This window comes from Fibrobacter sp. UWH4, from assembly GCF_900142475.1.
Lineage (GTDB): Bacteria > Fibrobacterota > Fibrobacteria > Fibrobacterales > Fibrobacteraceae > Fibrobacter.
On the sequence record NZ_FRAY01000003.1, the window covers coordinates 173,015 to 230,685 of the forward strand.

Annotated in this window: 43 protein-coding genes, 2 tRNA genes and 1 pseudogene (1 of these 46 cut by a window edge); 19 read left to right on the top strand and 27 right to left on the bottom strand. The window is 52.8% G+C overall.

Features of this window, described 5'->3' with window-relative positions:
• Positions 1-586: 586 nt before the first annotated feature.
• The 11 genes from thrH to nadB all read right to left on the bottom strand — a co-directional run bounded on the left by thrH (position 587) and on the right by nadB (position 14,948).
• Complete coding sequence (thrH, locus tag BUA93_RS06080; protein WP_072978278.1) at positions 587-1,204, bottom strand: bifunctional phosphoserine phosphatase/homoserine phosphotransferase ThrH; 618 nt, start codon at positions 1,202-1,204, stop codon at positions 587-589.
• A 4-nt stretch (positions 1,205-1,208) separates the two neighbouring features.
• Positions 1,209-2,087 carry an Hsp33 family molecular chaperone HslO gene (locus BUA93_RS06085; RefSeq protein WP_072978279.1) on the bottom strand — a complete coding sequence of 293 codons (879 nt, stop codon included), beginning with the start codon at positions 2,085-2,087 and terminating at the stop codon, positions 1,209-1,211.
• 16 nt (positions 2,088-2,103) lie between these two features.
• The gene (locus tag BUA93_RS06090) at positions 2,104-4,128 is read right to left on the bottom strand and encodes an ATP-dependent DNA helicase RecG (protein ID WP_254793883.1); all 2,025 of its coding nucleotides are present in this window, start codon (positions 4,126-4,128) and stop codon (positions 2,104-2,106) included.
• A 26-nt stretch (positions 4,129-4,154) separates the two neighbouring features.
• On the bottom strand, positions 4,155-5,153 hold the full coding sequence (locus BUA93_RS06095; protein ID WP_072978281.1) for an MlaD family protein: 999 nt from the start codon (positions 5,151-5,153) through the stop codon (positions 4,155-4,157).
• 67 nt (positions 5,154-5,220) lie between these two features.
• Positions 5,221-8,367, bottom strand: a complete 3,147-nt coding sequence (locus BUA93_RS06100; RefSeq protein WP_072978282.1) for an efflux RND transporter permease subunit — start codon at positions 8,365-8,367, stop codon at positions 5,221-5,223.
• 12 nt (positions 8,368-8,379) lie between these two features.
• Positions 8,380-9,432, bottom strand: a complete 1,053-nt coding sequence (locus BUA93_RS06105; RefSeq protein ID WP_072978283.1) for an efflux RND transporter periplasmic adaptor subunit — start codon at positions 9,430-9,432, stop codon at positions 8,380-8,382.
• Between the two features lie 15 nt (positions 9,433-9,447).
• Positions 9,448-10,851 (bottom strand): TolC family protein, encoded by a 1,404-nt coding sequence (locus tag BUA93_RS06110; RefSeq protein WP_072978284.1) that lies wholly within the window; start codon positions 10,849-10,851, stop codon positions 9,448-9,450.
• Positions 10,852-11,032: 181 nt separating this feature from the next.
• A complete protein-coding gene (locus BUA93_RS06115; protein WP_072978285.1) occupies positions 11,033-11,341 on the bottom strand; it encodes a YbaB/EbfC family nucleoid-associated protein in 309 nt (102 codons plus the stop codon).
• Positions 11,342-11,423: 82 nt separating this feature from the next.
• Positions 11,424-12,161, bottom strand: a complete 738-nt coding sequence (locus tag BUA93_RS06120) for a CvpA family protein (RefSeq protein WP_072978286.1) — start codon at positions 12,159-12,161, stop codon at positions 11,424-11,426.
• A 7-nt stretch (positions 12,162-12,168) separates the two neighbouring features.
• Positions 12,169-13,239 carry a serine/threonine protein kinase gene (locus BUA93_RS06125; protein ID WP_072978287.1) on the bottom strand — a complete coding sequence of 357 codons (1,071 nt, stop codon included), beginning with the start codon at positions 13,237-13,239 and terminating at the stop codon, positions 12,169-12,171.
• Between the two features lie 122 nt (positions 13,240-13,361).
• Entirely contained in the window at positions 13,362-14,948 is a 1,587-nt protein-coding gene (nadB, locus tag BUA93_RS06130) for an L-aspartate oxidase (RefSeq protein ID WP_072978288.1), read from the bottom strand.
• Between the two features lie 145 nt (positions 14,949-15,093).
• On the opposite strand from nadB, the gene BUA93_RS06135 reads away from it, so the two are divergent.
• The 3 genes from BUA93_RS06135 (at position 15,094) to BUA93_RS06145 (ending at position 19,297) form a co-directional block, all read left to right on the top strand.
• Positions 15,094-17,046 (top strand): peptidylprolyl isomerase, encoded by a 1,953-nt coding sequence (locus BUA93_RS06135; protein ID WP_072978289.1) that lies wholly within the window; start codon positions 15,094-15,096, stop codon positions 17,044-17,046.
• Positions 17,047-17,109: 63 nt separating this feature from the next.
• A tRNA-Glu gene (locus BUA93_RS06140) sits at positions 17,110-17,182 on the top strand.
• A gap of 264 nt (positions 17,183-17,446) precedes the next feature.
• Positions 17,447-19,297: a putative bifunctional diguanylate cyclase/phosphodiesterase gene (locus tag BUA93_RS06145; RefSeq protein WP_254793884.1), complete on the top strand. Its 1,851-nt coding sequence runs from the start codon at positions 17,447-17,449 to the stop codon at positions 19,295-19,297.
• On the opposite strand, the gene BUA93_RS06150 is transcribed toward BUA93_RS06145, so the two are convergent.
• Positions 19,298-20,101, bottom strand: a complete 804-nt coding sequence (locus tag BUA93_RS06150) for a TatD family hydrolase (RefSeq protein WP_072978291.1) — start codon at positions 20,099-20,101, stop codon at positions 19,298-19,300.
• Positions 20,102-20,202: 101 nt separating this feature from the next.
• Entirely contained in the window at positions 20,203-20,670 is a 468-nt protein-coding gene (gene greA / locus BUA93_RS06155; protein WP_072978292.1) for a transcription elongation factor GreA, read from the bottom strand.
• Between the two features lie 93 nt (positions 20,671-20,763).
• On the opposite strand from greA, the pseudogene BUA93_RS16750 reads away from it, so the two are divergent.
• Positions 20,764-21,261: pseudogene (locus BUA93_RS16750) on the top strand (DUF2062 domain-containing protein); the annotation flags it as partial.
• Positions 21,262-21,360: 99 nt separating this feature from the next.
• Positions 21,361-22,605 (top strand): DUF1015 domain-containing protein, encoded by a 1,245-nt coding sequence (locus BUA93_RS06160; protein ID WP_371359299.1) that lies wholly within the window; start codon positions 21,361-21,363, stop codon positions 22,603-22,605.
• 172 nt (positions 22,606-22,777) lie between these two features.
• Here BUA93_RS06160 and BUA93_RS06165 read toward each other — a convergent pair whose 3' ends face one another.
• Positions 22,778-23,860 carry a S26 family signal peptidase gene (locus BUA93_RS06165; protein ID WP_371359296.1) on the bottom strand — a complete coding sequence of 361 codons (1,083 nt, stop codon included), beginning with the start codon at positions 23,858-23,860 and terminating at the stop codon, positions 22,778-22,780.
• Positions 23,861-23,866: 6 nt separating this feature from the next.
• Positions 23,867-25,687: a translation elongation factor 4 gene (gene lepA / locus BUA93_RS06170; protein ID WP_072978295.1), complete on the bottom strand. Its 1,821-nt coding sequence runs from the start codon at positions 25,685-25,687 to the stop codon at positions 23,867-23,869.
• A gap of 283 nt (positions 25,688-25,970) precedes the next feature.
• Between lepA and BUA93_RS06175 the strand changes: the two genes are divergently transcribed.
• Positions 25,971-26,405, top strand: coding sequence for a peptidylprolyl isomerase (locus tag BUA93_RS06175; RefSeq protein WP_371359300.1), 435 nt, complete (start codon positions 25,971-25,973; stop codon positions 26,403-26,405).
• Between the two features lie 3 nt (positions 26,406-26,408).
• Positions 26,409-27,473 carry a hypothetical protein gene (locus BUA93_RS06180; RefSeq protein ID WP_072978296.1) on the top strand — a complete coding sequence of 355 codons (1,065 nt, stop codon included), beginning with the start codon at positions 26,409-26,411 and terminating at the stop codon, positions 27,471-27,473.
• A 225-nt stretch (positions 27,474-27,698) separates the two neighbouring features.
• Here the strand turns inward: BUA93_RS06180 and lexA are convergent, their stop codons facing one another.
• Positions 27,699-28,373 (bottom strand): transcriptional repressor LexA, encoded by a 675-nt coding sequence (gene lexA / locus BUA93_RS06185; protein ID WP_072978297.1) that lies wholly within the window; start codon positions 28,371-28,373, stop codon positions 27,699-27,701.
• Positions 28,374-28,527: 154 nt separating this feature from the next.
• Here lexA and asd point away from each other — a divergent pair, with 154 nt between their 5' ends.
• The 4 genes from asd (at position 28,528) to BUA93_RS06205 (ending at position 31,613) form a co-directional block, all read left to right on the top strand.
• Positions 28,528-29,379: an archaetidylserine decarboxylase gene (gene asd / locus BUA93_RS06190; protein WP_072978298.1), complete on the top strand. Its 852-nt coding sequence runs from the start codon at positions 28,528-28,530 to the stop codon at positions 29,377-29,379.
• Between the two features lie 37 nt (positions 29,380-29,416).
• On the top strand, positions 29,417-30,283 hold the full coding sequence (locus BUA93_RS06195) for a hypothetical protein (protein WP_072978299.1): 867 nt from the start codon (positions 29,417-29,419) through the stop codon (positions 30,281-30,283).
• A gap of 84 nt (positions 30,284-30,367) precedes the next feature.
• Positions 30,368-31,207, top strand: a complete 840-nt coding sequence (locus tag BUA93_RS06200) for a hypothetical protein (protein ID WP_072978300.1) — start codon at positions 30,368-30,370, stop codon at positions 31,205-31,207.
• A 73-nt stretch (positions 31,208-31,280) separates the two neighbouring features.
• Entirely contained in the window at positions 31,281-31,613 is a 333-nt protein-coding gene (locus BUA93_RS06205; protein WP_072978301.1) for a GerW family sporulation protein, read from the top strand.
• 509 nt (positions 31,614-32,122) lie between these two features.
• Here BUA93_RS06205 and serC read toward each other — a convergent pair.
• Entirely contained in the window at positions 32,123-33,229 is a 1,107-nt protein-coding gene (serC, locus tag BUA93_RS06210) for a 3-phosphoserine/phosphohydroxythreonine transaminase (protein WP_072978302.1), read from the bottom strand.
• Between the two features lie 193 nt (positions 33,230-33,422).
• Entirely contained in the window at positions 33,423-33,947 is a 525-nt protein-coding gene (locus BUA93_RS06215; protein WP_072978303.1) for an HD domain-containing protein, read from the bottom strand.
• A gap of 1 nt (position 33,948) precedes the next feature.
• On the opposite strand from BUA93_RS06215, the gene BUA93_RS06220 reads away from it, so the two are divergent.
• Entirely contained in the window at positions 33,949-34,140 is a 192-nt protein-coding gene (locus BUA93_RS06220; protein WP_072978304.1) for a hypothetical protein, read from the top strand.
• Between the two features lie 7 nt (positions 34,141-34,147).
• Here the strand turns inward: BUA93_RS06220 and metF are convergent, their stop codons facing one another.
• From metF to BUA93_RS06235, 3 genes are all read right to left on the bottom strand, one after another.
• Positions 34,148-35,035 (bottom strand): methylenetetrahydrofolate reductase [NAD(P)H], encoded by an 888-nt coding sequence (metF, locus tag BUA93_RS06225; RefSeq protein WP_072978305.1) that lies wholly within the window; start codon positions 35,033-35,035, stop codon positions 34,148-34,150.
• Positions 35,036-35,125: 90 nt separating this feature from the next.
• Positions 35,126-35,482, bottom strand: coding sequence for an Hpt domain-containing protein (locus BUA93_RS06230; RefSeq protein WP_072978306.1), 357 nt, complete (start codon positions 35,480-35,482; stop codon positions 35,126-35,128).
• Positions 35,460-37,163 (bottom strand): putative bifunctional diguanylate cyclase/phosphodiesterase, encoded by a 1,704-nt coding sequence (locus BUA93_RS06235; RefSeq protein WP_072978307.1) that lies wholly within the window; start codon positions 37,161-37,163, stop codon positions 35,460-35,462. Before BUA93_RS06235 ends, BUA93_RS06230 begins: the two co-directional genes overlap by 23 nt.
• A 124-nt stretch (positions 37,164-37,287) precedes the next feature.
• Between BUA93_RS06235 and BUA93_RS06240 the strand changes: the two genes are divergently transcribed.
• The 4 genes from BUA93_RS06240 to BUA93_RS06255 all read left to right on the top strand — a co-directional run bounded on the left by BUA93_RS06240 (position 37,288) and on the right by BUA93_RS06255 (position 45,529).
• The gene (locus BUA93_RS06240; RefSeq protein ID WP_072978308.1) at positions 37,288-39,330 is read left to right on the top strand and encodes a PAS domain-containing hybrid sensor histidine kinase/response regulator; all 2,043 of its coding nucleotides are present in this window, start codon (positions 37,288-37,290) and stop codon (positions 39,328-39,330) included.
• A gap of 4 nt (positions 39,331-39,334) precedes the next feature.
• Positions 39,335-42,259 carry an amino acid permease gene (locus BUA93_RS06245; protein WP_072978309.1) on the top strand — a complete coding sequence of 975 codons (2,925 nt, stop codon included), beginning with the start codon at positions 39,335-39,337 and terminating at the stop codon, positions 42,257-42,259.
• A 20-nt stretch (positions 42,260-42,279) separates the two neighbouring features.
• Positions 42,280-45,366, top strand: a complete 3,087-nt coding sequence (locus BUA93_RS06250) for a response regulator (RefSeq protein WP_072978310.1) — start codon at positions 42,280-42,282, stop codon at positions 45,364-45,366.
• 89 nt (positions 45,367-45,455) lie between these two features.
• Positions 45,456-45,529: transfer RNA gene (locus BUA93_RS06255), tRNA-Arg, on the top strand.
• 252 nt (positions 45,530-45,781) lie between these two features.
• Here the strand turns inward: BUA93_RS06255 and groL are convergent.
• The 3 genes from groL to BUA93_RS06270 all read right to left on the bottom strand — a co-directional run bounded on the left by groL (position 45,782) and on the right by BUA93_RS06270 (position 49,185).
• Positions 45,782-47,413, bottom strand: coding sequence for a chaperonin GroEL (groL, locus tag BUA93_RS06260; protein WP_072978311.1), 1,632 nt, complete (start codon positions 47,411-47,413; stop codon positions 45,782-45,784).
• 122 nt (positions 47,414-47,535) lie between these two features.
• Positions 47,536-47,817 carry a co-chaperone GroES gene (gene groES, locus BUA93_RS06265; RefSeq protein WP_072797286.1) on the bottom strand — a complete coding sequence of 94 codons (282 nt, stop codon included), beginning with the start codon at positions 47,815-47,817 and terminating at the stop codon, positions 47,536-47,538.
• A 282-nt stretch (positions 47,818-48,099) separates the two neighbouring features.
• On the bottom strand, positions 48,100-49,185 hold the full coding sequence (locus BUA93_RS06270) for a hypothetical protein (RefSeq protein ID WP_072978312.1): 1,086 nt from the start codon (positions 49,183-49,185) through the stop codon (positions 48,100-48,102).
• A gap of 101 nt (positions 49,186-49,286) precedes the next feature.
• Here BUA93_RS06270 and BUA93_RS06275 point away from each other — a divergent pair, with 101 nt between their 5' ends.
• Entirely contained in the window at positions 49,287-50,003 is a 717-nt protein-coding gene (locus BUA93_RS06275; protein WP_072978598.1) for an OmpA family protein, read from the top strand.
• Between the two features lie 56 nt (positions 50,004-50,059).
• Here BUA93_RS06275 and BUA93_RS06280 read toward each other — a convergent pair whose 3' ends face one another.
• The 3 genes from BUA93_RS06280 to BUA93_RS16200 all read right to left on the bottom strand — a co-directional run bounded on the left by BUA93_RS06280 (position 50,060) and on the right by BUA93_RS16200 (position 55,147).
• Positions 50,060-50,893 (bottom strand): CvfB family protein, encoded by an 834-nt coding sequence (locus tag BUA93_RS06280; protein ID WP_072978313.1) that lies wholly within the window; start codon positions 50,891-50,893, stop codon positions 50,060-50,062.
• A 46-nt stretch (positions 50,894-50,939) separates the two neighbouring features.
• Positions 50,940-53,486 (bottom strand): DNA gyrase/topoisomerase IV subunit A, encoded by a 2,547-nt coding sequence (locus BUA93_RS06285; RefSeq protein ID WP_072978314.1) that lies wholly within the window; start codon positions 53,484-53,486, stop codon positions 50,940-50,942.
• A 197-nt stretch (positions 53,487-53,683) separates the two neighbouring features.
• On the bottom strand, positions 53,684-55,147 hold the full coding sequence (locus BUA93_RS16200; RefSeq protein ID WP_175547380.1) for a hypothetical protein: 1,464 nt from the start codon (positions 55,145-55,147) through the stop codon (positions 53,684-53,686).
• 173 nt (positions 55,148-55,320) lie between these two features.
• On the opposite strand from BUA93_RS16200, the gene BUA93_RS06295 reads away from it, so the two are divergent.
• Together BUA93_RS06295 and BUA93_RS06300 are read left to right on the top strand one after the other, a co-directional pair.
• Entirely contained in the window at positions 55,321-55,884 is a 564-nt protein-coding gene (locus BUA93_RS06295; protein ID WP_175547381.1) for a fibrobacter succinogenes major paralogous domain-containing protein, read from the top strand.
• Positions 55,884-57,671, top strand: partial view of a TIGR02171 family lipoprotein gene (locus tag BUA93_RS06300; protein WP_083597194.1) — the 5' portion only. The gene runs 1,095 nt beyond the window's last position; the window shows 1,788 of its 2,883 coding nt (coding positions 1-1,788); it begins with the start codon at positions 55,884-55,886; the stop codon falls past the right edge of the window. Before BUA93_RS06295 ends, BUA93_RS06300 begins: the two co-directional genes overlap by 1 nt.

A 57,671-nucleotide genomic window follows, 5' to 3' on the forward strand; every position in this document is an offset into this window, starting at 1 on the left:
ACTTTGGGTAAAAAAGGCTGATTGCAGTGTGCTTCAAAAAAAATGTTTAGACAATTTATTTGAGATTGAAATAAATAAATTGCAATAGCTATTTGTATTCGACTCCACCCTAAACGACGATTTTCCAATCTACAATCTACGCTGGGTTTCTCAGCGCGCTTTTGGGGGTGTCGGGGGTTTTAGGGGGCGGAGCCCCACCTTGGTGGCCATGCGCACTAAGGCAACAAAAGCATATAAGGCGAACGCCGCGACAGAATGTTTACATTCTGGCATGGTTGAGCCGAAATTGCGGACGCCAAAGGCGTCCACTTGCTAAGTGCTGTCCGCCATTAGGCGTGGGGGTGTAGAGCAACGGCGTGCGAACCAGGGGGACAACAGCTTTAAGGCGAGTGTTGTGGCAAACGGAGTTTGACATAACCGAGCCGATCTGTTGGGGCTTGAGCGTAGCGAAAGACCAGCCTTTCCCCCTTGAAAAAAATGCCCGCTTACGCGGGCGTGACAAGCTTGTTGTTGATTGTGCTCAAAGCGACCCTGTAAGGGGTGCGACCTCATACCTCGAAGGACCGAAGGTCCGTGCCCATCGCTCTTACAGCGTTGCCTGGAACTGGTGAAATTTTTCCAGGAGTTCGGCGTAGGTCTTGGTGGCTTCGAGTTGCGGAAACTGGGCCACGATGGAATCCGGCGCGCAGAAGAAGCAACCCTTGTCGGCCTGCTTGAGCATGCCCGTGTCGTTGAAGGAATCGCCGCTGGCGAATACCTTGAAGTTGAGGTCCTGCAGGTGCTTCACGACTTTTGTCTTCTGGTCGGTGAGGCGCAGGTGGTAACCCTTGATCATGTCGTTTTCGACTTCCAGGTTGTGGCAGAAGATCGTCGGGAATCCGAGATTCTTCATGATGGGGTAGGCGAATTCCTGGAACGTGTCCGAAAGAATAATCACCTGGGCTTCGTCGCGGAGTTTGTCCATAAAGTCGCGGGCACCGTCGAGAAGTCCGAGGTTTGCAATCACGTTCTGGATGTCCGAAAGCTTGATGCCTTCGCGTTCAAGAATCTTGATGCGGCCCTTCATGAGCACGTCGTAGTCGGGAATGTCACGGGTGGTGAGTCGCAGGTCCTTGATGCCGGTCTTTTCGGCGACGGCGATCCAGATTTCAGGGGCGAGGACACCTTCAAGGTCCAGGGTAACGACACATTGCTTGGTAAACATAGGGCTATTTCTTTCGTTCGTTGATGATGGAGCGCAAATCCGCAATCGTAATCTGGTACGGGGTGCGGCAGAAGTCGCAAATCACTTCGAGGTCCTTGCCTTCTTTTTCGAGGTCCTGCAAGTCCTTGAGCGGGAGCGTGGCGAGCGTTGCCACGGTGCGTTCGCGGCTGCAGGGGCAGTAAGCCTTCGGGTCGATTTCTTTGACGATATCGATTTCGTAGGGGCCGCGCAGCTGGTCCAGGAGCTCGTCCAGGTCAAAACCTTCGGGCGTGTTCATGTCACAGAACTTCGGCAAGTTCTGGATAATGACTTCGATCAGGTTGATGTCCTTGTCTTCGAGGTCGGGGAAGGCTTCGATGTAGAATCCGGCGGCGTAGTCGAGCTTGCTCGGGTCATCTTTGTTGAAGGCGGCTTCGATGCCCACGGCCGAGCGGATCTGTTCGGATTGCAAAAGGTAGGTGGCGAGGTTCTGGCCCATGGATACGGCGGGAGCCTCGATAATGCTTTCGTGGACGCGCTTGCCCTGTTCGTTCAGCTTGACGACGCGGACACTCTGCGGAATCAGGGCGGGCTCGTTACCGCCAACGGCCTGGAGTTCCGGCTGCGGAATCATGGCGCGCACCAGGCCCTGCGGCGTGGAGTCCGACTGCACCAGCGTGATTTCGCCCGAGAAACGGGTGGTAAAGCTCACGGTGCCCGGGAACTTGAGCGATGCGCTCAAGAAAATGCTTGCGATGGAGTTTTCGGCGAGGAGCTTGAGGGCGAAACCCTGTGCGTTATGCTTCTTGCCGATTTCGTTCATCGTCGCGGTCAAGTCGACGACAATCAGGCGGAAGGGCGTCTTCTTGCCCGTAGCGCGGATAATGCGGTCCTTGAAATTCATGGCCCAAATTTAGTAATTAATGCACGCCGTCTTCGTTAGCGGATTTCTTTTCGCTGTACCAGAGCTGGATTTTTTCGCGGGCATCCTCGTCGAAGGAGTCTTTATCCTTCAAGATGTTTTCCGCCATCTGCAGGGTTTCGGCGATAAGTTCCTGGTCATGAATCCAGTCAAACCAGCGGAACACCCAACTGCCGCTTTGCTCGTTGCCTTCGAGGTTGCCCGCTCCGCGAGTCTGTAAGTCGAGTTCGGCGATTTCAAAGCCGTCGTCGGTGTGGCTGAACTGGGTAAGGCGATCGAGCGTGTTGTCCGCGGAAGCATCTTCCGGAAGCATCAGGAAACACCACGCCTGTACGTCGCCGCGGCCAACACGCCCGCGCAGCTGGTGCAGCTGCGCCAGCCCGAATCGATCGGGCTGGTCGATCGCCATGATGTTTGCCTCGGGAACATTAACGCCAACTTCAATTACCGTCGTCGCCACTAAGATATGGACTTTCCCTGCAGCGAATTGCTTTAAAATTCCGTCGCGTTCCTCTTCGTCCATCTGCCCGTGAATGCCTTCCACGACAACAGACGGGTCGAATGCTCGCAGTTCCTGCACAACGTCCTCGACGCTTCGCGCGTTTCCTTCGTCGTCGCTTCCGACTCGGCTTACAATCCAGTAACAGAGGTTTCCGCCTTTCGCCTCGTTACAGATAAACTTCTTCATGTCGTTTCGCTTGTCGGGGCTTACGAGTCGTGTCTTGACGGGTTTTCTTCCGGCAGGCTTTTCCTTGATCGAAATCACCTGCAAGTCACCGTAAAGTGTCATGGCGAGGCTTCGCGGAATGGGCGTCGCGCTCATCACGAGCATGTCGGGGTATTCGCCTTTAGAGAGCAATGCTTCGCGCTGGTTCACGCCAAAGCGGTGCTGTTCGTCGATAATCACGAATCCGAGTTTTGCAAATGTAACGTCCTTGGAAAACAGGGCGTGCGTTCCGATGACGGCTTGGCAAAGCCCCATTTGCAATTCGCCCAGAATCTGCCGCTTTTCGGCGGCGGGGGTAGCCCCGACCAACAGTTGAACGCGCATTCCAGCCGCTTCGAAGAACGGCTTCATCTGCTTAAAATGCTGTCGAGCCAGAATATCGGTCGGTACCATCAGGGCGCATTGCTCGCCGGCACCGCACACGGCTAGCATCGAAAGCATCGCAACAACCGTCTTGCCGCACCCCACGTCTCCTTGCAACAAGGCGTGGAACTGTTTTTTCCCGTTCAAACCGTCGATGATTCGGTTGAGGGCGGCGTCCTGCCCGCCAGTTAGGCTAAATGGCAAGCGGGACTTGGCGAGCATCACCTGTCCCAGGTCAATTTGCCTTTCGTGTCCGCGAATTTTCTGGTTCTCGCGACGCTTGATCATGCGCAGACAGAAGGGGAGAAGTTCCAGAATTTTAAGTTCAAATTTCGATTTGCGAATGGATTCGAAATCGGCGGGCTTGTGCAAGACGGCGAGATTCTTCAGGACCGGATTGAAATGCAGATAGTCCGTCAGTTCCCTGGGACAGATTCCAGATAAAGTAAGGGCCGGAAAATGGAAGATGACGTTGTACCAGTTGCGTAGGGATTTCTGCGTGATGCGCGCCTTGGTCATTGCCTCGGTCATGGAATACACCGGGAGTATTTGCCCGTTGAACTGTTCGTCTGAATCCATCGGTTGCATGTCGGGGTGCGTCATTTGCAATCCGCGATATTCGCCTACGACGCCCGTTGCAAGCCACCTTGTCCCCGGTTGCAGTCGCCTGCTTTGGTAGGAGGCACCCTTAAAAAAGGTCAGTGTGATTTCTCCGGTGCCGTCGGTGAGCGTCGCTACAAAGCGACTAGAACGCCCCCGCAGGATTCCTCCTCTTTGGATGGTTCCTATAACGACGGCTCGTTCTCCTACGTGCAGGTTGCCGATGGGTGTCACCTTGGTCTGGTCCAGGTATGTACGCGGGATATTGTATAGAAAATCGGCGAGCGATACAATGCCTGCCGCCTTGAAGGCTTCCAGGCTCTTCGGTCCCATCTTGGGTAGGTTACTCAGGTCCATCTTTATTCGGGGAGGGCTTCGCCCTTTTCGCTGCGTTCGCGCGCTTTTTCGCGAGCGGTCTTACCGATGATGTTCAGGTTCTTCCAGGTGAACGGCTTGATCGGGTTGCCATTTTCGTCAAGCATCTTGATGCCCTTGGTATCGATGGCACGCACGAGTTCGTTGAGCTTGAATACGAGCTCGTTTACCTTGTCCACTGTTTCGGAGGAGTATAGAACCTTGCTATACAGGGTGTGTGTCTCGATTTGGGCAATAAGGTCGTTTGTCTTTTGCGCCCCGTCCGAAATGGTCTTTAAGGCGCTTTCGGCAAGTTGCATTTTTGCATTAACGGCTTCGGTGATGCTGCGGATGGCGGAGTCCGCCTGCAAAGAAGCTTCGGTGATATTCGCACTCGCCGAATTGATTTGTAAGAAGAGGCTGTTGAGGGTGGGCTGCAGCGTTCTTAGAGTCTGTTCGGTGTTTTGCAGGGCCGATTCAATGCTGACGAGCATTTCTTCGAATATCTGACTTGCCGGTTGATGCGTCGAGTCTCCTTTGATGACCAAGAGGACTAATTCTCGGATAGAGGTAATCTGCTCGTTGACCACTTCGATCTGGCGTAAAGCTTCGGCAAGGCCCGGCTCAAAATGCCCTTGGTGGATATAGTCATCGGGGAGGACTTTGCCTGTTTTTGAGGGAATCACCTCGATGCCGCGCTGTCCCATAATGGCGTAGTTAATGTTGTTGAACTGGGTGCCTTCGCGGATGACAATCGGCTGGTTAAACTTGATCTGGACGCGGGCCCGGTCGCCGAGCCACCGGACCTTTCCAATTGTTCCGACCGTGTAGCCACGGATGGTTACCTGGTCTTCGGGTTGCAGTGAACCTAAGTCGTCGAAATCGACCTGGATGATGGTCTTGGCTTCGTGATGAGCATCCCACATGCAGTAGGCGATAAACGCAAAAAGGCCGATAAGCGCCACGAGCGAAATATAGCCCAATGTCCGGTCGGAAATTTTCATAGGTCAGAATATAGTAAAAAGTCCCGGCATACTGCCGGGACTTGTTTCTCTCTCTATTGTCTAAAGGCTATTCCTTGCTACGACGACGCTTGGCGATAATCTTGTTCGCCTTGCTCTTTACCTTGCTTGTAATGGCGTTCGGGAGCCAGAAGAAGGTCGGCACCAGGTACATGGTGAGGAGGGCGGACACAATCAAGCCACCCACCGAGGCGATACCCATAGGCTGGGTCATGGCGGCCACGTCACCACCCAGGGCGAAGGCCAGCGGAAGCTGGGCCACCACAGAGGCAAACGTTGCAAGCACAATGGGCTGGAACTTGGTCTTTGCAGCGGTCATAATGGCAGAACGCCGTCCCATGGCACCGCTACGCAAGAGCCTGTTGGCTTCGTCCAGGAGTAGAATAGCGTTGTTCACCACCACACCGATAAGCATCACGATAGCCATCAGGGAAATCATGGACAGTGCCTTGCCGGTAAAGATAAGGGATAGGAACACACCGATTGCACCCATCGGGATCGTAGTCATGATGATGAAGGGCTGGGCGAAACTTTCCAGGAGGGCCACCAGCAAGATGTAGGTCAGGATAATGGCCATGATGATAGCGGTAATGAATTCCTGCACCATGTCGTTCTGCATGTCGGCGTTACCACCGAAGCCGAAAGTGACTCCTTCCGGAACTTCGTCCTTCATGTCGGCGGTGAGCTTGCCCAGCTTACCCATGATTTCACCGGTAGTGTGTCCCGGCAACAGGTTCATGGAAATGTCGATACGGCTCAGCTTGCGCTTACGGTCAATTCGGGTCGGACCGGCACCGTCTTCCACGAAGAAGAGTTCGCTTGTATTCACGTAGCCCTTCGGCGTGAGAATCGGGAGTGTCTCGATATCGCTATGGCTCTGTCTGTCCTTTTCCTGCAGGCGGACATACACGTCGTATTCTTCACCGTCTTCGGTGTACTGGCCCGCTTCGTAACCGCTCACGGCGATGTAGTTGTAAGTGGCTACGGTCTTTAGGGTCACGCCGTAGTCGGCCAAGGCCTGACGGTTCGGAATCAGGCGGATTTCGGGCTTACCGGCTTCGTAGCTGGTCTTCACGTCCACGATACCGTCGATTTTTTCCTTGACGCGGTCCATGACGATTTCTGCAGCCTTGATCACGGAATCCTGCTTGAGGCCGCTCACTTCCAGCACCACATCGCCACTGGAGTTGTTGCTCATTTCAGAAGCGGAGGTGGACTTGATGGAAATGTAGGCGTCAGGAATGTCTGCAAAGTAGGGGCGCAGGGAGTCCACGATCTGGTCGGTACTGCGGGTACGGCCTTCCCAGTCCTTCAGGAGCTTGACACGCATGGTCGCCTGGTTCACGGACGTCATACCGTTAGAACCGCCAACATTCATGCTGTAGTGTTTGATTTCCGGCAGGTCCTTGATACGGCTTTCGATAATGCGGGCTACACTGTCCGTGGTTTCCACGTTGGTACCCACCGGCATTTCCAATTTAATGGCCATCATACCCTGGTCCTGCTTAGGAGCAAGTTCCACAGTCATCTTGTTTATGGCCATGTAGCCTACAAACATGACCATGGCCACGAGAACCACAACCTGGAAAAGAACTCCGGGAATAGAAAGGCAGAAGGAAAGGGTCTTCAGGTATACGAAACGGATGCCGTTCAGTACCGTGGGGAAGATTCCGAAAATGCGTTCGCCAATAGAAGGCTTGTCTTCGATGATGTTGCCGTTCTCGTCCTTCTTTTTACCCTTGAACAGGTAGGCCGCCATAAGCGGGGTCAGGGTAAAGGTCATGATCAGGGACACCGCTGTCGCAAACACCATGGTCATACCGAAGGTGCGGAAAAAGATACCCACGATGGACTTCATGAAGGCAATCGGCACGAACACGCAGACGTTTGTGAGCGTGGATGCCATGATGGCGACCATGATTTCGGAGGTGCCCCTGTAGGCAGCTTCTTTCGGGTCCAGCCCGAGCTTCAGCTTTTCGTTGATGTTTTCAAGCACCACGATGGAGTTCGTCACCAATAGACCCACAGAAGAGGAAAGGGCCATGAGGGACATCATGTTGATGCCGAAGCCGGCAAAGTACATCAGGGTAAAGGCGCCGATCACGGAAATGGGCATAGTCAGGGCCGCGATGATCATCGTGGAGAACTTACCCAAGAAGAGGAGCAACAGAATGGCCGTCAGGGCAATGGCAATCATGATGTTCTGAATCACGTTGTCAATGGATTCGTTCACGGCTTCACTCTTGTCGTAAATCAGGTGCAGCTCGAAACCTTCCGGAAGGGTCTTGTTGATTTCTTCCATGCGCTTGAGTACGCCTTTGGAAACATCCACCACGTTGGCGTCAGAGCGCTTCTTGATATCCAGTGCAATCGAGTTCACGCCGTTGAAGCGGGCGGCCGAGGTAATGGTTTCGATAGTGTCCTTGACCTTTGCGATTTCGGAAAGCTTGATGACTCCCTTGCTGGTGGGAATGTCCAGGTTCCGCATCTCGTCCAGGCTCTTGAACTTACCGGCGGTACGGACGGATGTGTTCTTGTGTTTGCCGATGACTTCACCCACCGGGTTGTTCACGTTGGTAGCACCATAGAGACCCATAATCGTGGTGATGTCCACGTTACGGTCAATCATCTTGTCCTTGTCCAGTTCAATGGAAATCTGGCGGGTGGTACCACCGAACACGTCCACGCTGGCCACGCCCGAAACAGAGGTGAACAGAGGTTCGATTTCGTCTTCCACCTTCTGGCGGAGTTCCGTGGAGTTCAGGGGACCCGTAAAGGAAATGGCCATGATAGCGGAGGCGTTAATGTCCACCTTCGAAATAATAGGTGCTTCCACGGCGTCCGGGAAGTTGGCCGCGGCCAGTTCAATTTTGGAACGGACGTCGTTAGCGGCCACGTCCACGTCGATACCCATGTTGAACATGGCCACCACGATACCGTAGTTTTCCATACAGATGGACTGCACGTAGTCGATGCCGTCCACCAGTTCCACCTGGTCTTCGATGGGCTTGATAATGGTGGTTTCGATTTCTTCCGGGTTAGCGCCCGGATACACGATTGTACCGGTGACCACGGGGATGTCGAATTTCGGCATCAGGTCCACCACCATCATGGAGTAGGTGTAGAGACCGAAAACCACGATGGCCAAAATGACCATGAGCATGGTAATCGGTTTATAGATACTGGCCTTAATCATTCAGCAAAACTCCTATTCGACGATCAGAACCTTGTCGCCGTCGTTCATCTTGGACAGGCCTTCGACAATGATGGTTTCGTCTCCTTCGAGACCTTCAATAATCTGCACGTCGTCCTTGGTCTGTACACCCAGCTTCACGATCTTGCGGAGTGCCTTGCCTTCGGCATTGACGGTCCAGATGGCATTCAGGCCGTTACGGTAGACGATGGCTTCGGTGGGAACCACGATGCCTTCAACTTGGCGTGCATCGAGTTCGGCGGTCACGTACATGCCGGGCAGGAGCTTTTTACCCTTGTTGTCGAAGGTCACTTCGACGGGGAAGAAACGGGTGACTGGGTCCGCGGCAAGAGGAATGAGCGTGACTTTTCCCTTGAGTGTTTCTCCGGCGACGGTCACGGTTGCAGAAGCGCCCTTCTTGAAGTAGCCGATATCCTGGCTTGTGACGTTCAGCTTGAGGATGACCTTGTTCAGCTTGGCGATCGTTGCGAACTTTGCGCCGACTCCGGGAGTCTGGCCGACCTGGAACTTGAGCTCGGTCACCACACCTGCTTCGGGTGCGAGAATCAAGGTGGCGCGGCGGGCTGCTTCGAGGTTCATCTTGGCGACCTTGAGCTGCATTTCCTGGGCGTCCATATCTTGCTGGCTGATTCCGCCCTTCTGGTAGACTTCGCGCATGCGTTCCGTTGCCTTTTCAAGCACCGCGATTTGTTCCTGGGCCTGCTGGTACTGGGTGTTGTCGCCGGTGTAGAGGTATTCGGCGAGAACCTGGTCCTTTTGTACGGAGGAACCGACCTGGACGTTAATCTTTGCGATGGGGTCGCCCATCTTGCAAATGGCACTGTTCTGGTTCATCCCTTCGATGGTGCCGCTGTATTTGCGCACATCGGTAAGCTTTGCTTTAGCGGCCTTTACCACGCGGGCCGGCTTGCCTTTTTCCTTCTGGATTTCTTCGATGGTAGAGGCTTTCTTGGGTTCGTTGTTCTTGGCCTCGTCCTTTTGGTTACAGGCAACGAGGAGCATAGATGCTGTGGCGAGGGTCAGGAGGGTTTTGAGTGTCTTATTCATTCTTTCCTCTTCTTATTAATATTCACCGGTGGCCTGGAGAAGCGCGTTGTAGGCCTTGTTCCATTCGACGATAGCCGACATATAGTCGAGCTTTGCTGTGCGGAGGCTGTTCTCTGCAGTAAGAAGGTTCAGCTGCGTTTCGCGTCCAATTTTGTAGGCCGCATTCGTCAGGTCATAATTCTTTTGTGCAAGATCGATTTGGCGCTTTGCAATTTCGATTTGCGAGTTAGCGTCTTCGAGCGTGTTGGCGCAGGATTCAATCTGTACGCGGAATCCGCGTTCGGCGGTTTCCTTCTTGATTTGGGTGCTGCGCAGGTTCGACTTGGCCTGTACCACGGCTTCCTTGGTCTTCATGCCGTTAAACAGGTTCATCTTGAGGTTAAGGGCGATATACTTGTTGATGTTTTCGTCCCAGTCCGGAGTGTCCCACTGGTAGAAGTGGTTCTTGTTGTTGCTGTACTTAAGACCGCCAACGAGAACGATTGTGGGCTTGTATCCGCCCTCTTCGATAGAGATGTTCTTGACGAGCATTTCTTCGCTTGCTTCGAGCATCACCAGTTCCTTGCGGCGTTTTTTCACGTTCGCCATGGAGGTGTCGGGATAGGAGTAGCCCTGCAACGGGTCGCGAAGGTCTCCCTTGAATTGTACTTCGGATTCCCATTCCATGCCCATGGTGTTAAGAAGGGCGTTGCGGGCGAGGACTCTGCTTTTTTCCATGCTGTTAATCTTGGAATTCAGCTGGTCCATCGAAAGCTGCACACGAATTAGGTCAAGCTCGGTGGCAAGTCCGCTCTTGAGCGACTGTTCCACGAAGTTCAGGTTTTCCTGGAGCATGTTCTTGGATTCGTAGAGAATCGTGACTGCGGAATCCAGGTAGATGAGCTGGTCGAAAGCGTTTTCAACGTCGTAGCGGACGCTTGCCTTGGTGTTGTCCAGGTTTACTTCCTTCAAGTGCTTGTAAACCTTCGCAATTTCGATTCCGGTTCCCACCTTACCTTGGGCGTAAAGAATCTGGGTTGCGGTAAGTCCGACGCTGGACTGCCAGCGGTATCCCTGGGACTTCATGCCGTAAATGAGCCCGTCCATGGCTGGGGCAAGAGCGTTTGCCGCAAAAGGTTCATTATCACCTGCATCCATAGCGGATGCGGCCTTGCTTAAACTCTTGCTGTTTTCCACATCGTCCAACCCAAAAACGCGGGTGACGGTTGCGTCGAGGTCAATGGAGGGTAGGGCGCTTCCGTACCCGGCATCAACCTGCGAATTCGCCGAAACGAGTTCTTCTTCGGCGGTTTTGACGTCTGAGGACTTTTCGAGGGCGATTTTGACGGCTTCTTCGCGCGTATAAGTTGTTGCACCCGCCCATTGCGGGGTTGCGAGGCACAGCGCCATGGCCGATAATGCTGCTAAATGCCTGGGCATTCTTTCTCCTATAGTTTTTTTGCGCTCCAAATCTAAAAAAATATTGCACTACATAAAAGGGGAGAGGGGGGTGTTTAGGGGATGAAATGCACTAAAAAGGGTATGAATGGGAGAAAAAGATAATAAGAAACGCCCGCTTCGCGGGCGTAAAATCTGGTGGCGTTTTACCATCGAAGGACGGTTACATCAGGCCGGGGATTTTCATGCCGCCGGTAATGCCGCTGATGCTTTCTTGGGTGGCGTCGTCCTTCTTCTTGACGGCAGAGTTGATTGCTGCCATGAGCAGGTCTTCGAGGGCTTCCACATCGTCCTTGTCCACGGCGTCGGGATTGATCTTGATCATCGTGACGACCCCTTTACCGTTCATGGCGACCTTCACCATTCCGCCGCCGGCTTCGGCTTCGAAACTTTGTGCCTTGAGGTCGCTCTGGGCCTTCATCATCTTGCTCTGCATCTTTTGAAGGTCGCGCAACATTTTGCTCATGTCCATAATGAAATCCTCATGGTTGTTTATTAAAAGTGTTGATTCCGCGGTAAATATAACATATTATCGCAAATAGATTGCTTCGAATTTATTTCGCCAAGTCATCCTTGACGGTTTTGGCGGCGGCGCTTGCCTTTTCCGATGCCGTTTCTGCAGCCTTCTCGATAGCATCCTTGGCGGCCTCCTTGGCTGATTCCGCGGCCTTGTCGGTAGCCTCTTTAATGGCGTCCTTTGCGGCTTCGGTGGCTTTTTCGGTCGCTTCCTTGGCGACTTCGTTTGCCTTCTCGGCGGCCCTGTCCGTCAGGGACTTGGTAAATTCGCTTGCCTTGCGTTCGGCGACGCCGACGAGGTCAACCGGTTCCGTGGAGTATCCGAATAACTTGAGCGCGCACTTGTAGGTGGAGTAGGCCAGGGCGTTGTCACGCTTTTCGTGGAGAACACCGCCGAAGGGCAGGATGTGCAGGATTGTCAGGATGACAAAACAGATAAGGATTGCCTTGATGGCTCCAAAAACGCCTCCCAGGATACGGTCCGCCTTGCCCGCAGCGGTTCCTGAAATGGACTTGTTGATGACGTGGCTGATAAAGAGAAATCCCAAGAAGGGAACCAAGAATCCGATGCAGATGCAGACTAGCGTCGCGGAAAAATCGCTTGTTTCAAGGAATTCGGCTACCTTTTCCGAAAGGAGGCTGTTTGCAAAGTAGGCGCCTGCGATTGCTGCGGCCCAGGCGAGCAGACGGAAAATGCCTCGCAGGAGCCCGTGCCAAAGGCCGAGCAGCGTAAACAAGAGAATGATAACCAGACAGATGATGTCAATAGCGTTCATGTTGTTTTTACAGGTTGGTTAGTGAGCGGATCAAAAAGAAAATGAATGAAGCGACTACTGCCCCGGAGATGGCCCCTTCGATAAAGAGCCTTTTGCGGTGGGTGGGGTAGACTGGCGGGTTCATGTAGAGCGTCTCGTCGAGGTCGTCTGTTTTCTGCTTGATGGAATCCTTGATGGCGAAAATCCAGTTTGCCATATAGGGGACCATGTCGCGGGGGAGGTTCCGCATGACGATGGAGACTTGTTCTGCAGCGTCGAATGCGGTTAGCGGGCGCTTGCGCGGATCCTTGTTTAGCAACTTCACGATAAGCTTGACTAGGCGCGTGGGAATGTCCTTGGAAAAGGCTTTCTCGGTAACCTTGAGCTTTTGGATTCGTTGGATTGTATCGCTGAAGCTTGTTCCGCGGAACAGGTTTTGCCCTAATAGCATTTCGCAGGCGATGATGCCGACTGCAAACAGGTCCGAGGCTGGGCTCGCTTCTTCGCCAATGGTTTGCTCTGGGCTCATGTAGGTGACGGTACCGAGGATGGCGCCGGTCTGCGTCAGGCGTTCTCCGTCGTCGTCCTTGCTGAACTTGAGTGGCGATTCGGTGTGGGCGATGCCGAAGTCGAGCAGGTGGATTCGGCCGTCGTTGTCGACCATGATGTTCGCGGGTTTCAGGTCGCGGTGGACGATTCCCTTGCGATGGGCTTCTCCCAGGGCGCAGAGTATTTCGTGCAATATGGCGTAGACGACCCAAAGCGGTGGTTGCTTTACTTTGTCTAGAATTTGGCGGAGCGTGAGCCCGTGGATAAACTCCATGGAGAGCGAAAGTTTCCCGTCTTTTTCTTTCCACAGGGCGTATGGCTTGGTAATGGCGGGGTGGTTCAGGTGCGCAAGGATATTGCCTTCTTGCATGAATCGGCGAATGTTTGTGTCGCTGTCTTCGATATCCTGCTGCATTTGCTTGACGACCACCATTCGGTCGAGCGACTTGTCGTGGCAAAGCCATAGCTTGCCCATTGCGCCGGAACCAAGTTCCTGCGTCGGGGTATATCCACCAATCTTTGAAGGCTTTGTATTCTTCGTTTCGCTCATAAATCAAATGTTTTGGTTTGAGGTCGCTTCGCTTTGAGTTCGGGCTTTCGCCCTTTGAGTTATAATCGCGCCTTTGGCGCCTTTATTTAGCTCATAGCCCGAAGCAAGGCGTCCTCAGAACCTCATCGCTTAGACTCCTTTAAGTAAATCGTATGGTGTTTCGTCTTGGGGTCCAGATTCGGGTAGTCAAGAATATAGTGCAGCCCGCGGGATTCCTTGCGGTGGAGAGCGGCGGTCAGGATCATCTTGGAAACTTGGAGCGCGTTCAGGAATTCGATAAAGTAGAAGTTTTCGGTTTCCTTGTTCTTGATGGCTTCGTCGACGTCTTTCTGGAGTTCCTCGATGACTTTGAGGCCCTGGTTGAGGCCCGCCACGGTGCGTACGATGCCGCAGTGAGTCCACATCATGTCCTGCAAAATCTTCTTGCGCTTGCGCCAGTAGGCCGCTTTGGTGAAGGTCACCTTTTCCGTCTTGCTGGACTTGGATTCCGTGATTTTTTCTTTGAGAAGTCCGCTTTCGCTAATGTTGTCAACGGCACGGATGGCAAAGACGACGCTTTCCAGCAGGGAATTGGAGGCGAGGCGGTTTGCACCGTGGACGCCCGTCGCGGCGACTTCGCCGCAGGCGTACAGGCCCTTGATTTCGGTCCTGGACCAGGTATCGACCAGTACGCCTCCGCACATATAATGTGCGGCGGGCACCACGGGGATCCATTCCTTCGTGATGTCGATGCCTGCGTCGAGGCACTTCGCGTAGATGTTCGGGAAATGGCTCTTGATGTCTTTCGGCGTGCGGCCCGAAAGGTCGATGAACATGTTCGGCTTGCCGAGGCGCTGCATTTCGCTCTGGATGGCGCGAGCCACGATATCGCGGGGGGCGAGCGAGTGGAGCGGGTGCACCTGGTTCATGAATTCTTCGCCCTTGTAGTTCTTGAGGATTCCGCCGAATCCGCGCACGGCTTCCGAAATCAGGAAGGGCTTCTTGAGGCTAGGGGCATAAAGGCTTGTGGGGTGGAACTGCATAAATTCGATATCCTGCAGTGCGGCACCTGCGCGAGCCGCAATCGCCATGCCGTCGCCACAGCTGTCGGGCGGGCACACGGTGTACTGCCAGATACGGCCTGCACCGCCGGTAGAAAGGATGGAGGCCTTTGCGTAAAGGTTTTCGACAAGGCCCGTCTTCTGGTGGATAATCTTTGCACCGACGCAGCGCTTTGCCTTGCCTTCACCCTTGCAAATCAGGTCCTTGATGTAGCAGTTCTCGATGTAGTGGATGTTCTTGTGGTTGTGGAGCTCGGCGAGGAGGGCCCGCATGATTTCCTTGCCGGTGAGGTCCGCTGCGTGCAAGATGCGGTGGTGGCTATGGCCGCCTTCGAGATGCAGGTCGAACTGCGTCTTGTCGGTCGGATTGGGGGTGAACTGCACGCCCCACTTGACAAGCTGGCGGATGGTGTCGGGACCGCTCTTGGTCAGGATGTTCACGGGTTCCTTTTTGCAGAGACCTGCACCCGCTTCGAGTGTGTCATCGATGTGGAACTTGAACTTGTCGGTCTTTTCGGTAACGGTGGCGATACCGCCTTGTGCGTAGTTGGATGAGCCGTCCGGTTTTGCTCCCTTGGTAAGGATGACGACCGAGAGGCCTTTTTCTGCAGCATGGATCGCTGCGCTTAAACCGGAAATACCTGCACCCAGGACTAGAATATCGTACATGACCGAACTCCGTTGGAGAGTTTTAGATTTTGTTGCCTAATAGATAGAAAAAATGCGCTATTTCGGCATTATTTGAATGCAAAATAAAAGATTTTCTTTTTTTTTGCTACATTTTGCGCGACAAAATTTATATGGAGTCTACTTTATGTTAACGTGGATTAATGAAAAAGCCAAGTGGATCATCGTTATCTTTGCCGCGGGTATCGTGGTGGGCCTTTTGGCCATGGACCGCGTCCCGAACCAGGGACACAGCTACCCGGTCGGCGTGGTGAACGATAAGAAGATTACTTATGCCGAATTTGATTCCCGCATCAAGAATATCGTGCAGAACCAGTACCAGGGCCAGCACCTCGAAGACGAACAGTACAATCAGCTCCGTACTGAAGTGTTCCGTAGCTTTGTTCGTCAGATTCTCCTGAACGAACAGTTCGAAAAGGCCGAACTGAGTGCTTCGGTCGCGGAACTTGAATCCGAATTCAGCCGCAATCCGGATGCCGTTCGCGCCCGCCTGGTGCAGGAAGCCCAACGCCACCTGTATATGATCCAGCAGCAGGCAACGAGCCAGGAAGACCTGATGCAGCGTTCTCAGGCTTATATCGCCAGTCTGCCGAAGTTCCTCACGGACTCTACCTTCAATAAAGATGAGTATGACGCTTGGCTCAAGACTCCCGAAGCTTTCCGCTGGGGCGTGATGCTTCAGTTCGAAGAAGATTTGAAGGCCAATACCATCCCGATGCGCCAACTGCAGATGCTGGTCGGAGCTTCGGTTCACCCGACTTCTCTCGAAGCGAACTGGGCGGTCAATCGTCGCTTGAACGATTACGAACTGCAGGTGGCGGTCGCCTCCAATGCAGATTTCAAGGTCGAAGACAATTCCGTGGATAGCGTGATGGTTGCCGGTTATTTCAATGCCCATCGCGACAGCTTCTTTGTGAAGAAGGATATGGCTCAGTTCGAATTTGCCTACCTTCCGGTCGATGCCACTGCCGGTGATGATGCTCGCATCCGCGAATATGCCATGACGCTTTACTACCAGCTGACCGACTCCTCTTCGACCACCACGTTTGAAGATATGGCTCGTATTTCTTCTGAAGACCAGACCACTGCCGAAAAGGGTGGCCTCCTGAGCGAAGACTATGTGGGACATGGCGTCTATGTGAAGGAATTTGAAGATGTTGCCTTCAAGCTGGATTCCGGTGCCGTTTCTGAACCGGTCCGCACCCGTTTCGGTTACCACATTATCAAGAGCTACGGCAAGACCAAGGATTCTACCGGTGCTGAGCTCGTGAAGGTCGGTCACATTCTTCTGGTCGTTAATGCTTCTTCTGAAACGATTGACAGTCTCGAAGGTATTCTGAACAAGGTCAAGGCTTCTGTCGATGCTGGCAAGAGCTTTGCCGAAGCCGCCAAGGAACAGAACCTCGATACTCATACTTCGAACTGGATTTCCCGTGGTGACAATATCGAAGGTGTCGGCTATCTCAAGGGCCTTGCCGCTTATGCATGGCCGAATGAAAACCTTCCGGATGAAACCAGCAAGGTTTCTCCGATCATGAAGAACAGCAAGTGGGTGGTTGTTGCCGAAAAGGTGAAGGAACTCAAGGCCGGCGAACGTAGCCTCGACCTCTATTTCGACAACATCAAGAGCACGCTCCTTCGTAACAAGGCTGCTGCCGCTGCCGAAGAATACCTGAATTCTGTTGCCGAAAAGGTGAAGGCCTGGGTTCCGGCTGACAGCGCTGCCGATTCCGCCGCCGTTGCCGCGAACAAGATTGAAAAGGTGAACATCGAAAAGGCAAATGCCTCTGTCGACGGTTATGTCCCGGGCTTTGGTTATGGCAATGTCCATCTCGCCAAGACTCTGGAAAATGTCAAGGAAGGTGAATGGTCTTCCGCTATCGCCACCGATAACGGTGCCGTGATGGTGAAGGTCGTTTCCAAGAAGGCTCCGCAGGAAGATGCCGTTAAGGAAGCGGTGAAGACCGAAATTGCCAATACTTCGAGCTATGCGGCGATGAGCATCTTCAACGAATTTGTCGCAAATCTTGAAAATTCGACTGCTGTCGAAAGCAATCTCGACCTGTACTACAGGGACTAGTCGAGAGTAGACAAATATCTAATTGTTTGCTATATTTGGCGAACCCAAATGGGCAAACATAACGGTGCCATCGTCTAGTGGTCCAGGACACTGGCCTCTCACGCCGGTAACAAGGGTTCGAGTCCCTTTGGCACTATAAAAAAGGACGGATTCCGTGTGGAGTTCGTCTTTTTTTTGTTGTTGTTATGTTCACAAAAGAATATAAAAAAATATTAAAAAAAAGATTTTACAAAGGGAAAAAAAGATATATATTTGGGTGCGGATTGGGTTATCAATGAGAATATTCAATAGAAAGTTTTTCTTTAGATCCTTGCTGATTTTGGCAAGCCTGTTTTTTGCTGCTTTTATTCCGGAAATCTTTGCGACAAAGGGCCGTATCCTATGGGCTATTCCCTACATTTTGGCTGATTTTTTCCTGGTCATGGTGGCTGTCCTGTACCGTTTTCCGTCGGCGGACCGCAACAAGATGCGAGACGATGTGAAGGTGCCGCCTGCGACAACTTCGATCCCGACGCGAGATTTCCAGAAGGACCTGCAGGAACGAGATGAATTGTTCCAGATGATGGTTGATATTTCTTCGAATGGCTTTTGGACATTTGACGTTGTTACGGGCAAGGTTTACTGGTCGCAGCGGGCGTTGAACATGTTGCAGGTCGATATTGCCAATGCGGACGATTCATTTGATGTCTTGCGTCGGCAGATTGTCGAAAGCGACTGGGATCATTTTAGGGAACTGTTGAATTCGTCGCTTGAATCCGGAGATCGGCTCAATTGCGTTGTTACGCTGGTAAAGAGCGGATCAAAGAATGAGCAGCTGACTGTTTCGGGAAATGTGCAGAAAAATGCGGATGGTCGCCCTGTGCGTGTTATCGGCTCGGTCAACACGTACTCCGACAAGCAGGCGATTGACAAGCAGAATTTTTACTACGCTTATCAGGATGCCCTGACAGGGGTGTATAACCGCAAGTTCTTCCTAGAAAAGCTGAAGGTCGATGTCGATATGGCCTTGCAGCGCCCCGATTACCTGTTTGCCGTTGCCCTTTTGGATATTGACCGTTTCGGTGCAATCAATGCATCCTATTCGGTCAACGTGGGTGACAACGTACTGCGGGTCGTGGCAGACCGAATCAAGTCTCAGTGCCGTACGGGAGATACGATTGCGCGTATCGGTCCCGACGTTTTTGCTATTGTCCTGCACGATATTCAGTCGGGTGGCAGCGATAGCGATGTGAAGTCGATTGTGCGTCGCATCCATAATGCGGTCAAGTTGCCGATCCAGCTGGAAGGCCGTGAACTTTATATTGGCGTTTCGATGGCTGTTGCCCTGAACCGCGAAGTGGACTGCGTCGAGGATATCCTTGCGAATGCGACGGCTAGCCTTCGTGAAATGAAGAAAGGCGTCAACCATGGGGGCATCCAGTTCTCGTGTGGAGGCATTCGCGAAAAGGCGATGCGTCTTTACAAGCTTGAATTCGAAATCCGCAAGGCGATTCAGGCGCAGGAATTCGTGCTGTTCTACCAGCCGATTGTCGATATTACGGACGGGAACCGCATTGTTGCTTTCGAGGCGCTCGTTCGCTGGAACCAGGCGCAGAACGGTTTTATTTCGCCGGCCGATTTTATTCCCATTGCAGAAGAAACCGGACTCATTATTCCGTTGGGTGCGCAGTTGCTTGAAATGGCTTGCATCCAGATGAAGAAATGGGTGGATATGGGTTTTGATAATGTCCAGATGGCGGTCAACTTCTCGGCCAAGCAGTTTGCCCTGGACAATATGCTCGAAGACGTGAAGCAGGTCCTGTTGCGCACGAAGCTGAATCCGAAGAACCTGAAACTTGAGATTACCGAATATACCGCGGTGTGCGAAGCCGAAAAAACGGTGAAAATCATGCAGGCGCTTTCGGGAATGGGCATCCAGATTTCGATTGATGACTTCGGAACGGGTTATAGCAGTCTTTCTTACCTGAAACGCTTCCCGATTCATACTCTCAAGATGGACAAGTCCTTTATCGACCATGTGACAGACGACGAAGAAGACGCTTCGTTTGCCCGTATGGTGATCGGTATCGCGAAATCGTTGAATCTTGACCTGATTGCCGAAGGTGTCGAGTCTGAATCCCAGCTTGAATTCTTGAGGGCTGAAGGTTGCAAGCTGATTCAGGGATTCTACTTCAGTAAGCCTCTTTCTTCGGATAAGGCTCTTGAATATCTGCAGGCGCATTACCAGCCTGAAGAGCTTCAGACGGTATAGTTAGATGCCGTAGCAACGGCGAGTATTTTCGCGGCAGTCCCTGTAGAGTTGATCTATGGGGATTTGTTTTACTTGGGCGAGTGCCTGTGCGATGTAAGGGATGTAGCCCGAATGGCAGGGCTTTCCGCGGTAAGGAATGGGGGACATGTAAGGGGAATCCGTTTCCAGGAGCATCTGGTCCATAGGCACGAGTGCCGCTGCATCGCGCACGTTTTGCGCATTCTTGAAAGTCACGATTCCCGTAAATCCAATAAAGATGTTTGCGCCGCGGTACTTTAGGTCAAGTAATTGTGCGCAGAATTTAGGCGAGCCCGTAAAGCAGTGTACATGAATCTTGCTTCCGCGAAGGTCTGCATTGCGCAACACGGCAAGCGCATCGTCGTCTGCTTCGCGCAGGTGAAGCACTAGCGGCTTTTTTGAGGCGAGACCAAGTTCCAAGTGGCGCTCGAAAAGCTTGACCTGTTCGGCCTTGGTGTCGGAACCGTAATGGTAATCCAGCCCGAATTCTCCACATGCAACGCACTTGGGGTGCTTTAGAAATTCCTGCAGGCGGGCTTCGTCTTCGGCGGTTTCCGTCAAAACATATTCCGGATGAATCCCATAAGCGGTGTAGACGTTCGAGTATTTTTCAGAGAGCTCCTGGGCTCGCGTAAAGTCTGCCGGGTCGCAGGCCACGTGAATATAGGCTTCGGGGGCCTTCACGTTTTCGTCGGGATCGTGGGAAAGGCGTGCAAACAAGTCGCCGACGGTTTCGCCGGAGTGCTGCTCGTAAGAATCTAAGTGACAGTGAGTATCAATGAACATGGTAATTAGTTCGGAATTCGGAGTTCTGAGTTCAGAATTGAATTAATCGCGGCGTTGCCGCCTTACTTATTAATTCCGAAATCCGAATTCTGAAATCTGAATTAATAAGTGACTTCTACGATCTCGTAAGTAATCACACCCTTGGGGGCTTGCACTTGCACCTGGTCGCCTTGTTTTTTGCCCATCAGGGCTTCGCCGACGGGGGACTTCATGCTGATACGGCCTTGCAGCGGGTCGATTTCCTTTTCGCCTACGATGCTGTAGGTGCGTTCGCGCTTGGTCTTGATGTCCTTCATCTTGACTGTGGCGCCAAAGCGGACAGTGCCGTCGTCACTTGCCTGTGATTCCACTACCTGCGCGCCGTCCAGAATGCGGTCCAGTTCGCGGAGCCTGCGGTCGATTTCGCGCACGCGCATGCGGCCATAGGTATAGGCAGCGTTTTCACTGCGGTCACCCTCGGCTGCAGCCGCCTGCACCTGGTTGATCATTGCCGGGCGTTCCACGTATTTCAAGTGTTCCCATTCCGCCTTGAATTTTTCAAAGCCTTCTTTAGAAATCAAGTGTTTCATCGACCTAAATGTAGAAAATGTGATGACGACTAGCTACATATTTCTGCTGACTGTCTACTGTCTACTTCCTACTATTGCTATATTTGGCTCGCAATGATTCAATTTAAGCACAAGCGTATCGACCGCAACGAGTCGAAGTATAAGAGACTGAGCCGTATCTATTACAACCGCATGTTCCCCAAGCGCCAAGATGCGCTCAAGGTGGCATGGTCGGTTGCTGCCGGTGTGTTTATCGGCATTTGGCCCACTATCGGCATAGCGATTATCCTTACGGTGGCCTTTTGCGCCCTGTTCAGGCTCCCGAAAGTCCCCGGAATCGTTGCTTCCTTCGTGGCAAACCCGCTCACTCAGTTCGGTTTCTTCTATCCGTCGGGATACGCCATCGGTTGCTGGCTGTTGAAGCCTGAAAAAATCAATTTCGATTTTCTGGAAGAATTTGAAGGGCTTTCTTTCAAGAACTGCTTTTCCCTGATTTCGCACTTGTGGCACGATGCCGCAGGGCATTTGGCGGCATTTATGGTCGGAATTACGATTGTGGCTGCCATTGGCGGTGTAATCTTCTTTTTCCTGGCCTATTTTATTGTAAATTATCGCAAAAAGAAATGGATGGCTGGCAAGACCAGTTATATCCAGAGCTTGATTGCTGAAGACGAAGCTTTAATTAAAGAAGCACACAAAGGAAAACACCCTATGATGCATATCTATCCGTTCAAGGCGCTGCGCCCGGTGAATCCGGCCGAAGCCGAAACGATTTCCGCCCTCCCGTACGACGTGATGAACCGCGCCGAAGCAAAGGCCATGGCCGAAGGGCTCCCGCATTCCTACCTGCGCGTGACTCGTGCGGAGCTGGAACTTCCTGATTCCGTGGATGCATACGACCCGAAGGTCTATGCGCATGCTCGCGAAAACCTGGACAAGATGATTGCCGACGGTGTGATCGCTTACGACAAGAAGCCTTGCCTCTATGTTTACCGCCAGACCATGAACGGTCGCGAACAGTACGGCCTCGTCTGCTGCGTTCCCGCTGCGGATTACTTTAACGGCATTATCAAGAAGCACGAACTGACCCGCGCTGACAAGGAAGAAGACCGTTTGCGCCATGTGCTCGCCACCAATGCCAACACCGGTCCGGTGTTTCTGACTTACCGCGACCAGGGCCAGTTCGACGTGTTCGGTGCCGTGACCAAGCGTAAGCCCGTGTATGACTTCGTAAGCAAGGGCGACGGATTCGGCCATACGGTTTGGATTATCGACGATGATGCCGAAATTGAAGCCATCCGCAAGTCTTTCGAAGCCGTTCCGGTGAGCTACATTGCCGACGGTCACCACCGCAGTGCTGCTGGTGCTCGCGCCGCCAGCTACCGCGCCGAACAGAACCCGAACAACACCGGTGACGAAGAATACAACCGTTACCTCGCCATCCTCTTCCCGAGCACCCAGCTCAAGATCCTCGACTACAACCGTGTGCTCAAGGACCTGAACGGCCATACTCCGGAACAGCTCATGGACGAAATGAAGAAGGTGTTCGATATCGTTGCCCTCGACAAGATGCAGAGCCCTGCCAAGCAGAACCAGGTGAACTTCTACATGGGCGGCAAATGGTACGCTTGCACGTTCAAGGCTGAATACCTCAAGAACCTCGGCCCGGTGGACAGCCTCGACGTGGCTCTCCTCCAGAAGCTTATCCTCAAGCCGCTCTTCGATATCGACGACCCGCGTACTTCCAAGCGCATCGACTTCGTCGGTGGCATTCGCGGTCTCGGTGAACTCGTGAAGCGTGTCGACAGCGGTGAATGCGCCTGCGCCTTCGCTATGTATCCGACCACTCTCGATCAGCTCATGAACATCGCCGACGCCGGCGAAATCATGCCGCCGAAGAGCACCTGGTTTGAACCGAAGCTCCGCGACGGTCTCTTGGTTCACTCGCTGGACTAATTGCTTAACAGGTTTGAGCGATGAGGTCGGAGCTAAAGCTCCTTTGAGTCCTTTTCGCTTAGAACTTAAAAAATGAGCCATAAGGTTTTACGCCTTATGGTTCTTTTTGTATTTACTGTAAATACGCTAAAAGTGCCGAGACCTCATACCTCAAAGCACCGCAGGTGCGACCTCACTCCTCTTCTTCTTCCGTAGCGAGGAGCGACAGCGCAAAATTCATTGCTTTGTCGAGGAGTTTTTTCGCTGGGTCAATGACCTTGTCTTTGATGCGGTCGGGCCACTTGATATAGCGTCCGATGAAGTCGTTATGGGTAAAGTAGCCGAATTCACGGGAGTCGGGACAACTGGTTCCTTTTGAACAGGTCAGGTAATAGCAGTCTTCGTCGATAATAATTTCGTTGAGTGGTTCTTCGAGGTATTCCTCGGGCTTGGGTTCCGCCGCCGTTTCAGCCACGATCGCTGCAGTGTCCTTGACGGTAGAGTCCTTGATTGCTGCGGTTTCGGCCTCGTTTGTATCCAGAGTCTGCGGCGGTGGTGGATTTAGTTCAAGCTTGGCAGGCTTGAGGCGGAAGAGCTCGCGCTTGATTTTGATGGGGGCGTTGCCCGGTTCGCTTTGACGGATTTGCAACTCGATAAGGTAACGGTCCTGCCATGGGAGAAAATCAATTTCCTTAAGGCTGACCTGGCGGTTCGCGATCTTGGTGGAGCCGACACGGTCCAGGTTTATTTCGCGGTCACCTTGCCACAAGCTCGACTTGACGGCAACCTTTTGCCCGTGTGTATGCAGGTAAGAGAGAACATAATCTTGTTCGACGTCGTTTAGTTTGTCAAAATAGAGCGTGTCGCCGGCCTTGGGAATGTAAATGGTCTTACTTTGTATAAAGGAATCTTCGTTTTTCCATTTGAAGTTGCGATGCGGAGTCCGGACAATTCCTTTGTCTGTAATTTCAATGGAGTCTCCCGGCATGGCAAGAACGTTACGGACCATGGCGTCTCCGCTCTTAAGGGCGACCCAGACGATGTCCTGGTCCTGGATTCTGCTTAGGCATTGCGGAAGCTTGCACATCCAGTGGATGGAATGCTCCTTGAACTTGGGGGTCATCGATGAATCCATGATCTTTACGGGAGCGATCGCATAAAGTCGAGCCGCTAAGGCAAACCCCAGTATTATCATGAGGATAAGGAATAAAAAGAAGATATGGCTTTGGGAATTGCGCCGCTGTAAACGTCGAACTTTTCTCGAAAGCCTGGACATCTTGTTTTAGTCCCCGTTGCTGGTGGAGTTGTCGGAGAGCGAAAGCACGGCGAGGAACGCCTTCTGCGGCACTTCCACCGAGCCGATGCTCTTCATGCGCTTCTTACCTTCCTTCTGCTTTTCAAGGAGCTTGCGCTTACGGGTAATGTCGCCGCCGTAGCACTTGGCAAGCACGTCCTTGCGCACGGCCTTCACCGTAGAGCGGCTAATGATCTTGCCGCCGATGGCGCCCTGGATGGCCACGTCGAACTGCTGGCGCGGAATGAGGTCCTTAAGCTTCACGCAGATGGCGTTGGCATAAGTGTGGGCCTTGTCCTTGTGGATAATCACCGAGAAGGCGTCCACCGGGTCGCCGTTCAACAGGATGTCCAACTTCACGAGGTTGTTTCTGCGGTATTCGCTTGGCGCATAGTCGAGGCCGGCGTAACCGCGGCTAACAGACTTCAGTCGGTCGTAGAAATCGAACATGATTTCGGCGAGAGGCAGGTTGTACTTGAGAATCACCTTTTCTTCGTCGAGATATTCCATGGTCTCGAATTCGCCGCGCTTTTCTTCGCATAGCGTCATGAGTGCCCCCACGAATTCCTTGGGCGTGAAAATCTGCGCCTTCACGTAGGGCTCTTCGATGTGGTCGTAGCGGCTTGCGTCGGGGAGCTTGGAGGGGCTTTCGATTTTCACCATCGTGCCGTCGCTCATGTACACGTGGTATTCCACGTTCGGCACCGTTGTGATGATATCCACGTTGAATTCGCGATCCAGACGCTCCTGCACGATTTCCATGTGCAAGAGTCCGAGAAATCCGGTGCGGAATCCGAAGCCGAGCGCTTCGGAGGTTTCGGGTTCCCAACTCAATGCCGAGTCGTTCAGGCGGAGCTTTTCCAAGGCCTCGCGCAAGTCCTTGTAGTCTTCCGGGTTAATGGGGTAGATGCCGGAATAGATCATCGGCAAAATATCCTTGTAGCCCGGGAGCGGCTCGGTGGCGGGGTTCGCTGAATCGGTGAGTGTATCGCCGATTTTCACGTCGCTAATCGTCTTCACGTTTGCAAGTACGTAGCCCACCATGCCTTCCGAAAGTTCGGGTCGTGGGTCGCGGTGCATGCTGAAGGTTCCGACTTCGGTCACCATGTATTCGCCGCCGGTCTTCATCATGCGGATTTTCATTCCGGCCTTGAGCGTACCTTCTACGATGCGGATGTAATTGATCACACCGCGGTAAGAATCGTATACGGAGTCAAAGATGAGCGCCTTGAGCGGCTTTCCGCTATCGCCCTTGGGGGCTGGAATTTCGTCGACAATTTTGTCCAGCACCTGCTCCACGTTCAGGCCGGTCTTGGCGGAAATGCGCGGAATTTTTTCAGGGTCGTAACCGAGCAAGTCGCCTACGAGCTGTGCCACATGGTCGGGCTGAGCGCCCGGAAGGTCCACCTTGTTCAAGACAGGAATGATTTCCAAGTCGTTTTCAAGAGCGAGGTAAAGGTTCGAAAGTGTCTGGGCTTCGATACCCTGGCTTGCGTCCACCACGAGAATCGCGCCTTCGCAAGCGGCCAGGGAGCGGCTGACTTCGTAAGTAAAGTCCACGTGCCCCGGAGTGTCGATCATGTTCAGGATGTATTCCTTGCCGTCTTTTTCGTACACCATGCGGATGGCGTGAGCCTTGATGGTAATGCCGCGTTCGCGTTCAAGGTCCATGTCGTCCAGGAGCTGGTTTGTCATCTCGTTTTTCGAAACTGTCTTGGTCAGTTCGATCATGCGGTCGGCGAGTGTAGATTTGCCGTGGTCAATGTGGGCGATGATGCTGAAATTTCTGATATTGTCGTTTTGCGGCATAGGTGCGATAGATTTATCGGGTGAATACTGCTAATTTTCGGGGTAAATATAGAAAATGCGCAAATGGGCTTTGACAAAATTAGCTATATTACCGATATAAATTGTAGAAAAGCGCCATTACTTCATGGTTGTCAGGAATATGTTTTCAAAATTTTCAAGTCGTATGGTCCACCATTCCTGGTGTCGTCCGTTAGTTTTTTTTGCCGTTGTCTGCACCCTTGTATCGGGACTGTTCTGCCTGTCATTTGCAGAGGGCAAGGTCTTCAATAAAGATTACTCTGGAATCAAGGCTATTGAGGCTGTCATCGAAACTCACGAAGGTAAAATCGTAATTAATCTTGATTTCAAGTCCGCCCCGAATACGGTTGCCAATTTTGTGGAACTTGCGAACAAGGGATTTTATAATGGTCTCCTGTTCCACCGTGTGATTCCGGGTTTCATGATCCAGGGCGGCGATCCCGATGGTAATGGCACGGGCGGTCCCGGCTATTCGATCGACGATGAAATTTCCAAGCTGACGCACGAAACCGGAGTTATTTCGATGGCTAACCGAGGCCCGAATACGAACGGTTCGCAGTTCTTCATTACGCAGACGCCCCAGCACCATCTGGATGGTAAGCACACCGTGTTTGGCAAGGTGCTCGAAGGGCAGGATGTAGTTTGTCGCATCGAACAGAACGACCCCATTATTAACATCACTATCGTGGAAAAGAAGTAAGCTATGAGTTCTAAGAAAGTCGCATCTAAGGATTCCAAGTCCAAAAAGGCTCCCGCCAAGGCTGCTGCAAAGAGTGCCGCCAAGCCGGCTGCAAAGGCTGCCGCTAAGGCTCCTGCCAAGAAGCCTGCCGAAAAGCCGGCTAAGAAGGTCGCCCCTGCTGCAAAGAAGCCTGCTCCGGCTCCTGCGAAAAAGGCCCCCGCCAAGGCAAAGCCCGCTCCGAAGGCTGAATCTAAAAAGTCAGTGACTAAGGATGCTCCTAAGACTTCTACTGCAAAGAAGGCTCTCGCCGCGAAGTCCGTTGCCACGGAGAAGAAGGTCTCTAAATCCTCCGCGAAACCTGTTGCCGCAAAGACCGTCGAAAAGGTTGCCACAAAACCGAATGCTGCTGAAAAGGTGGAAAAGGCCACTCCTGCTGCCAAGAAGTCCGCGCCCGCCCCGGTAAAGGCTCCTGTCAAGGAAGAAAAAAAGGTCGCTCCGGTAGAAGCGCCCAAGGTTAAGGAAGAACCCGCTGCAGTCGCTTCCGCTGCTGCTGACGACAAGGGCGAAGTCAAGAAGAAGAATGCTCCGGACTACGCCTATGCCGTACTTCTGCAGGGAGTCAAGCGTCTTTCCAAGACGATCATGTTCGTAAAGGTCGATGAATCCGAAGACCGTTCCAACAAGAAGAAAATGTCCAGCGATGTCAAGAACCTGGACATGAAGCCGACTTCCCCGATCCGCCACAAGGCGTCCCTCGCCGAAGAAACCCAGGAAGAATTGACGGAACGTATCCTCAAGGAGCTTGAAGAACAGAATCGCTTGTTCGAACGTGAAGCGGCGACGCAGATGTGCACCCGTTGCAACCGCAATTTGGTGTCTCCTGAATTCTGGGTCGACAAGCACCTCGGCTTCTGCGAAGAATGCGCCGCAATCCTTAAGCTCGGCCAGTCCAAGGAAGCCCGTAAGGTGGAATACCAGCTGGGCGCTATGGATGGCGACTCCCTGGATGAAGAAGATGACGATATTATTGGACCGGACGCAGACGACCTGAAGGCCGCTGAAGAAGATCTGGCCGAAATGGACGATTAATATCTCCATTCATCGCAATTTCAAAAAACTCTCGCAAGGCTGCGGGAGTTTTTCATTTTTCTTGGACGCGCCAATGAAGAAGCGTCGGTACTTTTGATTCGCGCCAATGAAGAGGCGCCGCTAATTTTTAGATATGTCAATAAATTAGCGTCGATACGGATTGACTGTATAGACGCACTGGTCGAACGGCGCGACAGATGAATCTTGTCTTGGCGAGATTGCCTGTTAGTTCACCTTGCGCATGACGCCGATGAGCTTACCTGCGATAGTGAAGTCCTTGTCGTTCTTGACGATGATGGGACGGTAGCGCGGGTTTGCTGGGCGAAGTTCTACATGGTCTGCCAGGGGATGGTAGTACTTGACGGTGGCTTCGTTTTCAATTTGAGCAACGATGATTTCACCGCGTTCGGCAGTCTTTTGCTGACGAGCGAAGATGAGGTCTCCGTCAAAGATGCCGGCGTTGATCATCGAATCGCCCTTGACGCGGAGTGCGAATACATCCGAACGGCAGGCGAGGAAGTCGCGGTCAATCGTGACGGTGCCTTCGAGGTTCTGCACGGCAAGAATCGGCGTACCGGCGGCAACTCGGCCGACGATAGGAATTTCGATCGTGTTGCTCGGGGCTTCGGCGACATTTCCGCTTTTGTCGTTGTCGATCACTTCGATGCCGCGGCTGAGTCTGGGCGAACGGTTGATGTAGCCCTTCTTGATGAGGGCTGCAAGAATGGAACGCACGCCGTTTGTCGAAGAAATTTCAAAATGGTTGCCGATTTCGCGCACCGTGGGCGGCATACGGTTTTCCTTTGCATATTTCTTGATGTATTCAAGAATTTCTTCTTGACGGGAAGTCAATTCCTTGCGTTTGGAGTTTTCCAAACCGTCGAATTTTCCGTTGACCATATTTTACCTCGCTATTAACTTTCTATACACAAATATAATGCACAAAAGGGCATTTGTCAATATTTTCACTGCACAAAAGTGCTTTTTTTACAAAAAAATATGAAAAAGTTCCGGTGGCAGCTGCTCGCCACGCTGAATTACTATCTTTCGTTTCATGAATACCGCATTTTATGTCTTTATGAAGTTGTTGCCGAAGAACGCGGTAAGCCGTGTATTCGGAGCCTTTACCCGTCTTCGCGTGCCGGTGCTTTCGAAGGTGGCACGCAATAAGTTTGCCGCCTACTACAAGCTGAATATGGAAGAGTCGGAATATCCGCTCGAACATTACGCAAACATCGGTGAACTTTTTATCCGCAGGCTCAAGCCGGGAATACGCCCGATTGCAGACTCTGAAATCGTGTCGCCGGTGGACGGTGTACTTTCGCAGACGGCCACTTTCGACGAAAAGCAGGAATTGATCCAGGCCAAGGGCAAGACCTACACGCTCAAGGACTTGCTCCGTGACGAAGACATGGCCGCCCGCTTTGAAGGAGGCGCATTCGCGACGATTTATCTGGCTCCGTTCAACTACCATCGCATTCACAGTCCGGCTGCGGGCGAAGTTATTGGCGCGAGCTATTGTCCGGGAACTCTCTGGCCGGTGAATGTGGGTAGCGTGGAACGCGTAGAAGGCCTGTTTTGCATCAACGAACGACTCACGAGCCATATACGCCTGGACGACGGTTCTGAAATGCTGGTGGTCAAGGTCGGAGCTACGAACGTGGGCCGCATCGGAGTCGCCTACACGGACGAGCTCCTTGTGAATGCGGGCAAACTCCCCAGGGACTGCAAGCGTTACGACTGGAAACCCTCGCGAGAAATCCGCGTGGAAAAGGGCGGCGAACTCGGCCGTTTTGAAATGGGCAGCACCGTGATTCTCGTGGTTGACAAGAAGATTCGTGAAAGAAATCCGGGGCTTTTCCAGAGCCGTGTCGGGACTGCCGTGAAGGTGGGCGAGGCGCTCTAATACAGCATCGAGGCGCATTGCCTTTAGGTATTTCCAGGTGGTTTCTGTCAAGCGTTTTATTCACGATGAGCCGGCGTTGTTCAAGGCGACGGCTGAATTCGTGCGCCTGTTTGCGCGAATCGATGACCCGGTTCTTGCCGTCGCAACTTGTGAAAAAAATATCAATGCGCGTATTGCGTGGACGCTTTTCGGAACGGCGCTTTTTCAAGACGTTAGCTACCCTGAGTTTGTGACGCTTTTGCGGACTCTGAACGAAAAATTCCCTGGCGAAAAACTCTGGACATTGCCGGTGCCGAAGGCGCAGGACATTGAGGACTGTGTAGAAACCGCTTTCGGTTGTCGCTCCTGGTCCATGTTTGAGAACGTGTCGGGAATTTTCTGGAGTGTAGGGCTCTTTGTGCGCCGTCACCTGGATTTGCGAGGGTGGCTTAAGTCTCGCACGCCCGAAGAAATCTGGCGCGATCTGGGTGAAATCTATTTTATGGGCAAGGGGAATCCGCGCCCGAAAGTTTGTGCCGCGATTTATCGATTGCTTGCTCCAGCTCCGGTGGGGCTTGGGCTTGACTGTGCGCCCTCGCCCAAATGGCCTCCGTTGCCTTTGACGATGGGCGCTCGCCGCTATCTCTCGATTCTTGGGCCTGCGAGCGACGGCTTTGCCGACTTGGAGCCCTCGCAAAAGCAAACGCTGGCGACAGATTTGTATGTGGCGCTTGTTCAATATTTGATGGAACAGTCTGAGAATGCCGAAGTGAAAAAGTCGAAGGTCGACGCTTTGACCGCCTACGTGGCAGCCCATAGTCTGCAGTTCTACTTGGAAGACGGTACGGATGATTTTATCTGTCGACTTTCTACCGACCATTGCCGCAAATGTCCCCTGCGCAAATATTGCAACTACGCTATTTGATTCGGATTTCGGAATTCAGATTTTGGAGTTGTTTAGATTTGGTGACTGTTGAAATTTTGACTCTTTTTTTTCTACATTTCTCGTATGCTTTTCTCTTATAAATCCTTGGGGCTTGTGCTTGCGGCGAGTATTGCGGCGCTTGTGACGGGCTGCCAGGAGAAAGATGAAATCCCGGTCGACTATTCCGCGATTGCGTACAAATTTTTTAAGCCTGTTTCCTTTGCTCAAGATTCTTCGAAAAATTCAGAAATATCTTCGCTGGAATGTCGCTTTGATTACCGTTATGCGGTTATGCTTGGCGATACTTTGGACGTGACGGTGCTTGAGTTCGAAAGCGATGTGTATGCGCTCGACTATTACATGAACAGCGGACATTTTCAGGGCAGCGTTCCGATTCTGAGGGGTAACTTCCTGGAGCAGAGTTTCCGTGCCGACAAACATATCTTTATTTTCAGACACGACAGCTACCGCCGCTATGAACGTGCAGACCTTGAGAATTACGTCCGCAAGTTCCCTGGCTACCATGGCGGTTTTCCGCAGGCATTCTTGAGCTTGCCGTTTGAATTCCGTGAACAGGGGCGTTCTTCGATTCAGACGAAGTTTTTCCTCGGCGTCAAGTCGAGCTTTCCGGTGCTGGAGCAAAGCTATCGTGACGGTAATTTGCGCTGGAACGTGGCTCGCAGCTGGGACCAGGTCGAATCGGATGCGTTCAGCGCCTGGGCTTCCGGCTTGAAGCACGTGGAACCGGTCGGCATTTTCCCTGCGAATGACTGCATTTACTTTGAGGCGGGCGAGGGCTCAAACGGAATTGCAAGCCGCCTGTCCGGCGGGCGAGTGGCTGTTGTCTGGGGCTATATGTCTTGGCCGGACTTGGAACGCACGTTCTTTACCGCCAGTGACCGCATTTATGAGGCACGATATTAGCGGTTATGGGCTCGGCGCGATTTTTCAATTCTGAAATCCGAAATCTGAATTCTGAATTTGTTATATTAGTGCCATGGCTATTGAAAAACTTGCAGAAACTCTTTTGGAAAAGCTCCGTTTCATCACCAAGGCTGAAACGGTTATCGGTAACCCCATTCAGGCCGGCGAATCGACTGTTGTGCCCGTGAGCCGCGTGTCGGTGGGCTTCGGTTTTGGCGGTCACCAGTCCAAGGGCGATACTTCTGCCTCTGGCGGTGGCGCCTCGGTGGAACCGGTCGCCTTCCTCGTCATCAAGGGTGACGACGTGCGCGTGATGCCTATTAGCAAGGACAGTTCGCTTGTTTCTAAAGTCATGGACATCGTGCCCGATGTCGTGAACAAGTTTAAGAAGACTGACTCTGAATAGTGCTTTGCCGTGACCGTGACTTTATGTTGCGGTCGACCTCTGTTATAAAAAATGATCTGTTTGAGTTGATTGTACCTATAAGTTGTCGCTTTTGAGTGTCTTATAGGTGTTTTTTTTATGTGCGAAGTAATGTGCGACCTATAAATGATGATTGATCGTTATTTTATAGGTGTTTTTTTCTTGGATTTTGAGATTTCATGTAGTTAATTTGTTTGTAAAATGCAAAAAAGTACCTATAAAATGTTGCCTGTGAAAATGTTTATAGGTACATCTTTCTAATCATTTTGTTTTGCGTACCTATAAAGTCTTTTTTCTGTTTGACTTTATAGGTGGTTCTTGCCAAAATAAAAGCCCCAGCATTGAGCTGAGGCTTTTTGAATGATTTTTGCGTTCTGGCTAATTCTTAGCCTTTGAACTTTGGACTCCCGCATTCGCGTGAGCCCAAGTTCTTGGCATTAGCCTTAAAACGTTGGACTTTCGCTGTCGCTCAAGTCCAAGTTCTTGGCTAATTAGCCGAGAACTTTCTTTTCGAAGTCGCCGAGGCAGTCAACGAGGGCCTGCACGCCTTCGACCGGCATCGCGTTGTAGATGGATGCGCGGAAGCCACCCACGGAGCGGTGACCCTTGAGCTGCTGCAGACCGCGAGCCTTTGCGAATTCGAGGAATTCCTTGGCGAGATCGTCTGCCTTGTCAGCGGCAACCACGTCCTTGTTGAACACGAACGGAACGTTCATGATGGAGCGGTCTTCCTTGGCAGCGGTACCGACGAACACCTTGGAGTTGTCGAGGGCGCTGTAAAGGAGAGCAGCCTTGCTGCGGTTCACCTTTTCGATAGCATCCACACCACCGAATTCCTTGAGCCACTTGAGGGTGCGGTTCATCACGTACACGGCGAATACCGGAGGAGTGTTGAACATGTTGGCAGCGTCGATGTGGGTCTGGAAGTTGAGCATGGTCGGGATGGTGCGGTTCACCTTGCCGAGAAGGCCCTTCTTGATAATCGTCACGGTCACGCCAGCGCAGCTGATGTTCTTCTGGGCGCCGCCGTACACAACGCCGAAGTCGGACACGTTGATCTTGCGGGCGAGGAAGTCGGAGCTCACGTCAGCCATGAGGAAGCCGGACTTCGGCTTCGGGAAGTTGTGCCATTCGGTACCGTAGATGGTGTTGTTGGCCGTCACGTGGAGGTAGGTCGCGTTGTCGCTGAGCTTCAGGTTCTTGTCGATGCGGCTGTAAGTTTCGGACTTGGTGTCGCAAGCGGCGAGAGCGTTACCGAACTGCTTGGCTTCCTTGTAGGCCTTGTTTGCCCAAACGCCAGTCAGAGCGTAGTCTGCCGTAGCGTCCTGGTCCAAGAAGTTCATCGGGAGCATGCAGAACAGAAGGGAGCAACCACCACCGAGGAAAACGATGTCGTAGTCTTCAGGGATGCCCATCAATTCGCGGAGGTACTGTTCCGTCTGGGCGAACATGTTTTCAATCGGCTTTGAACGGTGACTCATGGAGAGAATGCTGATGCCGCTGTTTTCGAAGTCGATGCATGCAGCAGATGCTTCCTTGAGTGCCTGTTCGGGCAGGACAGACGGTCCTGCGCTAAAGTTATAGACTTTATTTGCCATGGTTGTGTTCCTTTTTGTTTTGCCCTTTTGGGGCTTTATAATTACGCGCGTAAAAATAGCAAAATACACCCCGTTCGGCTACATCAGAAGCAATAAAAAAATTTGATGGGAGTGTATAGAAAAAGCCCCGTTTGGACGGGGCTTGGCTTAATGGATTGAGATCCTTCGACTTCGCTCAGGATGACACTGTAAATTACACGCCGAGCGCTTCGATAGCGGCTTGGTACTTCTTGAGGCGGAACTTGGTCTTGAGTTCGCGGCGTTCCTGGCGCTTGATGTACTTGTCTTCCAAAAGAACGTTCAGAATGGCGCTCTTGGCCTTGGCCATCAGCGGATCGTTCTTGAGGGTGCCCATGAAATTTACGAATTCCTTTTCGCGGGCTTCGTAATTCGCTTCTTCGGCGGGAACGCCTTCGGCCATAAGCTTGCAGCTGTATTCGTCGATCCAGCCCTGGTTCTTGTGGTAAGTCATCTTCTGGATCTTTTCGACCATGTCGGCCGGAACGCCCATGGCGATCACTTCTTCAGGGGTTTTCTTGGTAGTGTCGGTAATCAAGTCCTGCAAAATGGCGAGTGTCTGGACTTCTTCGGATTCACCCTTGTTCTTCAAGAAGTCCGCGACGTTTTGGAGAAAATCGATATAGGGGCCACCGGCCTTGTCTGTTTGGTTCTTATGGACATCGGCGGCAATTTTGTAAGCTTCTGCGTAAGAGAGCATAATGATCCTTTTAAAAAATAAAACTATCGGTGCTAATCGCACTATACCCTCAATATATATAAAGATTTCAAGAAAAAGTGTCACGTTTTTGTCTTATTTTTCAAAAAAAGGCTTTTTTTCAAATTTAGGGCAAAAAAAAGCCCCAGCAAGGCTGTTGGACCATTTTGCCGGGGAGTATTCCAAGTTGGAATAGGGACTTTTTAGGCGAAGTTCTTGCCCAAAATGGCGGAGACGTTCTTCAGGATTCCTTCGGCGACGTCCGGCTTGTTCATGGAGTAAACGTGTACGTTTGTGATGCCGTTGGCGTACAGGTCGATGATCTGGTCGCTGGCATAAATGATACCGGCCTGCTTCATGGCGTCGGGGTCGCTGCCGAACTTGTCCACAAGCGATTTAAAGCGCTGCGGCATAAAGGAACCGGAAAGCTTGATGGCGCGTTCTACCTGGTTCGCATTCGTGATGGGCATAATGCCTGGGAGCACCGGGCAGTTCACGCCCGCATCGCGGAGCTTGTAAAGGAAGCTGAAGAAGAGGTTGTTGTCGAAAACCATCTGCGTCGTGAGGAAGTCGGCGCCGGCGTCGACCTTTTCCTTGAGGTGTTTGATGTCTTCGGCCTGGTTGGCGCTTTCGGGGTGCTTCTCGGGGTAGCAGGCGGCTCCGATGCAGAAGTCCGCGTCTGCGTCCTTGAGTTCACGGATGAGTTCCACGGCGTAGTGGTAATCACAGTTGTCGCGACCGTTTGCAATCAGCTCCGGCGTGAGGTCGCCACGGAGCGCCATCACGTTCTTGATGCCTGCGGCCCTCATATCTTCGATGCGCTGGCGGATGGTTTCCTTGCTGCTGGAGACGCAGGTGAGGTGGGCGAGCATCGGGATGCCGAACTTTTCCTTGAGGTTCTTTGCAATCTGGAGCGTGTACTGGCTCACGCCGCCACCGGCACCGTAAGTCACGCTCATAAAGGCGGGACCGAGGGCTGCAATCGATTCGGTGGCGGCCTTTACGTTATCGAAGCTTGTCTCTTTTTTAGGCGGGAAAACTTCGAACGAAAGGCTCATCTTGTCTTGCTTCAGAATGTCTACAATCTTCATAATTTCTCCGTGGGCGGGCGAACCGGCACCCTAAGTCTATGCAAATATGTTGATACACGCATAAATATAGTAAAAATCTAAAAATAAAGTTTAATCCGCGCAAAGCCTGCCAAGTTCGTCCTTCTTTTCGAGGATGGTATCGAGCAGGCTTTTGTAATCCATGTCGGTATTGTTGCGGAGCAATTCGGTAATTTCTACGATCGACGTGTAGAGCGGCGTGAGCGAGAGGTTGCCGAGGACACCTTTCAGCGCATGGGCCGCCTCGAAGGCGGCTTTCAGGTCTTTCGCGGCAATGGAATCCTTGAGCTTGTCGAAGTAGCCCTCGCCGGGGCCACGAGTTTCAGGTACAGCGCCTCGTTCCCGAAGCAGCGTGCAAGCCCCTCGGCGGTATTTGCCCCAAAAGCGTTCAGTTTTTCGATGGTAATCATGCGCCCCTCCGGCGTTCAAGTTCCTTTTCGATGAAGGGTACAAAGTCCTTCGGCGGGACCGGCTTCGAGAAGAAGTATCCCTGGATAATCTGGCAGCCCATTCCCTTGAGGGTATCGAGCTGCGACTGCGTTTCTACGCCTTCCGCTACGGCAGGAATCTTGAGGAATTTCGCGATGCCCGCCACAAGTTCCACGAGTTTCAGGTTGCGTTCGTCCTTTTCCATGTTGCGCACGAACGACATGTCGATTTTCAGGATGTCGATGGGCAGCGTGGTAATCATGTTCAACGAGGAGTATCCGGAACCGAAATCGTCCATCTCGATGCGGAATCCCTTTTTGCGCAGGTTCTCGATGACCTCGATAAGGCGCTCCATGTTCTCGCAGTAGGCGCTCTCGGTCACTTCAAGCATATATTCTTCCGGAGAAAGGCCGTTTTCTTCGAGAAGGCGCATAAGTTTCGTTTCCAGTTCCGGGTCCATGATGTCGATGCGGGACACGTTCACGGAAACGGGCACCGTCACGCCGAATACGTCCTTCCATTTGCGGATCTGTTTTGCGACTTCGTTCCAGACAAAGTTGTCTACTTTTTGTATAAGGCCGTTCCCTTCGAACAGCGGGATGAAGTCGCCCGGGCTTATGAATCCGAGTGTCGGGTGTATCCAGCGGATGAGGGCTTCGGCGCTGGTGAGCCGCGGGGTGTCGCCTTCGATGTTGTATTTCGGCTGGTAATAGACAATCAGGTTCTTGTTGTCTATGGCGCTCTGCAAGTCGCGGATGAGAGTTTCCTCGAACATGTAGCGGGAATGCATCTCGTTGTTATAGCGGGTAAACGCCTGCGTCAGGTCGCCGCGGTTCTTGTCGCAGGCGGCCTTCGCGCGGTCAAACCATGCCTCGATTTCCACGTTGCGGTCTACATTTTCCCACAGGCCAAAGCGCACGCGGATGTGGTTCACCTCGAAGAATTCGGTAAGGATTTCCTGGACGATGTTGCGGATGTTGTCGTAGCTTTCCTGGTGCGTCGCGAAGATATAGAACGTGTCTGCGTCTGCACGGCAGGCGATGGCGTTCATGGGGGCGAGTTCATTCTTGAGCGCGCTACCGATTTCTGCAAGCAGGCGGTCGCCAAAGTCCCTTCCGCAGAACTCGTTCACCAGGTGGAACTGTTCGATGTCAAATACTATTGCGTCGCGGGGAATGTCCCTGCTCCACAGCTCGATCTGGCGGATGTATTCAAAGAAGTAATCCTTGGTGTAAAGGCCGGAAATATGGTCGCGTTCCGTCTGGCGGATAATGTCCTGGTCTTCGAAGAGTTCGATGATTTTTTCGCAGCGGGCGAGCACTACCTCGGGCATGTCGAAGGGCTTCGCGATAAAGTCGGCGGCGCCCAGTTTGAGACTGCGGACTTCGGATTCCTTTTCGGAGGTCATCACGATGACCGGAATGCGCTTGAGTGTTTCGGTGGTTTCTCTTTTTTTCAGGAATTCAAACCCGTCCATCACGGGCATAAGCAGGTCCAGCAGGATAAGCGAGAACCGTTTGTCTTGCCTGGAGAGTGCTGCGAGGGCTTCCTTGGCGTTGTCGGCATATTCGACGTCGTAGTTCACGGAAAGGATATTACCCAGGATTTCTCGGTTTACCACTTCGTCGTCTACGATAAGGACGTGTCTTTTGACGGTAGTGATCTGGCGTAGTTTTTTCATTGGAGAAAACTCCTTGTATCCATGGATAAATATATGTAAAAAGAAATAAAAAAGTATCGGATTGTGCGACAAAGCAGTTTTTTTAGATATCTTTAAAACAGAATTACCAGAGTACGAGGTCCCTATGTTCGGTCGACACTTTCCCCTGAGCGAACAGGCTTTGCAAGTTATCGAGCAGATCGGCGAAGACATGCCGGGCGGTTTTTTCATTTACAAGGCGACTGGCAACGAGGAACTGCTATACGCAAACAAGGCCGTGTTCAAGATTTTCGGCTGCGAAACACTTGAAGAGTTCAAGCAGCTTACGGGCTATACCTTCAAGGGGATGCTCTATCCGGACGACTACGAGAAAGTTTCTGTTTCCATTGTGGACCAGATCGAAAAGAGTCAGGGTAATCTGGACTACGTGGAATACCGAATTGTCCGCAAGGACGGCAAGATACGCTGGCTCGACGACTACGGCCATTACGTGAACTCCGATGTTTACGGCGGACTCTTCTACGTGTTTATTTCGGACATTACCGAAAAGCGCGTGCAGATGGAGGCGGACAAGGCTGTATTTGCTGCAGTTATCGATGCGCTGAGCCGCGCGTACTACGCCGTATGGCTCATCAACGATATTGCGACCGGGAGTTTCTCGCTGTTCCGTGCCGACACCTCCGATGGCAGCATCCACGCGAGACCCACCAACGAGGCCCTGGAACTGCTCACCTTTGAGGACGCCAAGGCGAACTACATCAACAACTATGTTGCCCCGTCGGACAGGGAACACCTGGAAAAGGAACTGACGCTTGAAAACATTGTGGCGAACACCACGAGCAAGAAGGTTTTCGGCGTAGGGTTCAAGCGCATCGTCGGGAGCGAAGAACGGTACTACCGCATCGAGTTTGCACAGGTGCAGCTCCCCAATGGCAAGACAGGAATTGTGGCGGGTTTCAAGGACGTGGACGATGACGTGCGCAAGGACCAGGAAATACAGCAGGTGCTGCGCGACGCCATTGACACGGCGAATGCCTCCAGCAAGGCCAAAAGCGACTTCCTTTCGAGCATGAGCCACGATATCCGCACGCCCATGAACGGGATTATCGGCATGACGGCAATCGCGACCGCCCACCTGGACGACCGGGAACGCGTGGAAGACTGCCTCAAGAAAATTTCGGAAGCCTCGAGCCACCTGCTTTCGCTCATCAACGAGGTGCTCGACATGAACAAGATCGAGTCGGGCAAGGTGGAACTGAACGAGGAGAACTTCAACCTCTCGGAACTCGTGGATACGCTGCTTGCGATGACCAAGGCGCAGCTCGAGAGCCACCACCACACCCTGAAGCTTGACGTTGCGGACGTGGTTCACGAAAACGTCATCGGCGACAGCCACCGCATCCAGCAGGTGTTCGTGAACCTGATGAGCAATGCTATCAAGTACACTCCCGATGGCGGGACCATCTCGCTCACGGTGGCGGAAAGGCCCACCAACGCCCATAGTGTCGCCTGCTACGAATTTGTCTTTGAAGACAACGGCATCGGCATGACGGAGGAATTCCAGAAGCACCTGTTCGAACCGTTCACGCGTGCAAACGACAAGAAGACTGCCGCCATACAGGGAACGGGACTCGGCATGACCATTTCGCAGAGCCTCGTGCGCATGATGGGCGGTGACATCCAGGTGAAAAGCAGGCCCGGAGAGGGATCGCGGTTTGCCGTCACCATCTACCTCAAGTTTTTGGACGTGCAGAATGCGGAAGCCCACAAGGAAGACCCGCTCAAGAATCTGGAAGACCTCAAGTTCGAGGGCAAGCGCATCTTGCTGGTGGAAGACCACCCGGTCAATGCGGAAATTGCGAAGAACGTGCTGCAGATGACGGGGCTCGAAATAGAATGGGTCATGGATGGCGCAGCGGCCGTGGAACGGATGGCGGACAGTAGCGAGGGTGAATTCGACCTGGTGTTCATGGATATCCAGATGCCCAACATGGATGGCTACCAGGCGACTGCGGCCATCAGGGCCATGACGACCTATGCAAGGAGAATCCCCATCGTGGCGATGACCGCGAACGCCTTTGCCGACGACATCCGCAAGGCGAAGGAAGTCGGCATGAACGACCATATCTCCAAGCCGCTGGACTTTAAGGAACTTGCAAAAATTTTGCAGAAGTGGATAAGGGTGTAGCGTTATGTTGTCTGAAAAACGCAAAAAATTGTCCGTTTTGAGTGCGTGGGCGCTCTCCTTCGGTTGTGCCGTAGGCTGGGGTGCATTCGTGATGCCCGCGACAACGCTCCTGCCGATTGCGGGCCCCCTGGGAACAGTTATCGCCCTTGTGCTTGGCGCCGTGCTGATGGGTGTTGTCGCCTACAATTTCCACGTCATGATGAACCGCATTCCCGGCACGGGGAGCGTATTCTCCTTTACCAAGCAGCTTTTCGGCTACGACCATTCCTTCCTTTGCACCTGGGCCACGGCCCTTGCGTACCTGGCGGTATTGTGGGCCAATATGTCGGCCTTTGTGCTGTTTATCCGTTTCTTGTTCGGCCCCGTACTGCAAAGGGGCTTCAGTTATACCATCATGGGCTACGAGGTCTGGGCAGGCGAGCTGTTTACCACGCTTGCAATTATACTTCTGTTCGGGTTCATCAGTTGCAGGAACACCAACGTGCTGCGCCTGGTGAATACGGTGCTTGCCCTCATATTCTTTGGCGGTGTGGTCAGCCTGTTTGCAATTATTGCCTGCAAGGGCGGGATTGATTTCTCGGATATGGGCCCGGCCTTTGCGACGGCGGGAGTCGCGAGGGACCATTCCCCCTTGATGCAGATCGTGAACGTGCTGGTGCTTGCCCCCTGGGCATTTGTAGGCTTTGGCGTGGTGAGCTTTGCCTCTTCCACCTATGACTTCAAGCCGAAATACGGTTTCGCCATCATGGTGGCGGCTCTTGCAACCGGAGCGATTGTCTACGCCCTCATAGCTCTTCTTTCGGTTTCGGCAAACCCTGCAGGATCCGGCAATTGGGAAACCTATTTTGCCAACCTGCAAAACTTCAAGGGAATCGATGCCGTCCCGGTATTCCACGCCGTTTTCAGGACCCTCGGCAACGGCGGCCTTATTGTGCTCGCTATAACCATCACGGCGGCCATTTCCACGAGCCTTCTTGGGCTTTACCGAACAATCGGGCGCATGTTCCTGAGCCTCGCCGAAGATTCCGTGATGCCGTCCTGGTTCGGGCATATCAACCGTCACGGCGCCACCAACTACGGCATTATCTACGTGATGCTCCTTTCCTGCATTATTCCGTTCTTCGGGAGAACGGCCATCGGCTGGATTGTGGACATCACCTCCATCAGTGCATCTATCATTTATCTGTATGTTTCTGCGGGGATAGTGAAAATTGCCCGCAGTGAAACCGGCAGGCGAAAGACGGTGCTGAACTTTACCGGAATCCTGGGTGTCGTAATATCCGCCTTCTTCTTTTTCTTCCCGCTTACGCCGACGCTTTGGAACATGAACACAATTGCCACGGAATCCTTCATGATTCTGATGGCGTGGAGCATTGTGGGGTTCGTCGTTTACAGGGCCGTGTTCATGCGCGACCAGGAGAATCGTTTTGGCAAGTCGGCCATCATGTGGGTGACCATGCTGTTCATATTGCTGTTCTCGGCGGTGATGTGGGAACGCCAGGTCACTAACGACGAAACTGAGGATGTCATCGCGCATATCACCGAGTTCCATACGGGCTTGCACGAAAAGATGCATTTGCCCATGACTGAAGGCCAGATAGTCCAGGAAAAGGACTTCATGGAAGAGCAGATGGACCTTGTCCGCGATTCCCAACTGAAGAACAACCTGGTAGAAACGCTCTTCATTATCCTGTGTGTTTTTATCGTGGTGAACATTTACCGCACGCAGCAGCAACGTGAACAGAAACTGGACCACGAAAAGCATATTGCCGAGGAATCCAACAAGGCAAAGACCATATTCCTTTCGAACATGAGCCACGACCTGCGCACGCCCATGAATGCCATTGTCGGCTACACCAACCTGGCGCGCAAACCGGAGGCGACCCCCGAGCAAATCCAGAAATACCTGACCAAGATTGACTCCTCTAACATGTACCTGATGGCCCTCATCAACGATATGCTCGAAATGAGCCGCATCGAAATCGGGAAGATGGAACTGGAAGAGCGGCCCACCGACCTGCGGAAAATGATGGACGAAATCCGCGATATGTTCGAGGCGCAGATGGTGGGCAAGAACATCGCCTTTGCCGTGAAATACGACGGCCTCAGGAACCCGGTGGTGCTCTGCGACAGGAACCGCATGAACCGCGTGATTCTGAACCTGGTCAGCAACGCATTCAAGTTTACTTCGGAAGGCGGGCACGTTTCCGTGACTCTCGCCGAAAAGGAATGTATCGAAGAGGGCATGGCCGCATTCGAAATCCGCGTCAAGGACGACGGTATCGGCATTTCGCCCGAGTTTGCAGACCGCGTGTTCGATGCCTTCGAGCGGGAACGCGTCTCTACCATCAGCGGCGTGCAGGGTACGGGCCTCGGGCTTGCCATTGCAAAGAACGTCGTGACACTGATGGGCGGGACAATCAAGTTTGAATCGACAGTCGGCAAGGGGACGGAATTCTTCGTGAACGTGGAACTGAAGATGGCGAGCGGCACGGAGGTTCCCGAAAGTGGCGAGCGCAATACCTCCATCGCGGCCAAGGCGGATTTCGCGAACATGCGGCTATTGCTGGTAGAAGACATGGAAGTGAATCGCGAACTGGCCAAAATCGTTCTCGAAAGTCTCGGGTTCAAGGTCGAGATGGCGGTAAACGGCAAGCAGGCGGTCGAGATGGTGGAGAATAACCCTGCCGGTTACTACAACGGGATTGTCATGGATATCCAGATGCCCGTGATGGACGGCTGCGAAGCGAGTCGCCAGATTCGAGCGCTCTCCGACAAGAAGAAGGCGGAAGTTCCCATTATCGCCATGACCGCGAATGCCTTTGGCGATGACCTCAAGAAGTCGAAAGAAGCCGGCATGAACGCTCACCTGGCAAAGCCCATCGATGTCGGCATGCTCACGGAAACGCTTGCTCAGTGGGTGCGGTAAAGTTTTAACAGGACAATGTTATGGAAACGAAAAAAAGAATCGGGATTGTAAGTATCGCCACTATCGTGGCCCCCATCATCGTTATCATCCTTGTGCTGGGGACAATCTTCACGGGTCGCCATGCGAGCGGAGATACGGAAAAGGCCGTGCGCAACGTAACGCTCCTCTTTATGAACGAACTCGCGAACCGCCGCGAACAGGTGGTGGCGTCGAAATTGAACGGCTACATCAACGACCTGGATGTGGCGGTGGGCCTGCTTTCAAAAGAAGACCTCGCAAGTACCGCAAGCTTGCAGAGCTACCAGCTCCGCATGAAGCAACTGTACGGTCTAGAAAAGTTCGCCTTCGTGGACACTACGGGTCTCATCTACACATCCCGCGGTACGCGCACCGACATTGATCTCTATAATTTCGATTACAGGACCCTGGCAAAATCCGAAATTTCATTAAAGAAAAACAGTGAAGAAAAGAAGACTGTTGTCATTGCCGTGCCTGTGGACCGTCTTGCCTTTAATGGTCGGGTTTTGGTCGTGTGCTTCATGGAAATCGACATGAACCGCATGCTGGAAGGTATTTCGCTGGAATCCGACCGGCAGGGAATTACATTTTGCAACATCTACTCGAAGGCGGGCAATTCGCTTACGAACCTGGTGCTAGGTGGGCTTGCGAGCGGCGACAATCTGCTTGCCGCCATGGAAAAAGCCAGCTTCGAAAAGGGGTTCTCCATGGAAAAGATGCGCTCCGACTTCGCGAACCACGAGGCGGGCGTCGTTTCCTTCGAGTATAACGGCATCCGTGAAACTATGTACTATGTTCCCATCCATTCTACGGACTGGATGCTGACTTACCTTATCCGCGAAAGCGTCATCTCCGAGCAAATCGGTTCCATTTCGGAAGACATTTTGGAACGCAGCCTTCTGCTATCCGGAATTATCGCGCTAGTGCTCTTAATCGTGTTCCTGATTCTCTTCATGCAAATCAGGCGTACTTCTCAACTCAAGTTAGAAAAAGAGGTGGCCGATGCCGAAAGCCGCATCAAGCAGGAAAAACTGGAAGAACAGCTTGCGCTCCAGCAGAAGTTAGTTGAAGAAGAACGCAAGAGGAACGAACAGCGTACCATGATTACCGCGCTTGCGTCAGATTACCGCAGCGTCTACTACCTGAACCTGGATACCGGAATGGCGATATGCTACCGCAAGGACGGCACCGTTCCGGTACCTTTCAAGGAAGGGGACGAAATCGGCTACCTGGAAAATTTCAAAACCTATGCCGAAAAGTTTGTCGCACCGGAATCTCGCGAAAAGTTCCTCGCCTTTATACAGCCCGAAAACGTGCGCGCGGGTGTCGCGAAGAACAAGATCTATACCTTGCGCTACCTGGCAAACCATGGCGGCAAGGAAAGCTACGAAATGCTGCGCATGGCGGGCGTGCACAATGCCGGCGACGCCCCGGATGCTCCGCTCCGCATTGTGGGCTTCGGCTTCTCCGATATCGACGAGGAAATGCGCGATTCCCTTGCCAAGAGCCAGGCCCTTTCCGATGCGCTCAAGACGGCAGAAGAGGCGAGCAAGGCGAAGACCATATTCCTCTCCAACATGAGCCACGAAATCCGCACGCCCATGAACGCGATTATCGGCCTCGACAGCCTTGCGCTGCACGAACCCGAGATTTCGCCGAAGACGCGCGGCTACCTGGAAAAGATCGGCTCCTCTGCAGAACACCTGCTGAGCCTTATCAACGAGATTCTGGACATGAGCCGCATCGAGAGTGGCCGCACGAAGATCAATAGCGAAGAATTCTCGTTCCCCAAGCTTTTGGAGCAGGTGAACACCATCATCGACGACCAGAGCCGCACCAAGGGCCTGAACTATTCGTGCCATGTGGCGGGCAGTCTGGACGACTACTACGTCGGCGACGTCACCAAGATTCGTCAGATTCTCATCAACATCCTGGGCAATGCGGTCAAGTTCACCCCGAAGGGCGGAAACATCGACCTCAACGTGGAAAAGATTGCCGCGTTCGACAACAAGTCCACGCTCGTCTTCAAGATTAGCGATACCGGTATCGGCATCAGCAAGGAATTCCTGCCCAAGATTTTCGACACGTTCACTCAGGAAAACGCCACCACGGCTTTCGAGTACGGCAGCAGTGGCCTCGGCATGGCGATTACCAAGGGTATCGTCGACATGATGAACGGCAAGATCGATGTGGAAAGCGAAAAGGGCAAGGGGACCACGTTCTGCGTGACGCTCACCCTCAACGACAGCATGCGCAAGCAGGCGACCGACGACGAAATCGAAATCCACCCGAGCGAAATGAGCGTGCTGGTGGTGGACGACGACGAGATTGCCCTGGGGCACGCGAAACTCGTGCTCGGCAAGGCGGGAGTCCTCACCGACACGGTGCTTACGGGCAAGGAAGCGGTGGAGATGGCGAAACTCCACCACGCGAGACGCGAGCCCTACAACCTGATTGTGGTTGACTGGCAGATGCCCGAGATGAACGGCATCGAGACGGCGCGCGAAATCCGCAAGGTGACCGGCGACGAGTCCGCCATTATCATATTGACGGCCTACAACTGGGACGACATCCTGGACGAGGCCCTGGCAGCCGGCGTGGACTGCTTCATTTCTAAGCCCTTGTTCTCGGGAATCCTGCTGGACGAATTCAAGAACGCCCTCCGGCGCAAGAAGGAACACACCTCGCTTGCGAAGAACAAGGCGGAACTTGCCGGAAAGCGGGTTCTCCTTGCCGAAGACATGGATGTCAACGCGCAGATCATGATGGAAGTGCTGAAGATGCGGGACTTGCAGGTGGAACTGGCCGTAAACGGTCGCAAGGCCCTGGAAATGTTCCGCGACCATCCCGAAGGCTACTACGATGCCATCCTTATGGATGTGCGCATGCCCGAAATGGACGGCCTCGAGGCGACAGCCGCCATCCGCAAGCTGGAGCGCTCCGACGCCAAGAAGGTTCCCATTATCGCGCTCACGGCAAACGCCTTCGACGAAGACGTGCAGCGGAGCCTGCAGGTGGGCATGAATGCGCACCTGAGCAAGCCGGTAGAACCCGACGTACTCTTCGAGACGCTCGAGGAATTGCTGTAACCGTAATGAACTTGTTTATATGGGAAATGCGGAATCATTGACGCACATACTTTTTTTGACTATATTTGTGCAACCTTATAAAGAGGTTCGCTCGCGTAGCTCAGTTGGATAGAGCAGCTGCCTTCTAAGCAGCGGGTCGTGGGTTCGACTCCCGCCGTGAGTACGAAAGGCTCCCTTTGGGGAGCCTTTTTCGTACTCCCAGCCGGAACTGCTCGGCAAAGCCGAGCAGCCTCCCGCCGTGAAAGCATCATTGCAGATGCAATAGAAGCGGTGTAGCTTCCCGCCGTGAAATTTTCATTGCCGACGTAACACAAGCGGTGCAGCCTCCCGCCGTGAAGGTGCTCTTTCCTTAAAAAAAACGCCCGGTTCAAGGAACCGGACGTCCATAAGGAGACAGATTTTTTGAAGTATCAGATTACATCATGCCGCCCATGCCCATGGACGGATCCATGGCAGGAGCTGCCGGCTTCGGTTCCTTCTTTTCTGCGATCACGCAGTCAGTGGTAAGAATCATCGAAGCGATGGAGGATGCATTCTTGAGGGCCGTACGGGTCACTTTGGCCGGGTCGATCACGCCAGCCTTGATGAGGTCTTCGTAGGTGTCGGTCTTGGCGTTGTAGCCGAAGCTGTCCTTGCCTTCCTTCACCTTGTTCACCACGACAGAGCCTTCGAGGCCTGCGTTCTGGACAATCTGGCGGAGAGGTTCTTCGATAGCGCGGCGAATGATGGCGGCGCCAGTCTTCTGGTCGGCGTTATCGAACTTGAGGGCGTCAATAGCCTTTTCGGCACGGATGAGGGCAACGCCACCACCCGGAACGATACCTTCTTCGACGGCAGCGCGGGTTGCGTGCATAGCGTCGTCGACGCGGTCCTTCTTTTCCTTCATTTCAACTTCGGTAGCTGCACCGACCTTGATCACGGCAACGCCGCCAGCGAGCTTGGCCAAGCGTTCCTGGAGCTTTTCGCGGTCGTAGTCGCTGGTGGTAGCTTCGATCTGCTTCTTGATTTGGGCGATACGGCCCTTGATAGAAGCGGCGTCACCGGCACCTTCGACGATCGTGGTGTTGTCCTTCGTGATGGTGATGGACTTGGCCTGGCCGAGCACGGTCACCGGAGCGTCTTCGAGCTTAGCGCCAGTGTCTTCGGAAACCAGCATACCGCCAGTGAGGATAGCGATGTCTTCGAGCATGGCCTTACGACGGTCGCCAAAGCCCGGAGCCTTGACGGCTGCAACCTTCAGGGTGCCGCGCATCTTGTTAACGACGAGCGTTGCGAGAGCTTCGCCATCGACGTCTTCGGCGATGATGAGGAGGGACTTGCCCTGCTTTGCCACGTGTTCGAGCATCGGCAGCAAATCCTTCATGGTAGAAATCTTCTTGTCGTACAGCAAGATGTACGGATTTTCGAGGGCCACTTCCATGCTGTCGGTGTTGGTCACGAAGTACGGAGAGAGGTAGCCGCGGTCGAACTGCATACCTTCGACAACGTCGAGAACAGTTTCAGCGGTCTTGGATTCTTCGATGGTGATGACGCCATCGTTACCGACTTTTTCCATAGCATTGGCGAGGAGTTCGCCAATTTCGGGGTCGTTGTTTGCAGAAATCGTTGCGACCTGGGCAATGTGTTCCTTGCCGTTGATCTTCACGGCCATCTTGCCGATTTCGGTAATGACAGCGTCAACGGCGGCGTCCATACCGCGCTTGATATCCATCGGGTTTGCACCGGCGGCCACGTTCTTGAGGCCTTCGCGAGTAATAGCCTGGGCGAGCACGGTAGCGGTGGTGGTACCGTCACCAGCAGCGTCAGAAGTCTTGTTGGCGACTTCCTTGGCCATCTGGGCGCCGAGGTTTTCGTAGGCGTCTTCCAGTTCCACTTCCTTAGCGACGGACACGCCGTCCTTGGTGACGTTCGGGGCACCGAAGGCCTTTGCGATCATCACGTTGCGGCCCTTAGGACCGAGGGTGACCTTGACTGCGTTGGCGAGTTTGTCGACACCCTTCATCAGGGATTCGCGAGCTGCTACATCAAACTTAAGTTGCTTTGCCATTTTTGTTTTCCTTTTTTAAAATTTTGAAAAAGTGGTTAGTGATTAGTGGTTGGTGGTTAGTTTTTATAATCGCGGCGAAGCCGCCTAACTTAACCTGTTTACTGCCTACTGTTTACTAACCACTACAGAGTAGCGATGACGTCCGATTCCTTCACGATGAGGTAGTTTTCGCCGTCGACGGAGACTTCCGTTCCGCTGTACTTGCCGTAAAGCACCACATCGCCGACCTTGACTTCCATGGCAACGAGTTCACCCTTGTCGTTCTTGCGACCCGGGCCCACGGCCACAACCTTACCCTGCATCGGCTTTTCCTTGGCGTTGTCCGGGATAAAGAGACCCGAGGAGGTCTTCTGTTCGGCTTCTGCCGGCTTGACGACGATTCGATCTGCAAGAGGCTTAATCATTTTCACTTTTCCTTTTTTGCGGGTGGTTTCGCACCCATTGATTGAACTGTTTTGCCCAAATTGGTAGTCCAACTTGGACTATTTATTTTGTTTCGCCCAATATAAAGCAATTTCCGTGCCAAGAAAAGTTGCTGGCCTAGGCGGGTAAAAAAACGTTGAAATTCTACTAAAACCGCAATATTTTAAGCCTAAATGCCTCGCTGCGGGGTAAAAAAGAAAAAGGAATGTTCCTTTTTGAAACACTCCTTTTAAAGCGTAACCGTTTGTTTAAATTTGAAACAATTACTTGATCGTGCTAGTCAGGCGGAAGGCGAGGCCAACGTCGCTCATTTCGTTTTCGCTGTAGACACTGAGCTGGATCTTGGACTTGCCGATGCTCTTGACGTAGGCGACGGTCCATGCCCAGTCGTCGTAAGTGTGGTTCGGCACGGCGTAAAGGTTGTCGCGCTTGTTGATGTATTCCCATTCGACCATGAGGTGGCTCATCAGGGTGTTCAAGATGCCTTCGCTCGGGGCGAAATCAAGACCCAGGTAGAAGGGCTGGTAGTAGATGCCCGGCTGGAAGTACTTGGATTCGGGGGCGATGTAGTTGTCCACTTCGGTGTTGATGTCGTCGTCTTGCGTGTAGATGCAGGCGTATTCACCGTAGGCGCGGAGAATGGGGAAGAGGTTGAAGCTGGCGTAGGCGGCCACGCGGTGGGTCACGTAGGCGGTGTTCTGTACCACGTCGACGAGGTTGGAACGGTAGGCGACCTTGACTTCCAGCGGGAAGGTGAACTTCATGTCGTCTTCGATACGGATGTAGCCCTGGTTGGCGGTGCCGTTCTTGGCGGCAATCATGGCGTTCAGCTGGTTGAGGCCGCTCTTCCAGCCGAGTTCAACGGCGTTGTGGCTATAATCGCGCATCCAGAGACCGCGCTTGGTGAGATCCTTGTCTACATAGGTACCGAAGTTGGTGGACTGCGACCAGTCAGTTTTCCAGCGACCGATTTTCAGGTTGACCTGGTCGGCTGCGCCGAGAGCCCATTTATAGTTGACCCAGTAGAGGTCGGCGAGAATCTTGTCCTGTGCGGACTTGGTGGTCTTGGTCTTGCCGTCGGCATCGGTGGATACGTCGGTCACGTTCTTGTTGCCGAATTCAGGAGCAAAAATGCGGAGCATGATGGTTCCGTCCAGGTTGTCGCTCTTGTACTGGCCACCGATGTTGGCGCGGATCCAGCCGCTGCTGAAGTTGTTGTCTTCGTCGGCGATGGACTTGGTGACTTGAGTCTGTACGTTGCCCTTGAGGGTCATGTTGTCGACGACGTCGGCTGCGAAGGCGGAAACGCCCATGGCGAGAGCGGCCGCTGCGATTTTCCTGAAGTTCATGAATACTCCTTAGAAGTTTAATTTCGATTCCAAATTTAGAATATGCGATGTGTTTTGCAAGGAATTTTTTTATTTTTGGCGCGTTTTTAAAGGGAGTGTTTATGAACCGTTTCGGATATGCCGCTTTGTTTGTCGTTATGTTGGCGTTCGGCCAGCCGCTGTGCGCCCGTGATCTGGAGCCGAATAAGACGCACGCCGTGTTGACCGTGACTTTTACCAATGAAGAGGATGTTCCGCAGGCGAAAAAGAAACTGATGTTCGTTGGACAAAATGACCCGAAGAAAAAAATTACGGTGACCACCGATAGCGAGGGAGAAGTGACCTTCCATATCCCGCGCGAAGATTCCTACACGATTTTTTGTGAAAGCCTGACTGGATATTTTGAATGCGGCAACACGCCGTATGTCTCGACGACGGCGAGTACGGGCGGAATTACGGTGACTTTTGACGATACCCGCGTGGAACTGACCGGCGTGACCTTCAAGGCGGGAAGTGCTGAACTAGAGCCGAATTCGCTTGCGACTCTCGACGCGGCAATCGCGGGGCTGAAGAGAAATCCGAAGGCCAGGATCGAAATCCAGGGACATACCAGTTCCGAGGGCGACGACGAGATGAACCAGAGGCTGTCGGAGGCGCGTGCGTATGCCGTGCTGCAGTACATGAAGGAAAACGGCATTGACTGGGGGCGTCTATCGGCAAGCGGTTACGGTTCTTCGCAACCACGCGCGACGAACAGCACCGAGGAAGGCCGCAAGAAAAACCGCCGTATCGAGCTTCGCGTTTTGAACGAAGACGAAGTCCCGGTGGAGTATAAATAGAGCTTAGAACTTAGAGCTTAGAACTTAGAGCTTAGAAAAAAATTAGGTTCTACCAACTAACTTTTGCGGAAGCCGTCGTCGCCGAGGACGATTTTACCTTCGCGGAAGAGCGTGCCCAGAATTTTCTTGAAAGTCTTCTTGGACATATTGAATTCGCGGCGAATTTCTTCGGGATCGCTGTGGTCCCCGTAGGGGAGGAATCCGCCTGCTTCTTCAAGTTTCTTGAGGATAGCGGCGGGGCTTTCGCTCTTCATGATGCCCTTGTAGCCTACAGGCGTGAGGTTCAGCGTAATCTTACCGTCTTCGGTGAATCGCTGGATGTAACCGGACATCGTGTCGCCAATGTAGATGCGCGGCGTGTTCGGCGTGACCATGAGGCGACCCGTGTAGCGGTAATCGACGAGGAAGTCGATGTGGTCGCGGGTGACCTCGTAGGCGGCGAGCTGCACATGCTGCCCCAGGTGAAGCTCAGAGGTGTCCGTATCGAGGAAACTCTTGATTTTTTCGGTCGCGACGATGCGGTTGCTCTTGTCGTCTTCGAGGATGTAGACGACGCAGCGGTCTCCGCGACGGAGTTCGCCGAGTTGCTGCTTGAACGGCAGGAACAGATCCTTGTTGAGGCCCCAGTCCAAGAAGGCACCGTAGCGGTTCACGTCCTTGACCTCGAGGACTGCGAATTCACCGACGGTAGCGTAGGGTTTATCGAGGGTCGCGATGGGGCGGTCTTCGGAATCCATGTAGACGAATACATCGAGAACTTCACCCTCTTCGAGTGAAAATTCTTCCCGTTTGCCGGGGAGCAGCACGCGCCCGCCTGTTTCAAGTTCCAGGTAGTAGCCCTGCGGCATGATTTCTTCGACGCGGGCGCGGTTGTATTTGCCTAATTCCATTTGGACCTTCCGTTCAATTTTAATTTGTATAAAGTTCTATAGTCCGTTAGTCAAAGAGTTCCGGGTCGGATTCGTCAGAGCCTTCGTCTTCGCTGGATCCGTCGTCGAATGAGTCGGGCGGGGTAATGCGGGTGGCGCGCTTCACCTTCTTGGCGGTGAACTTGCTACCCAGAGCCTTGTAGCCCTTGACTTCGGCGACCTCGGTGAGGTCCAGTTCTTCCTTCTGGACTTCGCGGCCTACCTGGTATTCCATGAGTTCACGGGCGTCTTCTGTCGCGAAGAATTCAATCATCTGCGTATCCTTGTGGTCGGACACGAGGTTGAATTCCGTGGTCATGGGGCAGCCTTCCAAGTTGAAACGCTTGACCATGTAGTTGAAATTGCCGCCTTCGAAGTAGAGGATCGTAAAGACTTGTTCCGGATCGAACTTGTGGATGTACTTGACTCCGGTACCCACGAGAATCGGATCGGCCATGTCGTGCACGCGGGCGGTACCGTTTTCCTTGACAATCAGGATCTTGTCCTTTTCGCCGAATTCACCGATGCGGTCACCCTTCTTCTGGGTGCTGATGATGCCGGCTAGGGCGTCAAAGTAGAGAACGCGGGCGCCCAAGGTGCTAACACCCTTGCGGACGCGCTTGATGCTCTTGACCGGGTACTTGGTCACAATGTTACCCATGGCGCCACGGCCCTTCACGTCGATGGAGCTGAAATCCACCTCGAAGTTGAGCTTGGTGCGCGGACGCGGCTTGAGCGTGACTTCCACGACTTCGGCTTCGCCGTTCAGGTTGCTGGACATGTACAGAATCTTGCTGCCCGGCTTGCCCTTACCCATAAAGTAATCCTTGTCGCGGGTAACGCCACCCACGTTGAATCGCTTGATGTAGTAGGCCCCGTCCTTGCCGTCTTGGTGAATCACGTTGTAAATGTGGCGGTCGTCGTCCTTCTTGAACTTTTCGACGAGCAAGATGTTCTTGCCCACAAAGTCCTTGTCGCTGACCTTGACGACCTTGAAGCTGCCGTCGGCCTTGAATACGATCAGGTCGTCGTATTCGGACACGTCGAAGAGGTATTCTTCCTTCTTCATGCCGGTGCCGAGGAAGCCTTCCTTGCGGTTCACGTAGAGTTTCTGGTTTGCAAGAGCCACGTGCACGGCTTCCACCTTGCCGAATTCCGCAATCTGCGTGCGGCGTTCCTTGCCTTCGCCGTACTTCTTCAAGATGTTCTTGAAGTGCTCGATGGTGTATTCGGTGATGTGTTCCTGATTGTACTTGCAGGTGGCGATGCTTTCTTCCAGTTCGCGCAAAAGCTGGTCGGCCTTTTCACGGTCGTAATGGCTGATGCGGCGGATCGGAATTTCGATGAGCTTGCCGATTTCTTCGTCCGTGATTTCCTTGCGGTGCAGGCGTTTGACATAGGGCATAAGGCCTTCGCGCACGAAGTTGATAATCTGCTCGCGGTCTTTTGCCTTCTTGATGACCTCGTAAACTTCCTTCTCGATAAAGATTTTTTCGAGGGTGGTCATGTGCCACTTGTCTTCGAGGTGCTTGAGTTCGTTGGCGAGTTCCCATTCCAGGAGCTTGACCGTGTGCTCCGTGTTCATACGCAGAATGTCGGAGACGCCGAGGAATTTCGGGTGCTTGTCGACGATCACGCAGGTGCACGGAGAAATGGACTTTTCGCAGTCGGTAAAGGTGTAGAGGGCGTCGATGGCGACCTGCGGGTCGGTGCCCGGCTGCAGGTGCACGAGGATTTCGACTTCTTTACTTGTGTTGTCGTCGACGTGCTTAATCTTGATTTTACCCTTGTCGTTAGCCTTCACGATGCTTTCGATCAGGCTTACGGTAGTGGTGCCGTAGGGGATTTCGCGGATGGCGAGTGTCTTGTTGTCGACCTTTTCAATCTTCGCGCGCACGCGGACCTTGCCGCCGCGCTGGCCGTCGTTGTAGTCGCTCACATCGATGATGCCGCCCGTGAAGAAATCCGGGTACAGCGTAAACTTCTTGCCCTTCAGAATCGCGATGCTTGCTTCGCAGAGTTCGCGGAAGTTGTGGGGGAGGATCGAGGTCGAAAGACCCACGGCAATGCCGTCTACGCCTTGTGCCAAGAGCAGCGGGAACTTGACCGGGAGCGTCACCGGTTCCTGGCTGCGGCCGTCGTAGCTCGGAATCCATTCGGTGGTTTCGGGGTTGAACACGACGTCGATTGCGAACGGCGTGAGGCGGCCTTCAATATAACGCGGTGCTGCGGCGCGGTCGCCCGTGAAGGGGTTACCCCAGTTACCCTGGGTGTCAATCAGCAAATTTTTCTGGCCGAGGCCCACGAGTGCATCGCCAATGGAGGCGTCGCCGTGCGGGTGGTAGGCCATGGTTCGACCGACGATGGTGGCCACCTTCTGGTAGCGGCCGTCGTGGTTTTCGAAAAGGGAATGCAAAATGCGGCGTTGCACCGGCTTAAGTCCGTCCTCGTAGTACGGAACGGCGCGGTCCAAAATCACGTAGCTCGCGTAGTCCAGGAACCACCCGTCGTAGAGTTTTTCAAGGTGGTTCACGTTCGAAAGTCCAAGGGTCGAATCTTTAGTTTCTTCGCTCATATTTTAAACTCTAATTAAAACTCTATGGATTGCTTCGTCGCCTAAGGCTCCTCGCAATGACGTTTATGGCTTAAATTTCAAAGTACGGACACAATGTAGTAAAAAATCTCGTCAAAAAAATGACACTACTGCACAAAGGTGCAAAAAAATCCCCCGGCCGGGCCGGAGGATTTGGTCTTAAGCTTGAATCGTTTCGATTAGAAGCTGAATACGGTTTCGACACCGAAGTAGAGGTTCAGGTCTTCGCCGTAATCCTTGGTGCTTACGAATGCTTCGTGACCGTCCTTTTCCCAGTCGTCACCCATGGGGAGGATCGCCATGGCGAAGCCCGTGACGTCAAGACCGTCGACTGGAGAGAAGTAGATACGGGTACCGAAGTTGAGTGTGCCGAGGTCGGTGTCATCTTCAAGAGAGTTTGTATGCAGTTCGCCGAGGAGGCCGATGGTAACGGCGTCTGTCAGCTTGATGTCGCCTTCACCGTAGGCAAACATGTATTCAGGAAGTTCGTTATCGTGAACGGTCGGAGTCTTGTCATCGAGCAGGGCGTAGAAGAAACCGCCCTTGATGTTCACATTGGAAACCTTGAAGGACGGTTCTGCCAAGAAGGCGTGCGTGGCCTTCGGGTCGTCTTCGGTCAGACGGTCGGCATGCAAGCCGTAAACGGCGTGGATGGCGAACGGACCAAATTCAAGAGCGGCTTCCAAACCGGCGTGCAGTTCGTTAGCCTTGGCTTCCTGCCAGCTCTTGTAGTGTGCGAACGGACGCAGGGACTGACCTGCATAGTCGAACTGGTAAGCGACATGAGCGTCGTAGCTCTTGCCCATGCTAGCATAGCAGTTGGGAATCGGATTGCCATTTTCGTCAACGGCATCGACGCAGACGGTGTGGATGTCATTGCTGCCACGACCAAAGCCCAAGCCGAGCTGCAGACCATAGAGGTCGAGTTCAAGACCGCGAATGTCGTGTTCCTTCATACCGGCGGCATTATCTGCGGGGTCATCGTAGTCGTAGTAGTTGAATGCGCCTTCCGCATGGGTCAGGTCACCGAACTTGAATACCGCGTTTTCGCTATGCTGGTATTGGACAAATGCTACGTTGTAATGGACACCCGGGGCTTCGTTGTCGGCATCGGCTTCGAGTTCTACGAAGGCAGACCAATTTTCGTTGAACTTGACATCAAAGTCCACGTCAACAGTTGACCAGTAGTCGTGGGTCAGTTCCTTCTTGTCGTCATTTTTCCAGTGGCCGTAAGCGTCAAATTCGGCCTGGCCGGAAATCTTGAATTCCATGGCCTTCGTCGCTGCAGGGGCTTCATCTGCCTTGGTGATGTTCAGACGGTCAACGAGAGAACCTTCGTTGCCTTCAGCCTTCTTGGCTTCTTCGGCCTTCTTTGCTTCTTCGGCCTTCTTGGCTTCTTCTGCAGCCTTTGCTTCTTCGGCCTTCTTGGCTTCTTCGGCGGCTACGGCCTGCTGGTCTGCGGCCGGTGCGGCGCTCTGTGCTGCAGGAGCGGCGGCGGGTTGAGCGGCGTCAGCCTTGGGGGCTTCGGCAGCGGGTTGTGCAGCGGGTGCGGCAGCCGGGGCTGCATTTGCAGGAGCAGCCTGGGCAAGGGCGCTGGCGGCGGCAAGGCCGAGCACGATTGCGGAAAGTTTCATGGATTTCATTATTACTCCTTTAAGCGGATTGGTTTATAATTCGTGTAAAATATAGTTAGTTCTTCCTCTTTTGGTGAAAAAAGTTTACAAAAAGCTTTTTTCAAATTCTGTTTTTGCGTATTTGTACTAAAAAAAGCGGTTTTTTGAGGGTGGAAAGGCTTTTTTTTATGTATTTTCGGGGTATGAAATTTGCTTTGCCCATTCTGGCCTTTTTTGTTGTTCAAGCCGTAGCTCTTCCGCAGACGGGAGTGTTTGTCGATAATCGTGATGGTCACAAGTATCGTACGGTAGTCATTGGCTCCAAGACCTGGATGGCTGAAAATCTAGATTACAAGACGGACGAATCGGAGTGTTACGACGGCAAAGCTGAGAACTGCAAAAAATACGGCCGTTTATATACTTTTGAGGCTGCGCGCAAGGCTTGTCCGGCTGGTTGGCATTTGCCCGAAAACGATGAATGGATCCGCTTCAAAAACTTTGTTGAAAATAGCGACGGCAAGGAGGCTGCATGGGTAAGCCTGAAATCGCGCGACAAGTGGGACGGTTCTGACCGTTACGGCTTTGATGTCATTCCTGCGGGGCGTGCAACAGATGAATTTGTCGGCCTAGGGGAGTCGGCGCATTTTTGGAGTTCAACAGATGAAGATGGCGATGCCTACGGTTGGCACCTGATGCCTCCAGGTGATTTCGCTCGTGACATAGATCCCGCAACAAATATGTATTCCGTGCGCTGCCTGAGAAATTGATGAAACTTGGTTCGTTTGTTTTATTTATTGCGGGGCTATGCCTGGTGGCGTGCTCCAATTCAGAAAAAATCGTTTCTGACGAACTAGGCGTTCCGGCGGAAATTCCACAGGATTCCATCGTGAACAATAGTTTGTCCCAGGACAGCTTGTTAAGAGATAGCCTCCTTAAAGACAGCCTTTTCAAAGATAGTTTGTATAAAGACAGTCTAATTCGTTTAGATAGTATTCGCCGAGCAGACAGTCTCGCCCAAATGGAATTGTTGCGAAAAAGCGGGTTGTCCTTGATTGCGTCAAACGGTTTGTCTATTGAATTGGGAACAAATTCAGCCGAAGCGCGAGTAAACGAACGACCCGCTATGAAGGTTTCGTTTACCTATGACTTTTATGTGTCTAGGCACGAGACCACCTGTGCTGAATTTAACGGCTTGATGAAATCAGTGACTGGACTTGCGCTGGATTGCGAAAACGACTCGTTGCCGGTGACAAATGTGACCTATTACGACGCAGTCCTTTTTGCGAACGAACGCAGTAAAAGAGAAGGCCTTGATACGGCTTATACCTATGTTTCCAAAAAGATGGATTCGGAAGGCCATTGCGTTAACTTAGAGGGGTATGCCTATCATCCGGAAATAGAATCTTTCCATTTGCCGACCGAGGCGGAATGGATGGTTGTCGCCCAAAAGAATTGGTTCTCCGAAAAATCATGGACCGCTGAAAATTCCGATTTCAAGCTGCATCCGGTTTGTTCGAAGGCCGAGGACAGTGAAATTTGCGATATGATGGGAAATGCGATGGAATGGGTCAACGACTGGTTTGGCCTGTTCCGCGATACAACCCTCCAAAATTATGCGGGTGCTCCTGATGGCGGAAAAGTTGCGCAAAGAATTGTCAAGGGCGGAAGTTTCCGTAGCAAAGCTTCTTCCACTACGTTGTATGCACGGGGGGATATATATTCGGTAACCTCTTCGACAAGAGGAGACTATCTCGGATTTCGTCTTGTGCGGGGGAGTGTTCCCGATGCATCTTGGATGGGGAGCGATGGCCGTGCGATATCTAGTCGTATTACGCTATTGGCAAATGCCTCGTCGGTGTATTCGTATTCAAAAACATATAAGGCCAAATTGGCTTTCCGCAATGATGTCTCTGGAAATATCGCCTTTGTGGATTACTCGAACGGGGCCTTGTCTGTTGTAGAAATCCTAGACACTATCGATGCCTATCATCCGGAGATTTCTCCAGATGGGAACCATGTTGCATTTTGTACAAAGTATGAGGGTGTTGAAGGTAAGTCGGAACTGTATGTGCGTGACTTAGACGAAAACGGTTCCAACCTTGTAAAGCTTGATGTCGAAAGTGCCGCAATTCCCCGATGGCGTGTACTTGAAAACGGAGATACCGTGATTGTGTATGTGACCGATGCAGGAAACAACAAGAGTGAAACGGTATTCCGAGCAACATCGACTTGGCAGGTTCCATTCTCGAACGGGCGATTCGGTGTTCCGCAGAAACTTTTTGATGGTGCTTACCATGGAGGAATCAGTTTCGATGACCATCTTGCTGTTTCGGGGGCGCGACTTTTGCGCGCTCGCGTTTCGGACCACGATACGGTATGGTACAATGGGGAGCAGGCCTGCAATGTATCGCTTTCGCAAGATGGATCGAACCGGACGATGTTCCTGGATTTTGGGAGTTCAACTGGGCGTGACTTTGTTGGGAAACGTTATGCGACGCACCAACGTTTGTTTATTGCCGATAGTACGGGGCGCTTGGTTCATTCTGTGCAAGCT

What these genes read in the sequence shown, in the direction of transcription:
- BUA93_RS06160 (WP_371359299.1), top strand. Translation starts at nt 21,361, where the DNA reads ATGATGCATATCTATCCGTTCAAGGCGCTGCGCCCGGTGAATCCGGCC.
- serC (WP_072978302.1), bottom strand. Translation starts at nt 33,229, where the DNA reads ATGGCAAATAAAGTCTATAACTTTAGCGCAGGACCGTCTGTCCTGCCC.
- BUA93_RS06240 (WP_072978308.1), top strand. Translation starts at nt 37,288, where the DNA reads ATGTTCGGTCGACACTTTCCCCTGAGCGAACAGGCTTTGCAAGTTATC.
- BUA93_RS06200 (WP_072978300.1), top strand. Translation starts at nt 30,368, where the DNA reads ATGCTTTTCTCTTATAAATCCTTGGGGCTTGTGCTTGCGGCGAGTATT.
- thrH (WP_072978278.1), bottom strand. Translation starts at nt 1,204, where the DNA reads ATGTTTACCAAGCAATGTGTCGTTACCCTGGACCTTGAAGGTGTCCTC.
- BUA93_RS16200 (WP_175547380.1), bottom strand. Translation starts at nt 55,147, where the DNA reads ATGAAATCCATGAAACTTTCCGCAATCGTGCTCGGCCTTGCCGCCGCC.
- BUA93_RS06090 (WP_254793883.1), bottom strand. Translation starts at nt 4,128, where the DNA reads ATGGGACCGAAGAGCCTGGAAGCCTTCAAGGCGGCAGGCATTGTATCG.
- BUA93_RS06235 (WP_072978307.1), bottom strand. Translation starts at nt 37,163, where the DNA reads ATGAAAAAACTACGCCAGATCACTACCGTCAAAAGACACGTCCTTATC.
- groL (WP_072978311.1), bottom strand. Translation starts at nt 47,413, where the DNA reads ATGGCAAAGCAACTTAAGTTTGATGTAGCAGCTCGCGAATCCCTGATG.
- lepA (WP_072978295.1), bottom strand. Translation starts at nt 25,687, where the DNA reads ATGCCGCAAAACGACAATATCAGAAATTTCAGCATCATCGCCCACATT.
- BUA93_RS06250 (WP_072978310.1), top strand. Translation starts at nt 42,280, where the DNA reads ATGGAAACGAAAAAAAGAATCGGGATTGTAAGTATCGCCACTATCGTG.
- BUA93_RS06085 (WP_072978279.1), bottom strand. Translation starts at nt 2,087, where the DNA reads ATGAATTTCAAGGACCGCATTATCCGCGCTACGGGCAAGAAGACGCCC.
- BUA93_RS06205 (WP_072978301.1), top strand. Translation starts at nt 31,281, where the DNA reads ATGGCTATTGAAAAACTTGCAGAAACTCTTTTGGAAAAGCTCCGTTTC.
- BUA93_RS06100 (WP_072978282.1), bottom strand. Translation starts at nt 8,367, where the DNA reads ATGATTAAGGCCAGTATCTATAAACCGATTACCATGCTCATGGTCATT.
- BUA93_RS06270 (WP_072978312.1), bottom strand. Translation starts at nt 49,185, where the DNA reads ATGAACTTCAGGAAAATCGCAGCGGCCGCTCTCGCCATGGGCGTTTCC.
- BUA93_RS06285 (WP_072978314.1), bottom strand. Translation starts at nt 53,486, where the DNA reads ATGAGCGAAGAAACTAAAGATTCGACCCTTGGACTTTCGAACGTGAAC.
- BUA93_RS06115 (WP_072978285.1), bottom strand. Translation starts at nt 11,341, where the DNA reads ATGGACATGAGCAAAATGTTGCGCGACCTTCAAAAGATGCAGAGCAAG.
- BUA93_RS06105 (WP_072978283.1), bottom strand. Translation starts at nt 9,432, where the DNA reads ATGAATAAGACACTCAAAACCCTCCTGACCCTCGCCACAGCATCTATG.
- asd (WP_072978298.1), top strand. Translation starts at nt 28,528, where the DNA reads ATGAATACCGCATTTTATGTCTTTATGAAGTTGTTGCCGAAGAACGCG.
- BUA93_RS06150 (WP_072978291.1), bottom strand. Translation starts at nt 20,101, where the DNA reads ATGTTCATTGATACTCACTGTCACTTAGATTCTTACGAGCAGCACTCC.
- BUA93_RS06245 (WP_072978309.1), top strand. Translation starts at nt 39,335, where the DNA reads ATGTTGTCTGAAAAACGCAAAAAATTGTCCGTTTTGAGTGCGTGGGCG.
- BUA93_RS06215 (WP_072978303.1), bottom strand. Translation starts at nt 33,947, where the DNA reads ATGCTCTCTTACGCAGAAGCTTACAAAATTGCCGCCGATGTCCATAAG.
- BUA93_RS06220 (WP_072978304.1), top strand. Translation starts at nt 33,949, where the DNA reads ATGATCCTTTTAAAAAATAAAACTATCGGTGCTAATCGCACTATACCC.
- BUA93_RS06095 (WP_072978281.1), bottom strand. Translation starts at nt 5,153, where the DNA reads ATGAAAATTTCCGACCGGACATTGGGCTATATTTCGCTCGTGGCGCTT.
- BUA93_RS06165 (WP_371359296.1), bottom strand. Translation starts at nt 23,860, where the DNA reads ATGTCCAGGCTTTCGAGAAAAGTTCGACGTTTACAGCGGCGCAATTCC.
- BUA93_RS06125 (WP_072978287.1), bottom strand. Translation starts at nt 13,239, where the DNA reads ATGAGCGAAACGAAGAATACAAAGCCTTCAAAGATTGGTGGATATACC.
- BUA93_RS06180 (WP_072978296.1), top strand. Translation starts at nt 26,409, where the DNA reads ATGAGTTCTAAGAAAGTCGCATCTAAGGATTCCAAGTCCAAAAAGGCT.
- BUA93_RS06295 (WP_175547381.1), top strand. Translation starts at nt 55,321, where the DNA reads ATGAAATTTGCTTTGCCCATTCTGGCCTTTTTTGTTGTTCAAGCCGTA.
- nadB (WP_072978288.1), bottom strand. Translation starts at nt 14,948, where the DNA reads ATGTACGATATTCTAGTCCTGGGTGCAGGTATTTCCGGTTTAAGCGCA.
- BUA93_RS06135 (WP_072978289.1), top strand. Translation starts at nt 15,094, where the DNA reads ATGTTAACGTGGATTAATGAAAAAGCCAAGTGGATCATCGTTATCTTT.
- metF (WP_072978305.1), bottom strand. Translation starts at nt 35,035, where the DNA reads ATGAAGATTGTAGACATTCTGAAGCAAGACAAGATGAGCCTTTCGTTC.
- greA (WP_072978292.1), bottom strand. Translation starts at nt 20,670, where the DNA reads ATGAAACACTTGATTTCTAAAGAAGGCTTTGAAAAATTCAAGGCGGAA.
- BUA93_RS06120 (WP_072978286.1), bottom strand. Translation starts at nt 12,161, where the DNA reads ATGAACGCTATTGACATCATCTGTCTGGTTATCATTCTCTTGTTTACG.
- BUA93_RS06110 (WP_072978284.1), bottom strand. Translation starts at nt 10,851, where the DNA reads ATGCCCAGGCATTTAGCAGCATTATCGGCCATGGCGCTGTGCCTCGCA.
- groES (WP_072797286.1), bottom strand. Translation starts at nt 47,817, where the DNA reads ATGATTAAGCCTCTTGCAGATCGAATCGTCGTCAAGCCGGCAGAAGCC.
- lexA (WP_072978297.1), bottom strand. Translation starts at nt 28,373, where the DNA reads ATGGTCAACGGAAAATTCGACGGTTTGGAAAACTCCAAACGCAAGGAA.
- BUA93_RS06280 (WP_072978313.1), bottom strand. Translation starts at nt 50,893, where the DNA reads ATGGAATTAGGCAAATACAACCGCGCCCGCGTCGAAGAAATCATGCCG.
- BUA93_RS06275 (WP_072978598.1), top strand. Translation starts at nt 49,287, where the DNA reads ATGAACCGTTTCGGATATGCCGCTTTGTTTGTCGTTATGTTGGCGTTC.